Raw genomic sequence first — 57,671 nt, forward strand, 5'->3', positions numbered from 1 at the left:
GCACTGTCATCACCCGCTAAGCTGTGGATCAATGTGCCCAAAACGGCCGCATCGAATGTGGCATAGCCTTGAGCAAGTAAACCCGCTATAGTGCCCGACAGAACATCTCCCATCCCTCCAGTCGCCATTCCTGGATTACCTGCGTGGCAGATAACCGTAATTTCACCATTAGTGATTAGCGTACCCGCTCCTTTTAACACAACAACACCACCGTATCGTTCAACAAGTTGACGACTTGCTTTATAACGGTCTTTTTCTATCGTGTCGGTTGAGACGCCCAATAACGTTGCAGCCTCTCCTGGGTGAGGAGTCAGTATTCGTGATGAACCCACACCATCGAACTTGCCATGATGGTTTTGGCTAGAGAGCCAGTACAGAGCGTCAGCATCTAAAACTCTTGGAATATGTCTGTCACTAAAAAAGGACTCGGCCTGTTCAAAAAGTGTCTTACTCCAGTCGTTTCTTCCTAGGCCTACGCCAATACAAGCCACACTCGCCCATGACAAACGTTCGGTGACCGCGTCACTTAGTGTTGCTTTTGTAGCAATTGATTCTATAAGCGTTGCTTCTGTAGCCATTGCTTCTATAACCGTTGCTTCGATAACCATCGCCTCTGGTAGTAACGACCTTATTGCGTTTACACTATCTGCGTGAGACACCGTTGCAACAAGGCCAGCCCCGGTTCTTAATGCGGACGCAGACGCTAAAAATGCCGCGCCACTCATCCCGTTATCACCACCAATCACTACGACTTTACCATTGCTGCCCTTATGAGCATCTTTGCGTCTCGATCTTAAATACGATAACCACTGACGACTGGTCAACTGCCCAGCCGCTTGAGTCACGTTGTCAAAGTAGTGATTGACCTGTAGTCCGGAAAAAAATAATTCACCGACATACTGCCGTGCGCTACCCGTCACCAATCCCGATTTAATGCCGATAAAGGTAATGGTATGTGTGGCTTCAATCGCATTGTGATCAACATAGCCAGTATTGGCATTCACGCCTGAAGGAATATCTATAGCAATCACTGGCGCTGACGATTGATTAATACGGTCGATAAGGTGGGAATAGTAAGGACGAGGTGGCCCCGTTAACCCAGTCCCTAGTAGCGCGTCAATAATAACATCCACATCATCGGGGATTTGGTTTCCCGGCGCATGAATATCTCCGCCCAACTGAAGAAACATGAGTTTAGCTCGCTGAGCATCACCTGTTAATGAGTTAGGATCACCAACATGCCATAACGTGACTGAAATATTTTCTTGCAGCGCGTTAGCGGCGACAATATATCCATCCCCGCCATTATTACCTTTCCCGCAACATACTAAAATGTGAGTCAGCCTTGGGTAACGGTCTTTAAGTAATTCGAAAGCAGCTCCACCAGCTCTTTGCATCAAAGTATACAGCTCTATTCCTGCATGCGAAGCAGCCTGCTTTTCACCAAACTTCACAGATTCAGCACTGTACACCTTATTGGGAAGTGCCCTGATATACTTTGGCTTTGCAGTGGATTTGGGCATTGCACTCTATCCTCTCGACACCTGGTAACGTTTCCACGCGCTCTAAGCTAATGACTCACCGCTAAATTAGAATTGTGGCCAAAAAATGTGAAATACAAACCGTATTACAATGGCAGCAATCACAAGCGCAACTCCGAGGCGATAGCGCTTATATTCAGACACATTCATTGGTACACGTTTGTAAAACATGGTCACGACGCCTTTCCAGTCGTGACTTCTGCGCCCGTATTGCACCATCCCAGCTAAGATGAACAATATACCGACGATGAGTAATCCTTTTTCCGCTAAAAATAGACTGGTTTCCATTTGTCCTGCTCCTCGTACTTATTTCAACCTCGATTGTAAGCGGAACCAACCATCAAAGCTGTAGGACTATAGTCTAACGCCACTCCCGCCATAAGATCGGTAGCAATGTCTCGCCAGTCATCAATTTCTTTAGCCAGATGTTGCTGCTGCTTGTTAGATAGCGTATTCAAAGACTGAGCAATATAATCCGCGGCGATAACTCTGTTCTTCATTATCTTATCCATTAACGTATCAGTGTAGTAACTCTCCGGATCATTCATAAAGCGTTGAAACTCGGGTTGATAATAAGCAATGTCGTTACGGCGACGGAGAAGCTGATTGACGTACCTCTGCATGTTTTCACGGTGCATTTGCCAGTCTATGACAGTAATCATCATCTCTTGGGACCAGCGGTACGCTAAATTTCGATGATCGTCAGTTAATTCCCCATACCAACGTTCAAAACTTCTTTCTATTCGTTCTTGATAAATAGCCCTAATCGCTTGTTCATCTAAACCTTGGTATTTTTCCAGTAATGCCTCATCTTTCTCTGCCAAATTAGTGAGTAGCTCATCCACTTGCTCATCACTCAGTTGTTGCGTTAAGGCATATAAATCTGGCGTCATCTGTTCAACTAATCGCTTTCCATGGGCGCGAAGTTCAGTCATTTGCTCGGCGACAAAGCTCGCATCAGCTTTGCTGGGGTCTTGTTCACGAATCGTATCGAGTTGACGAAGGTATATCGGCAACTCTTCTTTTCTGTGCCAGCGACTTAGCCATTCAATCCTATCGCTTAAAATTTCCTCTTGGCCACGGCTTAACGATACGTAGTCATCGATGTACTCAATGACTATCCAATCTAAGTTGCTATAGATAAACTTGGTGCCACATCCAACCATTGCCAACAACAGCCATCCTATTGCAATGCTTCGTTTTATGTCCTTTCTCTTCATCAGCAACTTTCCTACCTACACGTTGACTACCCTGTACTGCACTTTTCGAGGCTCCACTTTCGTGTCTCATAGTTAATAATAGATGAAAAAAACCATAATCAGTCAGTAAAACCCGTTATTGCGTTGGTCATCATTCTCTTAGTACTTATTCAGATAGAACGGTACAACCGTACGCATCATACCTTGCAAAACGACACCATTTCACTCTCACTTTTACCTCAAAGAATCCCGCTTAGATACCTCTAGATTCACAGTGTAAATCTCCGTAATTAAAGGCCTTTGAGTATATAACGTCATCACTGCTACGCCGCCTACTCCGTTAGATTCACTCCTCATCTATTGTTAGCCTTTGCGTTGAAATCATTACCGGATTCTAATTGTCTAAATTGCCAATAATTGAATACAACCACGCTACCGAAACTACCATATGAAACTAAGTTAAATAACTTTGCGCAAAGACCAGTCCTACACTATTTTTAATTTGGTATTTGTAATCAATAAAATAGATTAAACAATTAAGGACGTTGTTATGAGAAAGACAGTGGTAGCGGCAGCAATTATGAGCGCCATGACCGTTCCGCAGGTTACGGCTGACGAAGGATTTTACTTAGGTGGACGTTTGGGGGGCTCGCAGCTTTCCGATGCTTGTAATGTCTCTGGAGCTGAGTGTACCGATAGCGGATTTAGCGCTGGTTACTTCGCCGGATACGATTGGAATGACTATATTGCCTTAGAGTTTGCCTATGACTGGCTGGGCAGTTACAAAACTTCGTTTAACGCAAACAGCCTGAGCTATACGCAAGACGCGAGCTTGAGCGCGATTACCCTAGCCCCTAAATTTTCTTACCCATTTACCGATGACTGGTCAGTCTTTGGTAAAATTGGTGCCGCTTACACCATCTATGGTGATCGGAAAGCAACGGCTCTAATGGGTGGCGTCGGAGTAGAATATGATTTTGCAACGGCGTGGTCTGGTCGATTTGAATATCAACGCATCAACGATGCTAAAGATGACTGGTTTAACACCGATGTAGACACTCTTTGGCTAGGTATCTCGTATTCATTTGGTAACGCTGCGGCGGCCGCAGCGGCAACGGCTGCTGCAGCGGCAACAACGCAAGTTGAACCGGCGCCAACAGAAACCGCGGCGGTTGCTGTTGTCATGACAAAAACATTCGAACAGGCTTCAGGCCAAGAAAACTTTGCACTAAACAGTACTTCCCTCGATGAGTCTCGACAATCCGACTTTGATCCCTTGGTTGCTCTCATGACAGAGCACCCAGAATCGACTGTCGAAATCGTCGGCTACACCGACTCTTCAGGCCCAGAAGCGCTAAACCAAAGAATTTCTGAAGAGCGTGCAGAGTCCATTGCCGCTTACTTAGAATCTCAAGGGATTGAACGCTCTCGAATGACAGTAAGTGGGATGGGCGAAGCCAATCCAATTGCTGACAACGCCACTAAAGAAGGTCGTGCTCAAAACAGACGGGTAGAAATTACCGTTCCGGAGTTTGAATATACCGTCGAAGAGATGCGTAGCGAATAAAAACTGAAAAGTCATGTCGAGTGAATGAAGCGCAACTACTTTCCCTACGCTAATTGCATTCGTCGAGTTAGCGTCACTTAATAAAATGCCAGTCTCGTATCAGACTGGCATTTTTAGTTCTAGGCAGGACTTAGAGCAAACTAAGCTAGCTCAAATTGGATGACAAATAACTGTGTTTCTCCGGGGTAAATCTCGGCAATCACGTTTTTTAGTTGCGGTAGTGTCATATTTTCTTGCTCCGCGTGAAGATCATTAATGTCATTAAAGTCAATCGCATCAACGGAAAGTACTTTGAGGCGGCAAAATTCACGTCCATCCTCAAAAGTCGAGACAGGAACAACTGCGCCAATCTGATAGTCTTTTTCAGACGCATCTCTAATTGTGATGGTTTTGGTACCCGCTAAGATATCCGTTTCAAAGCGCTCAAAAAATGTCATTGCTGTTAACATAGCTTTACCTACTCAATGGATCCGGTTACGGATCTTAATCGACGAAATTCGTCGTTCTAATTAACTAAACTCACCGTGCTACCCACCCTTGATGCGTGGACATCTAGGCGAAGCGGCATTTGTTCCTTTAACTCGGAAACATGCGAAATAATACCAATGGTACGCCCAGACTGCTGTAGCTCGATCAATGTTTGAATCGCTAAGTCTAAGGATTCAGGATCTAAGCTACCAAAGCCTTCATCAATAAATAACGTATCTAAGCGTATGCCACCACTGTATGATTGCACAACATCTGATAATCCTAATGCCAGTGATAACGCTGCCATGAAGGACTCACCACCCGATAGCGTTGCGACGTCACGCCACTTACCTGTATACGCATCTTCAACGATCAAATCTAGCCCCGAGCCTGCATTACCTTTACTGCGTACTTCTTTGCGCTTCAAGTCGTAACGACCTTTACTCATTAGCCTTAGACGTTGTGAGGCTTGTATAAGAACATCATCCAGCAATACCCCTAGCACAAAGCGGTGTAAACTCACTTTACTGCCAGTGCGACCGTTGGCGACGTCACTAAGTGTCCCAACCACTTTATACTCTTGCTCAAGTGCATCGTTCTGTGCGTGCAAGGTTGTTAAAATACGTTTTACTTTCAATATATTATCGAGCTGAGACTGAGCGCTTTGGACTTGCTGCAGTGTCAGTTGATAGCCTGCCTCCGCCTGTTTTACTGCGTCGCTAAAGACCATAATATCAAGTCGTTGGTTACCTTGAAGCTCATCTGAAAGCAATGTTAACCGCTCGGTTAGTTGAGTCGTTCGCCGCTCGTAGGCGCGAATGTCGCTCTCTAACTGATCCAAAACAGGCTCTGTCACTAAAGCGTCCAAAAATGCCTGCTCATGCTCAAATTCGCTGCCTTGTAAACTCGCTTGCCATTGTGCTTCACTCACCTTGCACTCTTGTTGCAGCTGGGTACTTTGTGTTGTTAGCGTATCAAAATGCGCCGTATAACGTGTCAGTAAATCTGTCGTTTCCGTGGCTTTAGCGCGAGCGGCCTCCAGCATGGCATCCAATTGGCGTCGTTCAGTCTCCACTGTCTGCTGCCTACCCGTAAGTTCAGCTAAGGTTTTATAGGGAGAGGCATTTTGTGACTCCAATTTTTCCGTCACCGCTTTTAGCCCACCGAGTGTGGTTGTTAGCTGTTCTAATTGCTGAAGTTTTTGCTCAACTTGTGCTTGTGTCTCTGTATAGCGTTTATGTGCTGTCGCGACCTGATCACTGATAGCATCGAGGTTTATCTGACTTAATTGTACGATGTCAGATTCTAACGTGCTGATGTCGTGTGCCAATTGCTGACTCACCGCATCTACCGTCGACAAATCAATAGCAAACCGCACGATCATATCCTGTTGACGCTGCTGCAGTTGAGACAGCTCACTCTCAATACGATTACATTCAATGACCAATGCATCCAGCTGGTTCTTACGCGCTTGCTCTTTCTGACGATAGCCGTCAACCATATCAGCGGTCACTTCATTACCGTTAGGCTCCGCTTGGTTTGGGTGTGTTTCACTACCACATACCGGACACGGCTTGCCGCTTTCCAGCGTCTTTGACAGTAGATAGGCTTGACCTGAATGCCAATCTATTTCTGCCCGAATACGTTGCTGTTCCGCCTTTTTGTGTTCGGCAGTTACTTCTGTGATCTGAGCTTGTATCGCGTGATGTTTGGGAGTCATCTGAGATACTTGTTGAACTAACTGATTAAGCTGCCCGATTGATTGCTGCTTACTTTGTAACGCGTCTAGGGATAAACGCTTTTCGTTTAATGTCGCTAACGATTTTTCAGATAGTATCTGATGCTCTTTAGCTTGCTCATAGCCATTAAGTAAGGTTTGCGACTGCAATTTACCTACGTTAACGTCATCGGTTAATATCGCCAGCGCTTTTGTTGTTCTATCTTGCTCGATACGCTGCTGTTCAAGTTGTTGAACATTAACCATATAACCTTTGAGCTGATACAACTCTTCATCTAGAACCTTACTCAGCAGGTGCTTTTGCTGGCTCTCTTCCAGCGCCTTCTTAGCTAGGACACTCAACTCATTAGCCTGTGCAATTTTCTTGGCTCCAACGTCTAAACGCTGCTCCAGTTCGTTGCTGTCTTTGGCAAGCTTACTTCTTTGTTCAAACACCGCGCGCAATTTTGTTGCGGAATGATACGCCGCGACCTGTTTTCGGTTGAGCACATCAGCCGTTTTATTCTGTTCATGCTCATGAATAGCAAGTTGAACGTCGTCGCGCTCTTTGAACTTACGTTCTTGCGTTGTGGCCAAATCACACTGCTTTCGCTTGTCAGCCAATTGTGCTTCGACGCCGGTCAATTGCACTTTAAGCTCGTTAAGCTGTGGAAGTTGCGCCTGCTCTTGATCAAGTAACTGCTGCTCAGACTCCAACCCTGCGACTTCTAGCGCGCCTTTAATTTGATTGTCGAACTCGTCCTTAGCTTTACGAATACTTGCCGCTTTATCGAAAAGTGTTCGCTCGATATTACTGTATATATGCGTCTGAAATAGTTGACCAAAAATCAGTTCCCGCTCTTTCGAACTTGCCGTCAGCAACTCTCTAAACTTACCTTGTGGCAGCACCATCACTTGACGAAACTGTTTAACATCCAAGCCAACTAACTCGTGAATCGCCGTCGCCACCTGCTTAGGCTTGTTAGCAATCAGGCTTTGATCGGTGAGCTTGGTTAGCACCGCTGAATGTGTGCGTTTTGTCGTTCCCTCGCCTCGCTGTTTAGGCACTTCTTGATCAGGGCTACGCTCAATACAATAAACGTGTCCTGATAGCTCAAACTCGAACACCACAGACGTCAATAATGTCGCTTCCGCGTAATCACAGCGCATTTGATCGCCAGTTCGCTCACTGCCTGTGGTTTCGCCATAGAGTGCGTAGCATATTGCATCTAAGATCGAGCTTTTCCCCGCACCTGTTGGCCCATTAATCAAAAACAACGGTGATGTGCCCAGCAGTGAGAAATCGATCACTTCAGTCTTAGCAAAGGGTCCAAATGCGGAGAGGGTTAATTTAATAGGTTTCAACGTGACTACTCCTTATTACCTTTGGACAACGCGCCAACGATATCAGCGACCATTGATTCTTGCTCAACCGTTAAGACTTCCCCTTGAACGTCATGAAAAAAGTCTTTGAACATGTCGAGTTCAGAATGTGCCAGTCTCGCCTGTGTCATTTCTCTATCCACCCCCACCAACATCCCCGGCTTTTCAAGGTGCAACACATTCGGGTATACCTCCCTCAATTTCGCCATCGGGTCTAAGATGGCGTGCTTATCCATTAAACGTACTAACAAGTAATCCTCGTTATGCTCATCATGTTGCCCAGCCTCGAGTAACTCAGACAAGGTTCCTTCCAAAATACGCATATTATGAGGCGCGGTCAGTGGGATCATGCTCGTCGTAACCTTGCCATCACCATCAAGCTCAACCAATGTCATGCTCTTATTGTGGTACTGCTCTGAAAAGGAGTACTTCATGATAGAACCTGAGTAGCGAATATGCTCAGCACCGCGCTTTTGCGCCTGATGCAAATGCCCCAATGCAACATAGTTAAAATGGCTAAAATGACTAAAACTTACACGGTCAGCACCGCCTATCGACAGGGTTCTTTCTGATTCTGAGGGTTCTGCGCCATCAATAAAACAATGGCTAATGAGAACATTCTGCTTTGATGAGTCCATGACTTCGCTGAGCTGCTGCGCCATGATGCGATGAGCATCATCATGATTACTGACCGTCACATTATAAAAATGACGGACATGCTCGGGGTCGCTATAAGGCATACCGTAAAAGTAGACGTCTGGTTTATCCGTTGACGAGATTACGATTGGCGTGGTCATCTGTTCAAGGCCGCTGATGATATGAAGTCCTGAACGGTCTAGCTGGCGGGCACCAAATCCCAGTCGCTTCGCACCGTCATGATTTCCTGAAATCATAATGACGGGAACCCCAATGTCTTGAATGACCTTGGTTAAGAAATCATCTAACACCTCAATCGCACTAGTCGGAGGGACTGAACGATCATAGATATCGCCAGCAATAACGAGCGCATCGACGTTATGATCTGTTAAATAGTGCTCGATTTGCTGCAGTACGGCGCGCTGATCGTCTAATAATGAGACGTTGTGAAACTGCCTGCCTAAATGCCAGTCTGAGGTATGGATAAATTTCATACGGTTCAATTCGTTACCTTGTTAATACGTTAGCTTGGCTAGTATATAACGTTAATGAACACTTGGCAGCGATAGATTTCGGATGAAAGAATTTGCTGATGGAGAGAGAAACGTGGACTTAGTAACCGATACCGACATCCACGTATAAAAAGGAAAACAAATGGTGAGATATCGGCTTTATTCCGCAGGTTTGTGTGGGAAGATGAGACAAAAACAGGCACCACCTAACTCGCTATCACACACGCTCACTTTTCCATTGTGTCGAAGCATTATGTGTTTCACGATTGCTAACCCCAATCCATAGCCACCCGATGTACGATCACGGGCTTTATCGACCCGATAGAACGGTTCAAACAAGGATGCCCAGTGTTCTTTTGGAACCCCGCACCCATCATCATGAACCTGAATCACTAAGTGTTCTTCGTTACTTTGTACCTTAATAACAATCTTCTCATTGGCATAACGTTTCGCATTACTCAATAAGTTAACGACCATTCTGCACAGAAGAAACGGATCGACATTCGACATATGAGGAACATAATTATCAGGATGACCAACAGGATTATCCAAGCGATTCAAGAGTGAATTGTTATCACTTGAGTCTTTAGCTGAGGTGGTAGCACCACTGCAACTCAGGGCACTATCGATATTGAGAGAAGGATCAACATAGATTGAAAAATCGACGCCTACATCTTTTTTCCATTTGTCTTCATACTCTTGCAACCACGCTGCTACATCGATATTCTCCAAATGAACGACGGCGTCAGGCCTTTCTACCCGAGCATAGTAAAGTAATTCATCGACAAGCGTTTCCATGTCCTCTGTATCTTCAATAATACTCTGCAACTGTTTTTTATGTTCCGGTGAGGCAACTTGATCAAGTAACACTTCACTTTGCCATTGAATGCGAAAAATAGGCGTTCTTAATTCATGTGCTACTGCATTGGTCAGCGCCTTGTTGTTGACCATTAGATTAGCGATTTCATCGGCCATTTTATTGAATTTTCGGTTGAGTTTCCCCAACTTGATCCAGTGCCTTTCTGATGCTCGAGCATCAAAATTACCACTTGCAAACTCAACGGCGGTTTTTTCCAGCACTCGCAAACGTCGGCTAAGAAACCAAATAAAACCGGAACTAAAGGCGACAAAACTGGCAAGGAAAAACAGCCAAACCACTTGATTACCGAATTCTATCGCCTGCAGCAATTCCGACTCAGGGTCGTCATACATTTTAATGTAATCGCTATTGGTATCAAACTTGAGCCAGAGCTGGTCATCGTCATCGAGTAAAAAAGGGGTATTAGGCTGCTCAATGAAGTATTGCGCGATCTCATCGGGAAGTTCAGACTCCGGCATGGTATCGAGTAATCGGTGGGTTTTGGTTGCGAACATTTGCAATAAATCTGTCGCGCGTTCATCACTTTCATTCACCGCGACATGATTCATTATGTCTCTAAACGCTTCAACTCTCAGGTTTGCATCTACGAGGTCAGGGTCGGATTTTCCGTATATTAAATACTCATAACCGACAATACTCGCCCCAAATAGTAAAATGAGCCCAATGAGAGATTCTACAAATATTCGCCACATACTCTGATTGACCCTAACCTAGCCAGCCGTCAGAAACAAACAAGTAACCTTTTCCTCGTACTGTGATGATCCCCTTCGGATTGGTCGCGTCATCAAACAGTTTTTTTCGTAACGTCACAATGCGGTTGTCTATTGTACGGTCGATACCGTCATAATCGATTCCACGTAGCTTTTTAGTTAGGAAGTCACGCGACAAGGTTTCGCCAGGCGACGATGCCAATAACCACAATAGGTCAAATTCACTATCAGTAAGAGATACATCAATGTTTTGATATTTGCAGTTACGGCTTAATTGACTGATGACCAACTGTCCGTACTTCAGTGAATGTCCCGTCTTAACGACCTGTTCATCGGCTGATTTACGTAACAGGTTGCGGATTCTCGCAAGCAAGACGCGAGGTTTAACGGGTTTAGTGACAAAGTCGTTTGCACCCGTTTCTAGCGCGGCCACATGGTCAAAATCGTCATCGCTCGCGGTTAGCATGAGGATTTTTCCGAAATAATTATCTCGTACAGAGCGACAAATCGACAGGCCATCTTGCCCGGGAAGCATTAAATCTAATACGATAAGATCGGGTTCAAACTCATGAATAGCTTTTTCGGCTTTTGCGCCGTCTAACACCGTTTGAACTCGAAAACCTTGAGTTTCAAAGTATTCCGCGAGCATCTGATTTAATTTGACATCATCTTCAACGATTAGCAGCTTTTGACTTTCCATCACCCATCCATCACATCTATACAATCTGCCGCTACCATACAGAGTTTTACATATTTACTCAATCACACCTACATTGTATGACATCAGCATCAAAATAAGACATATTTGTGAATTTACTAGGGCATCCTCAGCATTTACTACCATACTCATAGAAAGTTTAATACCGCTTCAATCGATTTTTCGCCACTTTCTCATAAATCGCCATATGAATACGTTGTCTCCCTCCATTTAATGTAATCCATCGCCACCAAAATCATGACAAACCCATACAAAAAAGCACCTCATAGGAACCCTATGAGGTGCTTTGTAAATCATGATACTAATTGATATTTAGAATCCGTTAGTCGTCATCAAGCGGTATTAACTTAGTACTGCCCCCTTTCACTTTTTCACGACGACGCTGAATCAATGCATAGAAACCAGGTATGAGTAATGTACCTGCAAGTAATACACACAATAGGCCACCCACAAGGGAAATACCTAGTGAGTTCTGGCTGACATGCCCAGCTCCAGATGCAAACACTAAGGGTACAATGCCTAAGATAAATGACCATGACGTCATGTTGACCGCTCGGAAACGTAGCATACCGCCGCGCACGGCAGCGTCACCAATCGGTACGTCTTTATCTTCACGCTCATTCTTCGCAAACTCAACAATAAGAATGGCGTTTTTGGCGGCGAGCGCTATCAACAAGACTAACCCTATCTGAGCGTATAAGTTCAGTGGCGTACCGGTAAGGTTTAACGCCAAAAACGACCCGAGTGTAGCAACCGGCACCACTAAGATGATTGCCAAGGGGATGGACCAACTCTCGTACTGCGCCACCATAAAGAGGTAAATAAAGATCAGCGCTAAGGCAAAGGCATAAATAGCCTGATTCCCCGCTAAAATCTCTTGATAAGCCATACCCGTCCATTCGTACTGGTAACCCATAGGCAATACGTTTGCCGCGACACGCTCCATGGCAGCAAGGGCATCGCCACTCGAGTAACCTGGTGCTGGCTGCCCTTGTATTACCGCACTTCGATACATGTTATAACGCCACGCTACATCAGGCTCAAACACCTGATCGTAAGTCACTAATGTACTTAAAGGGATCATATCACCATTGGCGGATCGAACATGGAACAGTTGCAAATCATCCATGCCACTACGATATTCCGCATCCGCCTGCATCGTCACACGGAAGTTCTTACCAAACATCGTAAAGTCATTGACGTAGAGTGACCCTAAGTTGCCCTGCAAAGTTTGGAATATAGATGATAGCGGTATGCCAAGTTGCTGCGCTTTTTCCCGGTCAATATCCACGTAGTAATGTGGAACGTTGGCTCGGAATGTACTAAACGTATAGGCAATTTCAGGTTGCTTGTTCGCTTCTTGAATCACCTCTTGCATCACATTCGCCAAGTCGGTTCGACTTCGCCCTAACGTATCTTCGAGAACAAATTCAAACCCAGATGCGGCACCCATACCCGGAACCGCGGGTGGTCCCATAGCAAAGACGACGGCGCCTGGAATTTCCTGAGCCGCCATACCGTTGATACGCGCGGCAATGGCGTTGGCAGAATGATCGCCTTCAAAACTATTACGTTCACTCCAGTCTTTTAACTTGATGAACATCGAGGCACCATTAGAGGCAGCAGCGCCAGTCATGAACGCATAACCGTTCGCGACAGTCACACCATCAATGCCTGGCTCTTGCTCAACGAGTGCCATTAAGTTGCTTGTTGTTTCCGTCGTTCGAGACAAAGATGCGGAGTCGGGTAACTGTACGTTAACCAGCAAAATACCTTTATCTTCTTGCGGGACAAACGCCGTTGATGTCGATTTCGCAAAGAAGGTTACCGCCGTTAATGCCACGACAAAAAATGCGATTAGCAATAGCGTTTTCTTAACGAGGAAGCCGGCAATTTGACCATACTTTCTCGTGACACGCTCCAACCCTTTATTAAAGGTTTGGAACCATCGTGCTGTATTGCCCCCGCCTTGCTTCAACACCAAAGAACACAATGCTGGCGACAAGGTTAATGCATTAATTGAGGAAATAATTACTGAGATACAAATGGTCAACGCGAACTGTCGGTACATAATTCCGGTGATGCCGGGTAATAACGTTACCGGAATAAACACCGCCAGAAGTACCAACGTCGAGGTGATGATTGGGCCGGTTACCTCTTTCATCGCCATTAAGGTTGCTTTACGTGGCGACAAAGTCGGATCACGCTTCATGATGGTATCCACGTTTTCAATCACGAGAATCGCATCATCTACCACAATACCAATAGCCAGTATCAAACCAAACAAGGTTACCGTATTGATGGTAAACCCTGTCATGCTCATGATGGCAAAGGTACCAATCAATGATACGGGTATCGCCACAACAGGAATTAACGTCGCACGAGCACTGCCTAAGAATAAATAAGTCACGGCAATAACCAGTAAAATCGCTTCAATGAGCGTTTTCACTACCCCTTTAATCGACTCAGCAACAAAAAGAGTCGTGTCATAGCTGGTTTCGTACGCCATACCATCCGGAAAGTTAACACTTAACTTGTCCAGCATTGCCATAACGGCCTTGCCACTTTCAAGCGCGTTGGCATCAGACTGAAGTGACAATGTCACGATGGAGGCATCTTGACCTCTAAATTCACCCGAACCATCGTAGAATTTTTTACCTAGCTCGACACGAGCTACGTCTTTTAGATAGACCGTAGAGCCATCAATATTGGCGCGCAGTACGACATTTTCGAACTCACTAACACTTTCTAAACGCCCTTTCGTCACTAGGTTAAATTGCACTTCCTGCGGATCTGCGTAAGGCGCAGCACCCACTCGGCCAGCAGCGACCTGCACGTTTTGTTCAGCAAGAGCCGAATACACGTCCGATGTCGTCATCTTTAAATTGGCGAGCTTGTCTGGGTCTAACCAGACTCGCATTGAGTACTCACCGCCGCCAATCACACCCACTTCACTAATGCCCTTAACTCGCGCAAGCTGATCTTTAATATTCAGGTTAACGTAGTTAATTAGGAATTTATCATCATAGGTGCCATCAGGAGAATAGAAGTTCAGTACCATTAGCAAGTCAGGTGAACGCTTCTTCACCGTCACACCAACCATACGCACTTCTTGTGGCAATTTAGATTCAATTTGAGAGACACGGTTCTGCACATTGACTTGTGCCATGTCAGGATCAGTGCCGATATCAAACGTTACGTTTAACGAGTAAGAGCCATCATTCGCACTTTTTGAAGACATATAAATCATGTCTTCAACGCCGTTCACCGAGGTCTCAATGGGATCGGCGATGGCTTCTTCAACTACCTCAGCGCTTGCACCCGTGTAGTACGCGGTGACACTGACCGAAGGAGGGCTAATTTTGGGGTATTCCGCGACAGGAAGAACCATTAAGGAAATGGCACCTGCTAGCGTTAATATAATGGAAATGACCAAAGCGAACTTTGGTCGTTGGATAAAGAAACGACTTAACATCTAGGCACCTTGTTCGGTTGATTCCGGTTGTTCAACTCGTACAGGAACTCCATTCCTTACACGTTGTAGACCTTGCGTGATCACAACATCGTTAGCGCTTAAGCCCACTTTGATGATGATGCCACTGTCTGTTTGAGGACCTAATGCGACATTTCGGCGTTCAGCAACATCGCCTTCCGTAATGACCATAACAAAGTCGCCTTCAAGATCGGTTTGAACCGCACGCCTTGGTACTGTTACGACATCGACTGCTTGCTTCTCCATTAACTCAACGCGAACATGCTGGCCCGGCAGTAAACGCTGCTTAGGATTTTCAACAACAGCACGCATGGCCAATGTGCCAGTGTTAAGATTGATTCGGTTCCCAAGAAAATCCAGTCTTCCTTGATGATCAAACAACTGTCCATCTTCTAAAATGATATTGACCGCAACACCGTTTGATTCATCACTACCATCCCCTTCTATTTCATCCATACCCAACACCAAACGCTCACGCTCACTGATACTAAATGATGCATAAATCGGGTCCATACTGACCAGTGTCGTTAGTACACCAGAAGAAGGCGACAATAAGTCACCGGTACTGACTTTGCTATCCGCAATGCGGCCAGTAAAAGGCGCGCGTACTTCTGTATAAGATAAATTTACCTCTGCCACTTTCAATTGAGCCTTACCCGCAGCAAGTTGCGCGCGAGCACTCATCAACGCGGCAGTCAGTGCATCAAATTCAGCTTGAGAAATATTATTGGATTTAACTAGGTTTTGGCCTCGAGCGAAGTCGAGCTGTGCTTTTTTGAGAGTAGCTTCTGCTTCTGAAACCTGCGCGTTCGCACTGGCGACTTGAGCTTCGAATGATGAAGGCTCAATGGAATACAGCAATTGGCCTTTTTCTACAATTTGTCCTTCATAGAAATGTCTTTCTTTTAGATAGCCAGAAACCTGCGCAGTAATAGCAGTATCTTCAACCGCATCCATACGACCGATATAAGATTTGCTTTGCTGGTGCTGCACGACATTCACCTCTTGCGTTTGTACAAGGGGCAACGGCGCGGCAGATTTATTAGCATTATTATCACCACAACCGGTTAGTAACGCAGTTGTGATTAGGCTTAGAACAAGTATTTTTTTAGGCATTGAAACACCAATTATATTTAAGTTGGAACAGGCCCTGCCAGTATCCAACGAAAAGTCATGCCAATGTCCGAGAATCATCAGCATGTTCAATGAAAGTGTTTCAAAATATAACAGTATGTTTTTAAATGCGTTTCCTATTTTTCCTTAGGGAATGCATTCGAATATATCAACATGAAGTCAGCACGAATTTCTTGCTCTAAATGCGTTGCCAATTCAGTCGGGCAAAATATCATCACATTCACGATTTGCTCACCGGTGGCACCACTAGAAAGATAAACGTGAGGTTCAGATCCTGGCAAATCTACGCCTGCGTGTTTTTCAATCACACCATTGTATCGACGAGCAACGTCAATAAAGCCTTCGCTGTGATTCTCTATTTGAGCGATCAAGTCAGGCACGAGCGGAAACAGATTATCAAAACCCGGTACAACAATAGAAAAGTGATGATAAACATAGCGTTTCATGAAGTTCAGGTTTTTCACCGCGTAAGTGAAGAACATGCTATTAGGAAGCGTAATCGTTTTACCGGTAAAGTGATAATGACCATGATACAGGTCGATTTCCTGAACTACCGTTGCCATGAGGTTATGCTCGATCACTTCCCCGCTGGTCTTACCCACTTCGATCCAATCACCAATTCGGAACGAGCGAGAGCTGGCTCGTTGAATCGAACCCGTAAAACATAAAATAATCTCTTTGGACGCGACCACGATTGCAACAGCAATCGCCGTCACTGACAGTGCGAATTCACTGATCTCTGACTTCCATACAAGAAAGAGTATCAACACAATCAGCGCAAATGACCAGTTTTTGGTACGAGACATCCACTTGCGTTGATCTTCAGAAATAAACGCCACATCGCCGCGGATTGCGCCTAGCGTAATCCGACGAACGATGAGTATAAAGAAGAGAATTAAAGCACTCAGCAGGAGTTTATTTTCGTATAAATACGCGATGACTTTTTCTGTATCTTCCATGTGAGCCTACATCAATTATGGTTTGGCTCAACGATACCGAATTGCGGTCTCTTTCGCAATTTGCACAATCACTTTTACTGCTAATTCCATGCCTTGCACGGTAATAAACTCATGAATACCATGAAAATTGTAACCGCCAGTAAAAATATTCGGACAAGGTAACCCCATGAAAGATAAGCGAGCACCATCCGTCCCACCGCGTATAGGTTTGATATCAGGCTGTACATCACAAGCGATCATCGCTTTTTCAGCAAGCTCAATAATGTGTGGATGAGGCGTGACCATTTCACGCATATTTGAGTAGTTATCCACCAACTGCAAGCGCACTTTCGCGCGCTTACTGCCTAACTCAAACGACGCTACTTTGTCTTCAAGGTACGCTTTTCGCCTTGCCAGTCCATCACTGTCAAAATCACGAAGAATATAGTGCAACGTCGATTTCGCTACGGACATGTCTGCCGAACCTAGATGATAGAAACCTTCGTACCCTTGAGTGGTTTCAGGCGTCTCATCGCTTGGCATCTCAGCATGAAAGCGTGATGCTAGCGTCATGGCATTGACCAACTTCCCTTTCGCGGTTCCCGGATGAACGCTAACACCAGTAAACTCAACTGTCGCCGCAGCGGCGTTAAAGTTCTCAAACTCTAATTCACCGACAGGTCCGCCATCAACCGTGTACGCCCACTGAGCAGAAAACTTTTCAACGTTAAAAAGATTCGCACCACGACCTATTTCTTCATCTGGAGTAAATCCAATCTGAATGTCGCCATGTGGAATATCAGGGTGAGCCAGCAAATATTCTACCGCAGTAATAATTTCCGCTATACCGGCTTTATTGTCAGCCCCGAGCAACGTTGTGCCATCCGTGGTAATAATGTCGTGCCCATGTAAATCATGAAGATCGGGATATTGAATCGGCGATAACACCTCATCTCCTTTTCCCAGCGCAATATCACCACCGATATAGTTTTCAACCATTTGAGGTTTCACATTACGACCTGAGGCGTCAGGCGCCGTATCCATATGGGCAACAAAACCGATCGCTGGGACATCCCCTTCTACGTTAGATGGCAATGTCGCCATGAGGTACCCATTATCATCTAGGCTTACATTCGATAGACCTAAATCAATCAGTTCCTTTTTTAAATGTTCTGCGAAATGCGCTTGCCCTTGAGTACTTGGGCAACAACCTTTAGATGAGTCTGATTGCGTGTCAAATGTGACATATTGAAGAAACCGATCCGTAAGACTTGCCATGTGTTTCACCTAGTTATTATATGTAATCGCGAACCATAATACGGATTAGACGCATCGAGACGTTGAGATAAATCAGATTATATTGCTTCAGTAAAAATGAGTTCATTTAATATCCTCCCCTTTACCTACGCCTTAAATAACTGGATTTGGGTTGATGTTGCTTAAGACTAAACTGACTAAAATCAACAGAATACCTTACCCAAACGCATACTTATCAACGCAAAACCATATCTATGTAAGCGATCATATCTATGTAAGCGACCATATCTATGTAAACGACTAGGGTACGCGCTTAATTTTGATAGAGAGTGACAGAACAATGAACGATATCTATTACGTATTTTCTCCTACATATATAGGGCAAGATCCCTGCACAACAGATGAGGAGTTTGAGACCGAACAAAAAAGACGCGAGCTCATCGCGCAGCGACTAAGAGAAGGCGGCCTGACAGACTGACCTCAGTTACGGTACGACGAACTGCTTTGGCCCTTTCCTAAAAATTTGCTGTGTTCTTCCGATGTACAATGGGTACCAATAAAAAAAATGGGCACCAACGCTTGTTGATGCCCACTTTAGGTATTCGCTTTGCTTATGCTTGTTATCGGTTAAGGCCGATATCTCGCTGCATATGACTAGACAGTTCATTTGAGTAGTAAGTATTTTCTACTTCACCTTTACCGAACATGATATCTAGTAGGTGTGCAATCAATCCTTTGAAGTTAACCGCGTAGGCTTTCTTATCCATAGAGGGTGCTAGAGCGATGGTGTCGATATTCATTGCTTGTGCCATGATTGCCTCTCTTTACAAATTCATTTTTTGTCGTTGTTGGAGCAATAATAGGCAACAAAACGCGTGTAAAGAAATGACAATTTTTTGCAATTCAGATTAGTTATTCTAATGGAACAATGCGTTAACAAGTGCCTTTTTTAACCATTCAAAACTGCTGCATAATTACCCATAAGAAAGCGATTTGGATAAATAATTGCTCACTTACCCAAACCGCTACGTTCAATTGTTAAGCATTCGTTACTTAAAAATATCCCTTTTTTCTTTTAGAATTCAACAGCCTCTCGTGAACTATTCTAATCTAATGCTTTAGGCAAATTACGCTCATGATACAGCGACGCTAATGTGGCCAGTAGCATAGTCACCAGTATAACGCTCAGTGAGACCCATGTTGGTATCGCCCAAGCGCTGCCTACTAATAGCATTTTGATACCTATAAAAATCATAACGAATGACAATGCCGGCTTTAAGTACACAAAACGGTTCATCATACCTTCAAGAACAAAATACAATGAGCGCAGACCTAACAAAGCAAAGACGTTCGCTGCTAGTACCAAAAACGGCTCTCTGGTGACAGCAAAAATTGCAGGGATTGAGTCAAGTGCAAACAACACATCCATAAACGCGATCACACCGATAACAATAAACATTGGTGTAAATACGCGTTTACCATTCTCTATAACCGACAACTTATTCTCACGATAATCATCCGATACGGTAAAAAGCCGTCTGATAATTCGCTCCGGTAAAGGATTAATTTCATCTTCACCGTGATCTCGTGCTAGCTGTATACCCGTCCAAATTAAGAACGCCGCAAATAAGTACATGACCCAGTGGAACTGAGCAAGAAGTTGTGCTCCAACGCCAATCATGATAGCTCGTAAAACCAGTGCCCCTATTACGCCCCATAACAACGCTCTTGGTCGCAAATGCACAGGTACGGTGTATTGGTGGAAAATAATCGCGAATACAAACAAGTTATCGATGCTTAGCGATTTTTCAAGCAAGTACCCAGTTAAGAACGCAACGGTTGCCTTTTCAGCACTGTAATCACTACTTGGTGCGTAAACATCCCAATAGAAATAAATCGATGCCGCAAAAACAAACGCCAGCAGGAACCAAAAACCACTCCAAAGTGCGGCTTTGCGAATGGTAATAAGCCCACCACGGGTTTGGTAAATATCTAACGCAACTAAACCTAACGTTAGTACTAGAAAAGAAAGGTAAACAGATAAGGGCATAAGTCCTCCAGGCAGAAGGACGATGAGTGAGTGCCGACCTTCCGCAAACCAATATACACCCGAGTAAACATACTCACTCGGACTTTGATTGCGTTGGTCTCGTCAAAGCACACAAGGTGCTCTTATTTGCCGGATAAGCATTGGCTTAACGAGATGACGACAAATAATTTAGGTGACTACTCCCCAAAACGAGCGGATTGTATGCCTGAATTTATGGGTTGTCTATGGTTTTTTTGAAAGATTTTCGCGAGGCCTAGAAATGCAAAACCAGCAATAAAGATTGCCGGTTCATGGGTGGTTTTTACACATTTTATAGCATTGATTAATTTATGCTTTTTCTCTATCCGTTGTTTTTTGATTGGTTTCTTTCCAATACTGGATACGACAACGATGAAGTCGAGCACGTCTCATTTTTTTCATGGGTTAACTCCTTCTCTACTCTACGCATTCCAAGTTACTTACGTTATGTAACAGTGAAATGACAACCGTAAGACTATTGTGTGACAACGTTAGAAAGCTGGATTCGAAATCCATTCGAGCGAAATCTGCTCTTTGTCACTTTTCATACAGAGTTTTTCTGCAATGAACCTATTCTGAATCTCATTTTTATGAATCCAGGTAAATAGTTTAGAGTCAGAAATGGGATGTAAGTTCAAAAATTCAACCAGTTTCTTATCCACGTCATCTGAAGAATGATTTTTCAGCGATTCGGGTACGTTAAGTTTTTCTTGGCCAATCGTCACTTCTTCCAGCTGATAACTATCAATACGAAGGTTATAAGGAAGACGTGTGTAATGGTATGGCGTCATATCGGCGGTGAATTTAATGTGGGTGACTTGCCCTTTCACAAGGTGTATTTCCGCATTCATTGGAACGCCGCGGTAATCCAAATCAAACCCACAATAATATTGATGCTCGGTTTCTCCACAATCATAGACATCCGCGAGTACCCCAACATCCTCTAAGTCAATAATCTCAGTATGGCCTGCGATGAAGTCATTGACCCAATTGGCTTGAACTTGACCAACCGCAGTGGAACATAGCAACGCCGTGAACCATGACAAGGTAGTGAAACATGACAAGGTAGTGAAACATGACAACGTAAAGAACCGTACTTTCTTAAACAGGCTATTTATTGGCTTGTGTCGCCTACCCTCCAGCCATAATCTCATTGTTTTTTGCATACCATTCTTCCTATTAACATCATGGCTAGTTGATACTTACGCGACTATTTACTTACACAGCTATTTACTTACATGGCTATTGTCAGTCAATTCCCTCACTGCTAGGTCACTGAATTTTCGATAATTACAGAACTATACGCCACTATATCACCACAGCATCGTTTACTTCGCAGTTTCACAGTAAATTATTCCTCATTCCGTTCTGAATAATTGATGACTCTGATAGAATCCACCTATCTTATTAAAATTTAAAAGAAATCATGAACGTTAGTCGACATTCTCTTTCTATCCTCATAGCCTGCGCTGTCCCGATGTTTCTCACTGCATGTAATAGTGATGATACCGTATCACTCGGCGATCGTATTCCAACCGCCCCCGTTAAAAGCTTTGGACCAGAATGTGACGCTTTGGCAACGACTCAAACCGTAAGATTTATTCATGTTGCCGATCTTCATGGTCATTTTGGATTCCAAGAAAAGTACTACAGCAAAATTAAGGCCGTACATAATCAGGCACTGTCAGAGCAACCCTATACATTATTTACTAATGGTGGGGATGATTATGAAAAAGGCTCTGTCGCCGAGCAGCTATCACGTGGAGATGCGACGTTAGAAGCGACTCAAGCCCTAGCTTTTGACTATCGAGTTATTGGTAACCATGACTTTGCTTGGGGGCCTGAACAACTACTCAAATATTCAAAAGACGATGTCGCCACTGTTCTGGCTTCTAATACTGAATATTACGGAAGCGATCCACAAGGCTTTGATGGTGTGAACTTTGCTATTGCACAAGTAGGCTGTATCAAAATTGGCTTTTTTGGCATGACATCTGGCCCCTGGAATGAACTAGATCAAGAAGTTACCCCTGAAACCGATTTTATTCCTGACTTCAGTATGCGTTGGGACTGGAACGACAGAGCACGACAACTCATCCGTGACTATGCACAAGATGTAGACTATATGATCATGCTCAGCCATTTGGGCTTTGGGACGGATAAAGCACTCGCGACTTACGTTGACGGCATCGATTTAATTCTTGGTGGACATTCACATACCACACCGGCGACCGAATTAATTAATAAGACCATGGTGGTACTGCCTGATTTTAACGCCAAGGGTTATACCGAAGTTGACATCACCTTTAACCTTGCTGACAAATCAGCCGTGATATCCCAGCCTATTGTCAGTACCGATATAGAACTCATGTCGCCCGTTGATAGTACAACACAACACAAAATAGACGCTATTCTTGGTCGCTACGCCCCCGATGCACACACCGAAATTTCCGTATCGAAAGGGCAACCAACTCGTACGCAGATGCGTGATATTTTGTACAACGCTATGCGATCATTCACCAACCCAGAAACGGACCAATACTTCGCTATTGATGCCAGTATTCTTGATGAAAATGAAATTGAAGACAGCGAAATATGGGCACCAGGGTCATTAACACAAGAGCATTTCCATCGTTCCTACCCGATAGAAAGGCAACCTGCCAACACCCCAGGCTTTAGCGCTTTATATCAAGTTCAAGTGCTAGGCTCTGAACTCAAACTCATGGCTAATGCTAGAAACGAACTGCAGTACAACGGCCCTACCATGGATCAGATTGATGACCAAAAGCGCTATAACGTCGCCTTATTCAAATCAGCGGCGTGGAACCCTGAACTGTTTTTTAATGCGGCCTATTATGAAAAAGACGACGCGGTACTCATTGCCGAAGCTTGGCAACTGTACGACGTTTATGCACGAAATCGCACCGCCAACTGCCAATTTATTGATTCAGACGACGTACTTTATAGCTGTGACAATGACGTAATCAACGCGACAACCATATGGAACTTCAATGATCCTGCGACCATATTCACTGGCGAGCAAAGTCAACTTTCATCCCTATCGCTACAGAGCAATACGGGCGAAGCGGCAAACTGTGATGGCGATATTATGACGTGTGGGACTACGGATTCATTGGGTATACCCGCTCTTCCTGATGGCGCTATAGGTAACGTTATTAAGCTTGAAGCGCTCATTGCAGATGAAAATGGCGAGTTTGCTTTGAAAACAACGCATGCCGCAAATGGCGACTTTGCATCACAAGATCTCATCTCTAATTACACCTTAGTCTTTGATGTACTTTGGCCCGACAACAGTAGTAATGAATATCGAGCGATCCTAGATGCCAATGACCTCAACAACAAGGTCGAAATATACTTAAATGAAAGCAACCAGTTAGGGCTATATTCACAATACGCAGGTACGTTCAACGCCAATACTTGGTACCGTATTGCCTTGGTCTTTTATGCCTCAGAGGCGGGTGATGTGGTTTACAAGCTCTATGCAGATGGCAAGTTCATCTCAACGATGCGCTACAGCGCCGGCGAAGGGTTTAAATGGGCAATGAATAAAAACACCATGCGCTTATTTACTGATACTGAATATCAAAAGTACGAAGCAGAGCCGGTTTATTTAAATGCGCTGTTGTACACACCAAGACCGCTAACCGATGTTGAAGTCGCGAGTATGGGCGCCGCCAAAAGTGTGTTGACATTCACACCGACGGTACGCGAGCTCAACCAAACGGTGGAAAGATTCTATGAAAATGCGCCTGAAGATTGGGCGCACAAGTGGATTAAGCAACGTGCTAAGTTTATGAAAGCGGCGCCTAGCCCATCGCAAACACAGCACTTGCAAACAATACGGCTTAAATAGCTCTATAAAAACTCACGTTAGATAAACAATGACGTTAGACAAACCATTAAGCAGCGCTGACTCTTCAGGGCTGCTTAAGAACGTTACTCTAATAGTAATTGGAGTAGAGCCTTAATGGATCGGGTTGCAGCTCCGCACTCTCCCATGCAGGGTCAAAGTGATATTTGAAATAGAGATTGAACAAACTCGGTTGATAATCACTGGAAAATTGCTGAGAAAGATAACCAACCAAAGTCCAATGGTCTGTCATTTTGTACTCCGTATATAACTGCACGGCACTACTTACCCCAGAGCTAGTTGACGCGCTGCCACCTAACTGATACGGAGCGTCAAAACTCGCATTAGAGACAGATACCGTCCCACGAGCACCGTATGTCCAATCATAATTAACTCGTCGATAGTAAGAGACCGGCAATGAAACCGACACATAAGATTGTGGGCTGTAGTAATTACCGTGACCAATCACGACCTCGTTTACGTTTTTGTCGTATCCCATATAGAAGAGCGAGCTGCCTACGGACAAGGCTTGATCATTACTGCTTATTAGGTTGTAGTAGCCACCAAACATACCGGATAGTCGGTCGTTGTCTGCCACATTTTTTCCACTTAGTTTATGGTACTCACCGTAGCCCCAAAAGCCATAGGGCCGCCCATCATTCCATGATGCACTGACGGTACCTCCTGTACGGGTAATACCACCAAATTCCGTCACATTGCCACGGCGATCAGCCACTTCAAGACCCGAATAAGAAATTAGGCTAGACGTCACTGGTCGTTTACTTATGCTCGCGCGCATAGAAACATCGCCAAATGTACTTGTTCCCTCTATCCCACCAACCCAGTCATTGATCCTAAAGCCCAGTGGCGTGGTACCGATATCTGCGCGCCATTGCGGCGCTTCCCAGCCGACTGAAAATGCTTGCCCAACGCGGCTGCGTTCAAAGCTAACACCTTCGTTATAATAAGTTAACTCACCGCTATTTAGGTACACACTTTCAGTTCGGAGTTTTAAGTGACCATCCCAATCAGGCATGGCAATACTTAACTCGATGGGCGCGGTTAGAAATGTGGCACCATTGGGTACGGAATTATACTCAGCGCCAAACATCACATAGCTTTGATTTCGCTCTCGAAGCACATCTAACGTTGAAATAAGATCATTCGTCATCCACTGATCATCGGCATTTCGATAGGCCGCTCTCATGGTACGGACGTTGGCGAGTTCATGGCGCTCTTTATCATCAAGAAGCAAACTCTTTTCCGCATAACGTTGTACAAGGGCATGATTGTCTATCTCATTGGCTTCTTCCTCTAGTCGCCAATAATCAAATGCCGTCAGCGTTTTTTGCGTCGAATGATTGTTGAAAAAGTTGATATACGCTTGGTTATTCGTTCTTATTGCTGCAATTTCAGCGGTCAAGAACTGCTCTTTTGTCAGCTGAAATACATTATCCGCAGAAGCCTTAATTAACGCTTCTGCATGCTCGGGGGACTGCTCTACGAGTAAAAGGTATCGCTCCGAACCTAAATCAAAACCATCATTGATCAATTCAACGTAAAGCGCTGTCGCTTTCCCTGCTTGGTTATTGGCAAGGTAGCGGTCTGCGTTAAACGCCTGTTCTCGCTCATTGATAACCGATACGTTTATTTCTCGGTTGTGCACTTGGCTATAAACGGCGTGATGGAGCGCGGCTTGATTGAGGTCAAAGCTCACTTGAGAATAAAGAACAAGCTCGTAATCTTGCAGTTGGCTAACATCCACCGAGGCTAGCGCTGTATTCGCCTGATCTTGATACCCAAATTCGTTCCACAGCACGATTGCAATCGGCAAGTTTTGCTTAGAAAGGCGGCGAATATAGGGTTCAATAACTTGGTCATTAGCTTGTTTGTTTCGTGCCACCTGACGGTGATATTCAAGCGTAATTCGAGTGAAGGTGGCTTGCTCAGACGGCGTTAAATTTACATACTTATTCTCATTAACAACACCGTACGCCTCTTCCCAGCGATTTTGTGAAACCAAAAACAATGAGTAAGCGTGGCTGTGTTGAGCATCCTGATGCTCAATGTAAGCGTTACGCATCGTGCGGTTGGCTAATTCAGGTTGACCTAAACGAAGTAACTGCTCAGCAATCTCTTTTTTCAGCCACGGTAGATCGGCTGTACTTGCCACGACATCTTGAAACAATTTTGATTGCGCTAACGTAGGGGATAAAGCGTCCACGACTTTCAACCGGTTCAATATAACGCTGTGCTCAACACGCGCAGAAAAAGCGCGTAGTGCTTTACGCTGCTGCGACGATAACGTATTAAGAGCGAGCATTTGACCTTCCACACCAAGATTCGGGCGATACGTTTCAACCCAAAGCTCAAGTGCGCTAGTACTTAGCGGCTCTATCTCTATGGCCTTTTTCGCCCACTGGTTGGCCTGTTCTACTTCGCCTTTGCTACGTAATACTTGCCCTTTCAGCACATAACCCAGTGCAATGCTTTCATCCGTTTTTAGCGCTCTATTAATATAGGCTTCCGCCTGAGTAAAATTCTGAGCGATAATCGATTGGCGCGCTAAGTCAATCGCTTGCCAGTACTCAATTGAGCGCTTCTGAGACAAATAAAAATCCGCTAAATCTGGATTGTCATCATTGGTCTCGGCTTGATGCAGGTAGGCTAATGATGCCTTATAATTACCACGTTGAAATTCATGTCGGCTTAGGGCAATCAAAATATCCGGTGAATTCGGCCACTTTTTATTAGCGGCAAGCAATGCGCTCAATCCGGACTGTGAGTATTGACTGTTATCCACCTCTTTTAACGCACGTAGCTTTGCACGATAACGGGGATCTTTTCGCAACGTCTTTTCCTGCGACCAACGATTGACCGCTGTTTCATATTTTTGCTGGATCGCTAAATTAGTAGGGTGATAACTGGCAACCCGTGAATAGGTGTCAAACCATTGTTGAGAAAGTGGCTGTGAATCGAGTTCATTTAGCCATAAACTGCTGGCAAAAACGCCAAGCTGAGCGTCATTCGCTAAGTCTTGATAAATGGCGATCGCTTGTTTTTCATCGTAATAACGAGCTAAATGACGTGCCAGCCGAATTCGGATCTCCCCCACATGTGGAAAAGCGCTATCAAGTGCTTGATAGCCTTGCAGGGCTTCATCGGCACGCTCGGGAAAGGTGGATAATAAATCTAGATACTCAAGCTCATAGGTAATATCGGGGCGTTGATCACCAAACAAATCATTAAAACGTGCTAGCGCGGCTTCATTCTGTCCACCTTTTTGCAACAGGATAATTTGGTTAAAATCACTTTTTCGCTCGACATTGACTAACAGGTAAGACTCGAATGCACGAATCACGTCTCTGTTGCCTTGTTTTTTCACTTTCAGCAGCAGTGATGACGCTAAATCAAGCTGATCATTTCTCACCAACCAACGACCTTTTGCAAACAAGGCCTCGGGATTTTCCGGGTCAATGGCAAGCCAGCGCTCTACCGCAGAGAACACTAACTCTTCGTCTTGTTTAAGCTCACCGATAACAATCTGATTTTCTAGCCAAGTTGGCGCAGATTGATAATAAATCACTGGCGCAACGGGCATGGCACCTACAGGGATGACACTCGATAAAGCGAGGGTACACAAGCCAACCGCAAGATGAGGCACTTTGACCATTATTCAGCCTGACCCGTAGATTGTGCGTTACTGGCCCAAGGTACAATCAATTCCCCCTTGGCATTAAATCGAAATTTGTCGGTATACCAAGCCGTTCCGAATATCGCCAACACATTGTTGTAGTATTCGTTGTCTCTATCAGTAATAAGTTGTGTTTTCACCTCTAAATCGAAGGCAGCAGCAAGCTCGGTCTCACCACTCGCGACCAAAAAGGGCAGCATTGCTGCGGTAAAACCAACAGGAGACGTGCCTTGAGTCAAGCCACTATCTGCGTACGTCGTCAATGGAACTTGCTTATTATTGCTAATCGCCTTCGCGAAAGGTTGTAAGGAATGAAGCTGTTCCACCTGCCCTTCCATGTCTGAAGGCATCATACCTGCCCATAAATACGTACGTATGGCGTTATAACTTCCTGCGGCTGTCGTATTCTTATCGTAGAAATAACGTTTCCCATCATAAAGCACCCAATCAGGGCTGACACCGTGTGACTGAGTTTGCAGTAGTAGCTCGACAGACCCTGCCCATAGTTCCTGCCAGCGTTTATCGTCAGATGAATAAGCAAACTTCGCCAGTAGCGGCAAGGGCACATAGCTAGGATTGAGCTTAGCGACAGATTCGCTCATGAAGCCCTTTTTGCCCGGAAGTAACTGACGACTCCCTGCCGTTAAGCTCACGGTTTCTTCAGCCAAAATGCGCAACGCTAATAAATAGCCCACGTTTTGATAGTAATCACTTTGCCACAGCCGCCCTGCCTCAATTAATGTATAGGCGATCCATAGATCAGAATCTGATGCTGAATTATCGTCCAACACGCCCTGGCGATTGTTTTCACTTCCCCATAACCAAGCAGGTAAGCGAGCGGTCAAGTCACCTTCGGCAAGGTGAATGCGAGTCCACTCATATAAGCGATCAAAGGTTTGTCGATCGTTTTCCACTAATGCAAAGAACAATGCATAAGATTGTCCTTCAGAGGTGGTGATCCGTCTTGGGTCCGAGCCATCAATCACCCGCCCATTATCGATGATGTAAACCTGTTTAAATTCCTGCCACGCTGATTGGTCTTTCGCCCAAACGTTAGAAAAAGACAGCAAAAGAAGAAAAGTAACCAGTAGCTTATTCATTATGCTGCCCCGTAGATTCATTTAAACGACGTGACGCATACGCTCTGAGTACTCGCCATATCACTAAGGTGAAACCCATGACCAGCAGTAACGCGACAATGACCATCAACATGGGTCTATCGGAGAAGTGATACCACACTAGGTCATATAAAGGGAGCGAACCCACAAAATAGTTATCCCCTATCTGATAACCGTTAATATCATATTTGGTAATGGCGACAGCTGAACCTGACAATTTGGCGCTGTTCTCCGCCAGCGCCTTTTGCAATAACGGGATGGAATGTTCATTACGAGCTGATAATACCGTCACCGTTCGGTTGGCCGTCAATGGCGACTCAAAGCTGGCCATTGACGCAAACTCTCCGCGCGTCGATAAGTGCGTTGCAACCGTTGGAGATTGCCCGCTTAATTTCGCAAACCCGCGCGGTTTGGTGACTTCCGCTTTCACTGTTGCCGTCATAAATTGACCATCTTCCGATGAATTGACGTAGGCCAGTGACTCAGAGGCGAGTCCAAATTGAGAGGCTGACTGGATACCCAATACCAGAATATCCTTATCCGCTAGCTTAGCCTCATCCCATGTATCTAAAAGCGTATAGCGGTATGCCGGTAAACCCGTCTTCTTTGAAATAAAGCCAACGGTTTCTAACAGCAATTCTATTTCCTTGTTACTTGGTTGAGGCGTAATCACAATCGCGGTCTCAGATAGATCAGCCATTCTAGAATATGGAAAACCCGAGCTCGCAAACACTTGACTGTTTGGCATACGTATATAGTGAGGAAATCCTGAAAAATCGAGCGTTGAGTTACCATCTATGGCCGCATACTGTATTGAAGAAGAACTTCCCTGACACTCCCCTGCGACGCTTTTCGCTAACTCAAAATTAAAACCAACAGTATTGCTTGTCGCGACTTTAAAGCCTGGGACATTTACCTTTTTAGATTCGCTGAAGGACTCACTGCCTAGAACAGGAAGACGCCAAACCGAAACTTGTTGCGGATCAGTGTCATCAAGTGAGAAAGCTCGGACAAAACGATCGTTGACAGTAACACTCATTTTTGAGCTGGCTGTCCCCTCTTGAGGCGGTGAATGACGGAAGTTCAACTTCATCGGTATAGAATTGGCGTTCCAGGTAAATAGATCTGGAGGTAAGGTGAAGCTCACATTGATTGGCGCTAAATTAACGCCTTGTGTTTCAAGTTGGTAGTCGCCCTCAATCAACTCAGAAAATCTCACCGCCCTATCAGTTGGCAGCCAGTTGGGTGCATCGTAAGGTTTGCGTTGCTGTAAATTTTCCACCTTTTTCACATAGGCAACTTCCCCAGACATTAACTGATTACTTGAGGCCAGCCCTTTCACGGCCAATGACAGTTGTTGCTCATCCGCTCCTAGAAGCAATAACAATTTAATATTCGGGTTTTCTGGATGACTCACCATCTGGATCGTCGGCTGTGTAATGTCAGGTAAATCTTTTAGAAATGCAGGTCTAGCATTATTAGTGGCAAACACGACGGCATGTCGAGTTGGTAATCGATCGCTATAAACCGGAAACTCAATGTCTCGCCATTTTACGTGACTGGCAAAATAGCTGGCCACCGTCGACACAGAATGAACGTCCGTCAACGTTAAACCTTCTGGCACGACAAATGGAATAGTAACGTCATGAAAATCACGCGCGTCAAAAAACGGCGCTGGCAATAGACTTAATTCATTCGCTATCGCCAAACTACGTACATTAAGCTCAATGGAGCTTGCTGAACTCAGCTCCCACCAAAACGCAGGATCGCTTCCGTCACTGCACATTGCGTCAATTTGACCGCTCAGTTCAAACTTTAGTTGGTTGTAATTCTTAAAGAAACGTCCGTCGAGTGCAATGGTTTGGCTCTGCTTTTGAACCGTATCGCTATTGCTGATTTGAACCACGTCCATCAGTTCATTATTTAGGAAGACTCGCACATGGGATACGGAGGCCTTGAGAGCGGGTGAAGGTAAAAACTCTAAATGTAGCGTTCCGCCAGTGATGACTTGATCGAGTCGAGAGCCAAAACCAAGAAAAGCGGTACTTTGGTTGCCCCTCATCGCAATAGATGAGTCCCCAGAAATGTCCGCAAAAGTATATTCCACCGTACCATTAGACTGGCTCGTTAGATCGGCGCTTGTCGCTGCAGCCGACAGTACCGATGAAATCATGCTCAATGATAAAATAGAGAGAGCTCGCATTATTTTCATTATTACTTTCCTAAGACGTCCATTTCGGTCTAAACGACACCAAAATAAAAATACACTTTTCCATTGCGAAATACGCCCGTTGAACCACCTTTGGGCTATAGTCCACTATTTTTCTAAATCCAATCACACTCACAAAAGCCATACCTTTCAAACTTTCCAATGGCTTATCTTCATCGTATGATTTCTGCCATTGTGACCACGTGTCTGAACGAGCAAACGTGCATTGAATAAAATGTTTCTCTTTTTCCAATGTCATCGGCATAAGTTGGGTACCTACCGTGCCGTTCCGACAAAATTTAATCTCACATAGAAACGATTCCGTAATACCGTAACGCTGCAATGCCACATGAACTTTGTCGCCGACCATAAGTTTAATCTCAGGGTGTGTTTCAAAGCCTAACCCGCCAAAAGAAAAATCTTTTAGCTGAGCAGGATAATGGTGGCCACCTGTCGTGGTAAAAGAGATAGGATAATCCACGTCAATCCGATGCGTTTGACGAACTTGCTTCTCTTCTGCTGCTACCGCCAACGCGACACCTAAAACAAACAAGTTATAAGTTGTCCAAAACAAATTGACTAACACCGTGGTCGTTTCAGTAAATTCATGATCAAATAGACGATAAACCCCCACACTCATACCCAATAAATTCAACAGTAAAAGTGCGATGATCGGCTTACTAATGTTCCAATCAAAGAAACTCGATTGGATTAGTCCGCCTTTCGCCGTTACGTTAAATGAGCCTTTGTTTGGCGCAATGAGTGCCACTGTAGTAGGGATAGCGATATACCAAGCAAGTACCGTTTCGTATACTTCACCCCAAAACGAATGACGATATTTACCCTGAATGCGCGAGTTTGCCACATTAGCGTGAAAAATATGCGGCAGCACAAACAGAACAATCGCGATGGCTGGTGCATAGATGATATAAGCATCAAGAAGCAAAAACGCCAGCGGTGCGACCATAAATACCAGACGCGGAATACCACTTAAAAAGTGCATCATACCGTTTAAGTAACATAGCCTTTGCTGCCACTTTAATCCGCGGCCAAGCAACGGGTTATCAACCCGGAAAATTTGCGCCATACCTCTAGCCCAGCGGATTCTTTGCCCAATATGGGCTGATAAACTATCCGTGGCTAACCCTGCCGAAATCGGCTCTTTCAAGTAAGCACTTCGGTATCCCAGACGATGCATTTTTAACGCGGTATGAGCATCTTCTGTCACCGTTTCAACCGCAACGCCTCCGACCTCTTCTAATGGTTTCCGTCTCAATATGGCACATGAACCACAAAAGAAGGTTGCATCCCACATGTCATTGCCGTCTTGAATCAAGCCATAAAACAAGTTGCCTTCGTTAGGCAGTTTTCGAAAATTTGATAGATTACGCTCAAACGGATCAGGAGAGAAAAAATGATGAGGCGTTTGCACCAATGCAAGCTGCTCATCTTTAAGAAAGGCGCCCATCGTCACTTGAAAAAACGCGCGGGTAGGAATGTGGTCACAATCAAAGATTGCCACAAACTCTCCCGATGTCTGCGCTAACGCGTAGTTAAGGTTACCCGCCTTGGCATGCTCATTCGTTGGACGGCGAATATACCCCACACCAACTTGCTCAGAAAACGCTTGGAAATCATCGCGCTTGCCGTCGTCAAGAATCACGATGTTTAGCTTGCTTTTCGGCCAATCTATCGTTTTCGCCGCCAATACGGTTGCTCTTACGACTTCAAGTTCCTCATTATAAGTAGGGATGAACAGATCAATCGTAGGCCATGTTTGCGTGGAGGACGGCAGTAAAACAGGTTTGCGATTCAGTGGCCAAATTGACTGAAAATAACTAAGTAGCAATACCATCCATGAATACGTTTCCGCTATAAGCAATACCAAACCGAGGATCATATCTAAGTCTTTATCCCAATTAATCGTCGATGTATATCGCCACCATATATAACGGCAAGAGGCGATCAGCGAAAGAATAATAAGAAGTAAATTGGGAAGGCGCCCCTTCAATCCGCGAATAGAAAAAGCAATAACCGCTAACGTACCCACAAACACAACTTGAGCAGGGATAGAAAATGGGACGGTTAAGCACAATAGCGTGAGTAGAAAAAGGATGCCATATAACAGAGGATTTGGCAGTACTCGGTTCGCTCTCTTTTCTGAACCCATAGACTCTAGTTTACTATCAAGCAATGAAATAATTGCCTGAGTGAGATATCGCAATCCCGAAACACACTGATGCATCCCTGCTCCAATGACTCGTAGATGAGTAACAAAATGCCATTGCCCAAAGACAAAATTTTGTTTAACACATAACAACCACAGTAATTGAATGCATACACGGAAGTTATCTGAAACTTTAAAGCGATCGAAGTTCACCTGAGGGAATGTCTTAGCCCAGGTTGTCCGAGTTAAAGGTCGTCGTAAAAATGCTACTGAGCACAAATACAACATAAAAAGAAATAAGTGTCGGGTACTCAGCGAGTATTCGGGGATCTGTAACGATTCAGAAAACGCTCGATAAACTTCAGGGGAAACAAACGTCTTAGCTACAATCATCTCATTTTTCCTGACGTTGAACCTGTTCCAGATATGACAGTGTGACTGTTGCAAGTTGTTTGAATTCTGTATGACTCTGCGCATAAAGCGCCGAGACCATGACGTTTGATAACTCTGCAAACGCCTCCTGAATCGCAATATCAAAATAAACGTAGGAAGAAAACAATCTATCGCCAAGCATTTCTTCCAGTACTAGCGTTAAATCGAGGCACAATCGAACATCATGTCGACACAAGTTCATCACAAAGCGAACATTGCTCATCGAGTCGTTATTTTGTAGCCACCTAGACAACATCATGACAGACACGGGAGTGGGGTTAACCACCTTGATCGCTAAATCACACACTACCCCATAGTCCTCGATGTTAAGATCATTAGGAAGCAGAACGATGATGTGCTCGAATTTAAGTAATGCGGCTTGGAGCATTTCTTTTAAAACGTTAGAGGCAATTTCAATATCAAGCGCAGCATCCCCATAGGGAAGAAAGTACGTTCCAGCGGGGCTTTTAAATAAACCTTGATTCCACGCCCCTCCGCTAATGTACGCGCGTGTCCAGCCGTCATTGTCTAATGCGTTCTGACCAAACCAACAACCTATTAGATTGCGAGTATCGAGTTCAATAACAAGGACTTTGTGGCCACGTTCAGAATAGGCCGCTGCCATATTTGCCACAATAGTGCTTGCACCAGCACCACTATTTATTCCTTGAACCGAAATTACAGACATTTATTACTCTCTCGCACTAACAAGCTTATTACTTGCTTTACCTTCTACGCACTGCGCTAGGTTGCTTATACTTCCATCACTTTCTACCGTCTTACCTAAAAATTGCCATTTAGCATAAGTCGACTTTAATTCTTGTTCTCTTTCTAAATTTTTATAAGATTCACAATCCAAACCATACGACTGGTAAATTTGCGAAATATCCGACGTACCCTTTGACATTTGCACTCTGAATGTAATTGTTAATAACCAGGCGGCATAGTACACTACTTTTAACAAAACGGCAGCCCCTAAGGTACCTTTCTTCAATGATTCAACAAGTTATAGGCATCGATTCTTGGGAAAACATGCACTCGCTCGCAATTAACAACTTTAACATCCCATTAATAAATAACAGCTTTACCGTATTGCTTTCAAATATGAATAAAGCGGGTATATTACAAGATCAAATTGCCGATATATCAGTGTCATATAACCTAAAGAGTGCCCTAAATATTATGTTCTCAGCGATTTATCTGCCCGATAATACATTGCCAGCTGCGGACTTTTTGGATGATTTAACAAAAATTAACCATGTCGAAGGGGCGCATTACGTTATCATTTTAGACCGACACAATTTGAAACACTTTGACGTTGAAGTCATCATTCAACGATGTGTTGAGATATTCGAACTCCTTACAATATTTGTGGTTAATTCAGAATATTCTTACATTCCAGCGGTCACAAAAAAAAATAACACCAGTTGGCGGCTACTACCTTGGTGAAATAACCACGATTCAAGGAAACCTCTATTCTAATGTTATAACGTACGTTTCTGGCGATCGGTATATTAGCAACAAAATATTCAAACTGGATAACTCGCCGACCAGCCACGTACTGACGGAGTCATTACCTGTGTTTATCCATAATGGTGCCGCATCACACCATTTTATCACTGCACATGGCTACCATGTATTTAGCTGTAGCAGTGAGATTGAAACCAGTGTTTCTCGTATGCAAGACGCGGTTATCGTGTTTAACTGCCAAGGCTTTCATGATATCGAACATGTCACTCAGCAAGCTTTTACTTTAAAACAAAAATTTGGCGCATCTCTTCGGGTTCTAGTGAAAGAAAGTAAGCCCTGCATTCGCTATAATGATTTTCATATGCTGATCAATGCTGGGGTGCAAAGTATTATTGAACACCACCGCTCAGATTCCGTACTATTTGACCAAATACGCCTCGCATCACTGACTAAGATGGATAGTCATAACATAGACTTACCTACGCTACAGGGCTACTTTCAAAGCCCATTAATGCATAGCGGCATTCAACCCTTTGACGACTTTTTCAATATAACCAATGATGTCATCAGTAAGATACAGCACTCTCAACTGGAGTTTGCGCTTGTTGAGCTTATCCCATTTTCATCGGTGCCGATGAGCGAAGCCACGAGCTATTGCAAATTAAAACGTAAAGGTGACATTGCCACCTGCGTAAACGGCCGCCTAGTACTCTTTTTCAGCTCGCTGAGACTGTATGAAGTTTCTCAAGCGCTCTCTAATGTATTTACGGTCGCGACAAATGAAATTTTTTCTCAAACCAACACATTAACCAAGCACGATGACATTGTGGCAAAATTGCACACCCTGAATCAACATCATTTAGGTACTGCTGAAGCTTTGCAGAACACTACTGTGAAAAAAACCGTGTTATCGAGTAGTAAAGCGATAAAAGTCGACTGGGAGATGGTATGAACATCAATGAGTTCCTAATCGTCGCCTTTTTCTTTACTGGGCTTGGCATTGCTATTTGTTTGTTAGCACCAATAGGATTTCGCTTAATGAAAGCACTCTATTTGTTTGCTTTTAAGCACCCTAAACATCTGAAGAAAACTAAGTTCTAAACTATGAATACGACAACTTCTCGCACTTACTCTTGGTACCTAGGCTGGTGGACAGTCTACTTCGCATTAAAAGTTATTCTGTTTTGGAGTGATACCCTTAAGTTTGACCCACTATATAACTTTGCGTTGCTCGCTTTTATTGCCCTTCCGCTTCCTAAGGGTTGGTTCAACAGACTCCGCCATTGTATTGCTGCGGGTGCTGCGCTACTGCTTTTACATCATGATTCATTTCTCCCACCGCTAGACCGATTAACGAGCCAATGGGAGCTCATCAGCCAATTTGACTCAAGTTACTTACTTTCTCTTGCCGTTGACTTTGTTTCGCTCGACTTTGTCCTTTTAGTATTACTTGCGAGCATTGGTTACCTCTATTTAAATCAAATGTTCCGACTCTCCACCTTTGTAGTCATCGGAATGGTTACCTGCTCCATCCCAGCATCTGTATGGCAACCTTCCGCCACGACCAACCTAGTACAAGCCAGTACGGGAAGCCTCTCTTCGTCCAGTGGAATAACAAATCAAGCGAATATCAATCCAGAAAATGGCAGTATCACAGAAATCGACACCTCATCAGCGGGGTTGAATCGTTACCTCAGCGACTTTTTTTCTGTTCAGTCAACCCTCACCTCAACGCTATCATCGGTGGAAAACATTACGCCTAACTATGACATTCTATTTGTTAATATCTGCTCGTTAGGCTGGGATGACTTAGAATTTAGTGGCAACATCGATCACCCACTCTTTAAAGAGCTGGATATCGTTTTTAATCATTTCAACTCCGCTACTTCCTATAGCGGCCCCGCGGTACTGCGCATCCTTCGTGCTAACTGTGGTCAACAAAGCCACGCCGACCTCTTTAATAGCAAGTTAACCAAGCAATGCTCTTTATTCGACCAGCTCCATCGCCTTGGGTTTGAAAAAGAGGTATTAATGAATCATGACGGTAAGTTCGACGGGTTCAACAAGCATATTGCCAGCAACATCGGTTCTTTTACTGCCGCTATAGATGTAGACACAATGCAACCCTCCCAATACGCCTTTGACGGGACAAAAATTTATAGTGACCGAGACATCCTGTCGAAATGGAGTGAGATCAACCACGCCAACCCAACAGTGAGCTTATACAACACCATTAGTATTCACGATGGTAATCGCGTTATCGGTCAATCTGGATCACGGCTTGTCACCTATAAGCGACAACAAACTCAACTCCTAGATGACCTTTACGAATTTTTCCAAAATTTAAAAACAAGTGGACGCAATGTTGTCGTGGTTGTTTTACCAGAACACGGTGCAGCGGTACGTGGTGACCGTATGCAGATATCTGGTATGCGTGAAATACCAACTAAAGCGATCACCTCCGTTCCCGTCGGTGTGAAATTTTTTGGCGACGTTTCACTGACCAATCATCAACAAGTGAGCGTCAATGCCCCGGTAAGCTTTTTGGCGATAAGTGACTTAATCGCCAATATTGCGTCCAGTGGTATCTATAACGGAGCAGACGGGTCACTTAGTTCGCTGGTTGCAAACTTACCGCAAACCCCTGTTGTTTCTCAGAACCAAGGAACGACTATGCTCGAAGTTCAGGGGAAACAATTTTATAGCTTTGATGAAACGTCGTGGACCGAATACAAGCAGTAAGTTTGCTGCGACAAAAGAAATAGTTTGCTGCGACAAAGGAAATAGACGCGATTCATACGTGTCTCACAGCAACCTCAACAGCCATCACACATGGTTATTGAGGTTGCATTTTTAAAGGCATTCATCGGCTACCACTATACCTTCCATGTCGGTGTAGAAAGCTTTCCGATACGATTCAAATCTTGCTATATTCCGTTACAATAAATCCGCACCACTATATAAAATATGCCGGAGAAATCATGTCTAACAAAACGGTTCGATTCGAATACGAAAAAGAAACCAAAAACAGCGTTCGTTACAAGGAAGTTCCAGATGAAGGCACGGCGCCCATTGTGGGGTCGCTTTATGTTCAAAAGTGGTTTGCCGGAACCAGCAAAACCATTGAAGTGACGATTGAGAAAAAGGACTAAGTTTACTTATATTGCGTAGCTTTTGGGCATACGTCTAAGCCTCCACCGAAATCGTTATCGCCATATTCATCAACAGCACGGTATCACTCCGTGCTGGTGATAAATATGGCGGACGTTCAAACGCTATGACGACGCTAGCCATTACACCGAACGTGAACGCTCTATCTTAAACAATAACTTTCACTCGCCCTACCTCTCCGCTCTCTAAGCGAACCTTGATGCCGTGAGGATGACTCGGTGAATTAGTAAGTAAGTCTTTTACTATTCCTGACGTTAAGTGACCACTACGTTGGTCTTGCTTTAGCACTATTTTCACTTCAATCCCGGGCTGAATATTCGCGCGCGTGGTTCCATTCATAATCTTACCTTGTTAATTATTGAATCAAGCGTGGATCAAAGTCTTCGACATCAATATCCATTGATAGAGAATCTATCTGCGCTTGCAACATCTGTATATTTTTTTCTAGTTCACTGAGCGTAAGCGTATTGTTATCGAGAGAGTAGACCTGCTTTAAGCTATGGTAATAGAAATTAAGTACAACGATCGCGTCGCGATCATTGTCACTGACTCGCTGCTTGATGGGTTTAATTCTGCGATAAATACGATTTTGCAACGCTTTCAAACGCCAAACGTAGTACACCTCTTCAAAGTAGGGTGTATTTTTCAATTTAGACAATACAGCAACACAAACGAGCGCGGCGGCGATAACACCCATTACGTTTAAGTGAAAATTGCCTGTTGACTCCGCGGTAGGACTTTGCGACCCAAAGAAAGCAATCAATACGCTACCAAAACCAACAGAAAGTACCGCTAATGCTACAACAATTGCAATCGTAATAACGTTTAGACGCTGCTTATATATCATTTTATCGATGTTAATTAACTTCATAAATCCAACTGGTTAGCGAAATCTAACCCCATGATAACTCATGCTATGATACGCAGGCCACCTTCTTTCAAGTCTGTGTCGTTAATGGCACGACTTAGTTAGACGATCTCCAACAATGACACGCCATTTATATTTTCGAAACGAATAATAAGAAAAACCCGCACAGTGAAACTCTTTTCTGGAGAAAAACGTGTGCAAAGTTAGACTAGTGAATGTCAGCAAATGGTACAGAATTACCACCTTTAGTACCTAAATCTCTACTACGTCCTCCCCTGATAGTGATAAAATCTCCAAATCAGAATTATCGAGAAACTCTATGTTTATCCATCATGTTAACGGCATCGACTGGCTGGTGATTACAGCTTTTGAAGAACTAAAAACGATGTTTATCGAAGAAGCCGGTGCGATTCCATCCTGCTTCTCTATCGACAGCGAATTGAGCCTGATTGATCAAGCCAGGCGCACTTACGGATATTTGCCCACATTTAGCGGCGTAATCACCGATACCGGCACCTATCAAAGCAAGGATAACGAAGAAGATTTACACCCACAGCTTGCCTGCCTAGTTGAGGGGCGTGGCCGAGTGTTTATCTACCACGGAGGGTTTGTGGCTTTTGTGGATGACGAGCAAACCTTTATTACCCGAATGGACTGAAAATTACTCAGTAAGTTGAAACCGGCGAATTGGTATCCCTAGCAAGGGAGCGGGGAAAAGTAAGTCAACCTCATCAAAAAAATAACTATGGTGTCGCGTGAGGTAATCCCAAAAAAAGAAAACCCCGAGACCTTTCGGCTTCGGGGTTATATCTCTTACTCGCCGCAATCCAGCGACTAAAGGTGCTCCATGCATCAATCCATGACAGTAATGCTGAAGTCCGTCAGCTTATTCCATTCATCGCCATCCTAGCGGTGTCCAAACGGTATTCCTTACCCGCTAACCATCCTCGCTAGCACTCATCACTCGTTCCTAACCGGTGTCCTTAACATCCATCCTGATGCTTGTTCCCTACTTCGTCCAAAAGTGTCCACTGCCTTCCTTAGTTCGTTACCTATCCTAGTAACGGTTGCATCCTTTCAATGTCCTGTTTGCTCTCCGTGCCGACGGCGCTTCCTAAACCATCGAATCGTCTTCCTGACGATGCCCATTCCTTAAGCGCTTCCTGTTCCGTGTCGCTATCCTGTCGACAAGAGATATAATAATGCAATTAAGGGGAATTGATGTGTTACTAAGATGTAAAAACCCAGAACCTATCAAACCCACTTAGAGTAATTCATTAAAAAACAATAGCTTAAAATCACAACCTTCAAAGTCTTCACGCTGATAACGGCCAATACTTACGTCCTTGTGAGTGATCTCGCACAAGATACACGGAGAGAATGGCCACCTCGCCGATTTTACGTAAACAAGACGTTGTCATTAATAGACCATAACCATGAACAAACGTGAGGCTATCCACGGACAGCAGCCTATCCTCGACGGAAGAAAAAAAAGCGACCTCTTAAAGAGATCGCTTAGCGTGTATATTAGCCATCAGGTCATACGTTAACGATTTCGTCACACATTAACCATCAAGTGACATATTAACCATCAAGTGACCTATTAACCATCAAGTGAGAAACCACTTAAGCCATTCGTTGGTTCGGCGTCCAGCGTGCAAGCTCTGGCGTTAATTTAATGCCTTGTGAAGTGAGTAAATTAATACGCGCTAGATACGCGGCACCATGCATCAAGTGTTTTGCAAGATCAACCGCATTACGCTGCTGGTAATCATCAAGATAGCTGTCTTTTGCCCACGCATTAAACGCGCCTAGTGCAGGACCAGCCCATACTTGATAATCCATCTCACGGCCCTTTTCACCCGTGTTTGACCAGCGGCTAGAAAGACCCAGATACCAGCGGAAGATAAGCGCCATTTTACGCTTTGGGTTACCTTCTGCACGTTCAATCTGTTTCGGGTCACGTTCATTAAAGTGCGCTACCGTACCAGCCCAGATATCATCCAAGGTTGAACGGAATACCTGAGTCTCAAGCTTGTGGCGCTCGTCGGCAGGAATGGCTTCAATCGAGTCGTAACGGGTGTATATCTCGTACAATTTGTTGGCACGCATTGGGAACAAGGTACCGCGCTTCACCACTTGCAGCTTCACGCCCATTTCAAACATATCAGCCGCAGGCGCCATCGTCACATCAGCCATTTCAGTGGTAGAAAGCAACTTACGGGTATGCTCGCTCGCGCCCGCTTCTACACACGCTTGGTTGATTGAGCCCGTCACAATGTATGCCGCGCCCATATTAAAGGTCGCTAGTGCGGCGTCTGGTGTACCAACACCACCGCCACACCCAACACGAATCGGGGTTTTAAACTGATACTGGGCTTGGATTTTGTCTTTCAATGCCAAAATTGTTGGCAGTAACGTCACCAGTGGACGGTTGTCCGTGTGACCACCAGAGTCAGCCTCTGCAGTTATATCATCAGCCATTGGCACCAGCTGCGCCAGTTCCATTTGCTCAGCGCTAATGCGCCCTTCATCCACCAACGCTTGCAGCATTTTCACCGGCGCAGGCGCCATGAACTTGCTGGCCACTTCCGTACGGCTCACCTTAGCGATGACCTTGTTGCCAATCTGAATCTCGCCTTTAGCGTCACGGCTCAGACCTGCCGCTCGGTAGTGGACGATTTGCGGTGTTAAGCCTAAAAATGCCGACGCTTCTACCGTCTTCACTTTGTGCTTCAAAAATAGCTCCACGCTGCCACGCTCAAGCGCTGGTTCACTTGGGCTATGGATCAAGTTAAACGCGTACGGGCCGTTTGGTAGCGCCGCTTGAATGCGGTTAATCGCTTGTTCAACGCGAGACGGAATAAGACCCGCTGCGCCAAATGAACAGAGAATACCCGCTTGACCAAGGGCAATAACCAGCTCTTCCGAAGAGATGCCGTTTGCCATCGCGCCCGCATAGTAAGCGTATTTTACCCCGTGGCAGCGACGAAACTCTTCATCGCCAAGGCTTTGTGTACCAAGCGCTGGCGCATAAGCGCTGACAGGTTGGCTGTTTGCTGCGCTTGCCGCGTCACCTGACGTCACTTCTGCGTGTTGGCTAAGCCCCAATCCTTTCTCAGGATGGTTCACCACATAGCAGCCAAGGCTTAAGTCTTTAAGAATGGTTGCCATTGTCGCTGGGTCAAAATGCGTCGTGCTGTCTTCAATTTGCCACGGCCATGGAGAAAGCTTTTCGTTGTTCATGGTTAGTTGTGTTGTCATTATAATTTGTCCTTTCTCACTTAAGCTTCTTCGATGCAGATAGCAATGTCTTTCACTTCATAGATACGAAGACCGTCTTTGCTCAAGTTGGCGTCACCAACAATGATTTTCTTGCCGTCTTCATCTTTAATCGCTGTAATGTGCACATCGAGCGACATCTGTTTGTTCAACGGGTTGATTTGACCACGATATTTCCATTTTACTTCAGATTGGATCTGACCAAACTTCGGTGAACGGAAGCCCGCACCAAGGTCTTTGTTTAGCGCATAGGTCTGCATCAATTCGATGATGGCTTCTACGCCAAGTGAACCCGGCATCACAGGATCTTGGTGGAAGTGGAATTGGAAGAACCAATCACTTGGGTCAATCGTGCGCTCAGCGTATAAGTAGCCCAGTCCTGATTTACCACCATCACTGGTGATTTGCACATTATCGATGAAGTTCAAACGGCCACCAGCCAACTGATAATGCGGCTGTGTTGCCCCATTTGCCAATACAGGTGCATTAAAGTAACGACTTGATTTATCAAGCAGGTTAATGCTGACATCTGGCGTACGATTGTTGTCGACATGCCATGGCTGCGTCACTTTACCGTTGTCCAAGCCAAGTTGATCTTTCAGCGCAGCGCCTTTGAAGTAACCAAATACCGCTTTGCCTTCATAGAAAGGCACACCATCGGTGCTCAACTCAAAGCTAAAGCTCTGTACGATGTTGGTGCCCATCATGACCGTCGACAGTAGACGAGAGTCATTGGTGATGGTTTTACCGCGTAAATCAACATTGCGCAGCATTTTGCCACTGCCGTCTAGGTTGCGGAAAAACAGTTCTTCACCAGGGAATCCTAGGGTCGTACCCATGTAGCCTGAGATAAAGCCATTTGGCTGCAGAGAGATCTCCATCAACACTGAATACGGCATCAAGGTTTCATGGCTGTTTTCGTCGAAATACCAGGCATTTTCTGGGACTTCATACTCAGCAATACAAGACGATGGCTTTTTGAAGTCACCACGTTTACCGTTGATTTCTACTACGCGTGTCGTAAGCTGCAGATCGCCACACGGAGTGCGTGGTGGGATCATTCCACGATAAATAGAGAAGTCAGGGCCGAAACATTTTTCAATGTCACCCGTTGCAAACTCAAACATATGGTACGGCGTAAACGGAACCGTATCCGGCGTGCGGTTCAGATAATCAGGTGTGATTGGCGCTTCAACGTGCTGTAAAGGAATCACGCCTTTATTTGTTGCGGTCTCTAAATCGGGGATCTGAGCCATCAACGGCGCATTGACGGATGCTTGATTGCTCGCTTTGGTTTCTGTCGGTGCAACAGTTGCAGCCGTTAATGCCTCAACATTTACCGATTCGCTGCTAGCAATAAGTTGAGGATAACGAGTACATTCAGCTTCTTCCTTGATCATCACCCCAAGGTTTTGGAAATCAACAATCACTTTGCCGTTCAGCAAGATATCGATGTTTGCTTTCGCATAAGGGCGTGGGCTAACACCAATTTCCGTCACTTCCATGCGGTATGTCAGCTGAGCTGATTGTGGCAATACTTGCCCACGACAACGCACTTGTTGTGGCGCATTTTCTAATGGCTGGAAACGACCATTTTCAACTAGCGTGTGCATGCCAAGGTGCATCATGTAGAACTGCAGTAATTGACCACAACCTTCCGCCATCAATGAACCGGCCATCACGTTGTCATCTTTAAAGTGACATGGGAAATACCAGTGCTCTTTCTCTAGCTGTTTGTGTCCTTCAATCAGACCTAAGCCCCATGTGCCGCCTTGTGGCTCTACTCGGCTCACTTGTTCAATCATCATGAACTTCTCAGAACTAAAGCACAGTGACGGTTGATGCTGGCTAGATTGATGCGTCGGACCAAAACATTCCGCGATGTTCGCCGTCAACAGGTGACGTAATGCACTGTGATCAAATTGCGATTTCGGGCAATGTAATATTGGTTCAAAGCGTTGCTTCGTCGCTAATTGACGCGCCTTGATTTCGCTTTCGGTATGAATGACACCTTTACCATCCGCTAACTCTTCATCGGTGAAGAAACCAGCACAACCGTTATCCATTTTCAGGATCATCTTGTCGCCGATAAAACACTCGTACGAGAAGAAGAACAACAAGGTATCGCCATTACGAGCGTAGTTGTTAATGGAGATATCGTAGCGCAGCGTATCACCACCACGAGGCAAGTCGCCAAGGAAGGTCAACGTACAATCTAGAAGACGATAAACACGTTCGCCTTTGTTTTCAAAATCAATACCTAAGTAGCTGATCAACATCAGATCGCACTGGCCGGATTCAACCGCAACCGCCCATGGGATTTGGCCATCCACTAAGTAAGGTGCGCCCACAGGAATGTCGTACTCGGTCGTCATCGTACTTGGCTTGTATTCCAGCATCGTGGCGTCAAGCTTGGTCACGCGAGAAACCAAAAGATAATCAGTAGTTGGCAGTCTTACACGACGCTTATAGCTGTCGATAATCGCGTAATCTGGGCCAAAGACTTTGGCAATATCGCCTTCTGCGTATTCAACCAGATCATCGTAATCCCAGATACAAGGTTTACGAACGGGTCTCGCTGGCGCCGCATACACGTTCACAGGCTCAACGCTTGGTTGAGTTTCAGTGATCGTTTGAGCGAGATTATCCTCTGGTTGAGTAATAGGTGCGTTATTGGTTACACCACTTTCTAAGCCCTGAGTGATTTCGTTCAATTGCGCTTTAAGGAGCGCATCAGCGATTTGTAAACCTTGTGCGCGATTGTGCAAAAAGGCTTGATGGACTTGTTGCGTCAATTGCTGGTTTTGTTGAAACGCAGAATCTTGAGTCGCGGATAATTGAGACGTCGGCGCGCTATTTTTAGCGGATAAAACATCAGTCATAGTGCTGTGATTACCTATAAACGGACTCTGACCGGTTGCATGCAATGCCACGCCCGTCAAAGTTGTAGAGTTGGATGATTGAATTTCAATGGCTGGATTTGTCTTAACTAACTTAGTCTCAACTGGCCTAGTCTTAACTGGCATAGTCTTAACTGACATAGTCTCGACCGATTTAGTCTCGACCGATTTCGCCTCGACGGGTTTAGTCTCAACCGGCATAGCAACGGTCGCTGGCGACAACGTTGGTACTGACACCGTGCGGCGACCTGTTTTTCCAACCATTTTTTGTTGAATATGTGGCAACGTTGATAATGGCGTTTGCGTAATATGCTGATAAATATCGCGACCACCAAGGGACACGGATTTAATCAGTTGACGCTTCGCATCACTGGCTATCTCGCGCTGTAAACGAAGTGTCAATGCTTGGGATTCAATCTTGGATTGCGAGACAAGCAATTGTGAACACTGCCCTTCACTAACGTTAGCAATGATCGCTTGTTTGGATGGATGACCTGCAACAGGGTCAGCAATACCATTGAGGTTTAGTAGACCATGAAGCAAACTCGCCATACCAGAAGCCGCTGAACAATGCCCTAACCGCTTGCTGGCTTGAGTTTGCTTAGCAACGTGGTTAACGAGTATGTCAGTGTGCCCCAAAGGCACGCCTTTCTCTGGCGCGTGGTTAAGCTCAACCACAGCAATTTGGCTTGAGTGCGTAGCAGATTGCGTCAATAACGCGTCGGTCACGGCTTGACTACGAGTACGGTTACCAAACGCGAGTGCATCGATTCGACCATAGCTTATGACTTTACCATCTTCAGTAATTTGGCGCGTTGCAGCGTGCTGCTCGTCAACCAAAACAATGGCACCCGCCCCCTCACCAACATTCCAACCGGTATCCTGTGGCTGCATTGCCACTGGCGTCACACTGTTCTTGAGGATAACGTGCTCGGCGCTGCCACTAAGATCAACCGCAGCAATCACAACCGCATCTAGCGACTCTTGCGACATCAGATTTTGCGCGACGTCTATACAACGCGTGACTGACTGCTCTGCAGCAGAGATGGTGAAGGCCGGGCCATTAAAGTCCCACAAAGACGAGATGCGCGACGCCATGATGTTACCAATGAAACTGGTGTATTGGTTAAGCTTCGCCGCATCCATGACACTGTCCATTGCGATTGCTTCTAGCGCTTGGTATTCGTCTTGCGACAACTCGACACCCATATTGGCAAAGCTATCTGCCAATTGGCTGTGCAGGTTGACACGACCACGGAATTGGTGCATTTCAAGCTCGGTTTCCATCGCAACCAAGACAGCGACTTTTTGTCCAGCCACTAACTTGGCATCACGAATCGCTTCGTCCGCGACTTTCATCAACAACAGCTGCTGAGAGATCAAACGATCATCTTCATTCGGTGGGATTTTAAAACGCAGAAAATCCAGCTCAAATTGATCAATATACGCGCCCGCTGGTACCGCATTCAGCCCAAACTGGCTGAGTAGCTCTGGATGCTGATCGAGCCCTTTCCAACGCTTTTTCGGCAATTCAATAAAGGCATTACCGTCAGTGTCAATGGCACGACTTAGCGCATTGATACTTGGCAATGAACCAAAGTGAGAAGCCAAGCCAGCGATGCTAAGTTCTGATGCCATCGGTGAAGCGGCGCTTGGGTACTGTTCGTTGCTGTCCTGCTTACTGTGAAGCGGCTCGTTAAATGGTGACGCAGCACCAGTGCTCGAATAGGCCTCAAGCAACAAGTGCGCGTTACAGCCACCAAAACCAAACACGGATACCCCCGCGCAACGCTCTGAATTGCCCGATTTACCCGGCCAAGTTTGCACGTTTCTTGGTAATGTCTGCGATCCAAATAGGCCATCAGGCGACGACAACGGCGTATCGAGGTTAATACTTGGTGGTAATACGCCCTCTTTCATCGCGAAAATCATTTTCATGATTCCCGGCATGCCAGCTGCGGTAAGCAAGTGACCAAGGTTCGACTTTGCCGAGCCAATCAATGGCGCATTTGAGCCATTCAGTTTATCGGCAAAGAATCGCTCCATCGAGGTCAACTCAACTTTATCACCCAACGGTGTTCCCGTTGCATGACATTCAATCACCTCGATACTGTCGGGTGTCAGTTCAGAGGCTTCATAGGCACGTTCAAATGCCTGTACTTGGCCTTTGCTGTTCGGACTCAACACAAATTGACCACGACCATCGTTAGACAGGCCAATCCCGCTGACAACCGCATAAATATTGTCACCGTCGCGCTCCGCATCGGCTAAGCGCTTGAGCACTAATACGCCCGCGCCTTCGCCCGCAAATAATCCTTTGCTGTTGCTATCAAAAGGAACAGACACACCGTGATCGGGATAAGCGTGGAAGATCGAGAAGCCCATGTTGATAAAGAACGGGTCTGCACCGGAGACCGCGCCCGCAAGCATCATGTCAGCCTTACCTGTATTCAAATAATCACAGGCGAGCTTTAATGAATACACTGAGCTGGCACACGCCGCATCAAGGCTAAGTTGTACATTGCCAAGACCCAGTGCGTCCGCCACTAATTTAGAGGCATTGTGCGCCGCTGCGCCATTGACCGTATTCAAGTCATGCGCTAGCTCATTGGTTGGCAATAGTGAAAACTGGTCACTATTGAGCTTAGTTTGAAGCGCCTTCTCAACCACTGAGTGATACATTGGAAGAAACAGATCATTGGAGCGAGTGGTAGGAAACGACAACGCCCCCATGATGACGCCAGTACGCTCAAGTACATCGGCATTTAAGGCAATACCGGCATCATCGAGTGCTTTACGACTCGTGTCCAGTGCCCAAAGAAAACTTTGGTCAACGCCCTTAAAAGATTCTTCCGTGACGCGGTAACCTTGACCATTAAACGCAAAGTTTTCGATGTAGCCGCCTTTATCACAATAAAAGCGATCCGATTGGCCTTGGGTTCCTTGATAGTCTTGCGGGTTTGCCCCCAGTTTCTCTGCGCTTAACGTCGTGCGAGAGTCTTTTTTATCTATCAGGTTTTGCCAAAAATCTTGTGGCGTATCCGCATCAGGGTATTGATTGGCAATACCGACAATGGCGATTTTGTTATTTTGCTGAGAACTCACACTGGCTCTCCTTGATGATTATTTGCTGGGGTATCTGTTGCAGCCAGATCATAGGAATGCTTCAGCGCATTGAGCTGCTGTTCTAGGCCTTGAATAAGAGGCGCAACAGAGAGCGGGATTTGATGCGTGATAAGTTGACCAAGACACTTAAGTAAGGTCACTACGTCTTCGCCGCCTTTGGCGTTGGTGGCAACAACACAATGTTGATTGGCGACATCATCACTTCGATTAATCTTGTCGATTAATGTACTGGTTTGCCTATCAGCGCCAACTTCGACAAACAGGCGTGCACCTTGCTCGCGAGCACTGCGTATCAACGCGGTAAAATCGAGTGTCGAGCAGAACGTATCGGCAATAGAAAGTGCAATACTGTCACTGTTGATATTAACGGGTTTATTACCTGCAGCACTGATAAAGCGGATATGCTGCGGCAATACGTCGAACAACGGCTGCGTGTAAAACTCACGAACTTGCTGATGTTGACTCAGCGCGGGTGTGGTGTGCATCGCCGTCACTCGATTGGCTGCGATACCGCGTTTCCCCAGTTTTTTAAGTAAAGCGCGACAGCTTTCTTCACAACCGGCTAAGACGCACGTGTCACCCTGTACAATCGCTAAGTAAGCTCTTGGGAATTCGGCTAACAGCGACTCAATCGACGCCGCGTCACTGCGAACTACAAAACTGTTCCAACGAATGTCATCCGTCTCAGTCAGGTTCCAATCTTCCCGAACCGCCGTGAGCTTGCCTGAAATAGCGGTGGTAAAAATAGGGCTGGTTTGCGTCATTTCAATCAACGCATGAGGGTTCTTCCAAACATTAAGGCTGGCCCACATCGAGGCTTCACCCTTGGAATAGCCCAGCGCAAAGTCTGGCTTCACCGCGAACTCATCGCAAAGCAGTTGCGTCAGTAGATAACTGCTACCCACGCCTGCAATCGCCAGCTCACTGAGAGACATCTCTTGCGCGTCATCTGAATACGTTTTTTCCGCTCGCAGCATATCGGCCAAGTTGCCTTCACGCTCTAGCCGTGCATAAAGCGATGGAAAATACTGATGAAACTCACGCAACATGCCCGGATAGACCGTACCGACACCAGGGTAAACAAACGTTACCCCACCTTGGCTGGTCGGTGCTGGAGAAAAGCCACTACCCGCTGGGGTTTTATAATGACTGTTATCTGCTATCACTTTCGGCAACGCTTGTTGTAGCGCGTTAATTTCTTGTAAGGCCGCCTCAAGCGATGCCGCTTGAATCACGATATTGGCCTGTGAATGAACAGGCTGTGATTGAGATTGAAACTGCGTGAGGTTGCGGTGCATCAACGTGGTGAGTGTGAGTGCTTCATGGTCGGAATTACGGGCACTGACAAGCTCATCATTCAACTGCGTTAAGCGTGCGATTAACTCGGCTTGCGTCGTGCCCGACACGACAAACATCAATCGCGTCGCAGATAGCAACGACTTGGATGGTTGTAAACCGGTCGCTTGAGTAAGGACTAGGCTGGTCGATACCGAGCTAGCGTTATTAATACTAGCCTCATCCATAAAGGTTAACGTTGCTACGCGTGCTTTATGAGGCTCAGTAAACCAATAGCCGTTCGCTAATGTGCGGCCTGAAATGGATTGAATCAAAGACAACAACGCCGAGAACTTCTCTTCAGACGTCACGACGGACGTTGAAATTTGCTGGCTAACATCGCCGTTCGAACGCTTGGCATGCGCAAGTGCACGGTCGATACTGTGCGTTTCGCACGCCGTATTAACGTTATCCGAGGCCTCCACAACGGCCATTCCTGCTAAATAAGCATGCGGATGGACCTTATTTTTTGCTGCGGTGAGTGCACTCAACATCCAGATACGTGCGGGTGCGCCACTAACAAGATGACCAGCGGGTAACCTCTCAGCGGGATCGGCGATAAATTCTACCAAGAGCCCTTGATTAACCGCATCAATGGCGAGATTTAAGGCAGAATCAAAATCATCGCCAATCGTGATTTTCTCAACGCTGGCTAACAAAGGCGATAAGTCGGCAGATAGCTCAGCAGCAAACGCTGGCTGAGCCAAAAGAGCGATGCGCAAAGGCATCGCTTGATTAGAAGGAACCGTCATTATGACAATAGCTCCTTTTCTGCTTTCAATTTTTCTGTTGTCAGTTTTTCTGTTGCCAATTTGTCTGTAGACAATGTTTCTGTTGCCAATATTACAACCGGTGAGTTGGCGAGAAACGCATCATTAAGGCTCTTACTGATCGTCACTTTTGCCCCTTTCATCACCGCGCTCACGCGACCATCTTGATGATAAAGTGAGATATTCGCTTGTAGTGAACGAGCCGTGCTCTTAATCACATCCAGCGCTATCCATCCTTTCTCTCCGGCCTGCAAAGGCTGATAGCAAATAAAATCACCGATTGCCGATGGTAAACTTGCCGCGCCATATTTCATGCGAGCCCAAACCAACATCGCTTGCAGTAAGTAGTCTTCCGTAAAGGGTTGGCTATCCGCAAAACCATTTTTCGCGACAAACGCACCACAATCACGGTCGGCAATGATTGGCAATTGGCACTGCGCAAGTAAACTTGAGTCATCAAAACGTTCTATTGTCGTGATGCCTTGCAATCTCGGGCCATGGAACAAGGTTCCATCGCTGTACAGTGACGCTTGCGTCGCAACGCTTCCTGCTTCGTTTGCCTTAAATTGCTTCGTTAACGTGCTCGGCACATCCGATGAACATTGCACGTCGGCAACTTGTATCTCCGCTTGATACTGAGGACGACCTTGGCAATGAATCATTGCTTTAATTCGACCGGCAGACTTCGCCAAAGGTGACAATGTCACTGTTAGCTCTTGTGCTTCATCAGTATCAAATATGACCCCTTTCAGCAGCTTGTAGTTGTGAACGCTAACGCTCACACCTAACTGTTGCTGCGCCGTTTCACGCATCCATTGAATGGCACACACTGTCGGTAACACAGGGTTACCGGCAATGCAGTGGTCTTGAATAAAAGGCAGAGCCTTTGGTTCAAGAACACGTGTCACAGTGATCGTTGTAGTTAGCGGACTCTTTGCAAGATGCACAGACTCCGCATTACGCTTTTTTACAGCGGCTTCCTTGTTGTCAGAACCTTGCATGCTCGTACCAACCAGCAATTGAATGCCAGTTTCGTTCAGTAGTTGAGAACTAAACAGCTCTGCACCCGCCTGAAGAGGAATCACGTACACGCCGCGCTCTGTGAACATACGCTTCAGTGCTGCGTTGACCATACCACCGTCCCACGGTCCCCAGTTGAAGCTCATCACTTTCGCTTGAGGGTTACGAGCAGACAGTTGCAGAGCCGCTTTGTTTAGGATCTCGTTAGACATCGAGTAATCACTTTGGCCTGTATTTCCGTAGAAACCCGCCGCCGAAGAGAACATCGCAATCAGTTTTAGCTTGCTGCTATCAAGACCACCAAGAACCGCCTCTAGTCCGCCCACTTTCGTGCCGTAAACCATGTTCAGTTCATCAAGTGTTTTGTCTTGAATGTGCTTATCAGCCAGTACGCCTGCACCGTGGATTAGACCTGTGATGCCGTCGAAATTCGCCAGCGTTTTTGCTACTGACTCATGGTTCGATACATCTAGACTTAGGTATTCAGCGCTCGCGCCAATCTCGTTGAAAGCGGTAAGTGCGGCGTTGATTTCAAGGCTGCTCAATACCGGTTTTAGCAAGGTATCTACTTTCTTCGGCGTTGGTTTGTCACCTGTTGCTTGTAGGTGCGCGATAGCCGCTGGTTTTAGATCTTTTTCTTGTTTGCCTTGAGCCCATTGAGGCAGCTCTTGTGACGTAATGTGTTTACTACGACCCGCAAGAATGAAATGAGACTTACATTGCTTAGCAAGCGTCAGTGCACATTCAAACGTCACGCCTTTAGCACCACCTGTTACGAGAACTTTGTCGCTCTTGGTGAGTTGAGCGCCTGCGTTTTTGGTTTGTGCAGCACCTGGTGTTGCCGCAATTAATGTTGCACGACCAGATTCACCGTTTTCCGCATGGCTAAGGCCGATTTCAACCGTATTGGTATCGATATCGAACAGTTCGCCTGTGATTGCTTCAGCAAGGTGACGAGCATCAATAGAAGCGTCAGCATCCAATGCGCGGCAGAACACGTTTGACCATTCATGGCTTAGTGTTTTAGTGAGACCAGACAACGCCGCTTGGTTAAGTTCTGCATTCATCAATTGCTTAGTATCTAGGTAACCAAAGCCACCATCGATACGGCTTAGTGTAAAGAACACACTGCGACCAGAAACTGCATTCAATTGGCCATTTAGGTGCTTGGCGAATAAGAACGCTGTCGTCAATGAAGCTCTTGAGTCTGCATTCAAGTTAACCGCTTGCTCGCTGCTTTGTTTTGCATCAACGATAGCTTGTAGGTGAACGAAGCCAGCAATCACTTTGTTCGACGTTTTAAGGTCTGCTTCGATGTCGTTAATAACCGCAGTCACACCAGCATCATCGACGCTGTTGAGTGTGTAGCTTGCTATTTCACTGTTTAAAGGTGACGCGGCAGAAAGAGCACTGCGCACTACAGCAACTTGAATGCCGTTAGCGGTCAACTTTTCTGCTAGAACACCGGCGTTGTGACCATCATCTGTGATTACGACACAAGCGTCTTTTGAGAAACAATCGACGAGTTTATCTGCCGCTGGTAGCTTTTTTAGCGCTACCTCATTGTGTGGAGGAAGTTCCGCTGTCGCTGTTTCTGCGATAGGCGTTACTGATTCAGATTTTGGAGTCGCCACAGGCGCTGCTGCTGATAGCTTACTTTGCATGTAAGTAACGATTTCACCAAGCGTACGACACTCAGCCAAGTCTTCAGGGTTTAGCTCTGGCAGCGTTGGTAGCTGGTCTTGAACCGTACCTAGGATCTCAACGCGTTTGATTGAGTCGATACCAAGGTCTGCTTCCATGTCCATCGCTAGGTCTAGCATTTCTGCTGGGTAGCCTGTTTTATCGGCAACCACTTCCATCATGGTGGATTGAACATGAGCAGGGTTTAGGTCGTTGCTCGTGCTTTCTACTGCGGCTGTAGCTGCTTCTGGAGCAGGCGCAGCGTTAGGAGCTAACTTACTGTTCATGTAATCAACGATTTCGCCCAGTGTACGACACTCAGCTAGATCTTCAGGATTTAGCTCTGGCAGTGTTGGTAGCTGGTCTTGAACCGTACCAAGGATCTCAACACGTTTGATTGAGTCGATGCCAAGGTCTGCTTCCATGTCCATTGCTAGATCAAGCATTTCTGTTGGGTAGCCCGTTTTATCAGCTACTACGCTCAGCATTGTGCTTTGAACTTGCTCGGCGTTTAAACCGTTTGAGACTGCTTGCGCTGGTGCAGATACTTGAGCCGCTACTGGAGCAGAAGCTGGAAGCTTGCTGTTCATGTAGTCAACTATCTCACCAAGAGTACGACACTCAGCGAGGTCTTCTGGGTTTAGGTCTGGAAGAGTCGGTAGTTCGTCTTGAACCGTACCTAGGATTTCAACACGCTTGATTGAGTCGATACCAAGGTCAGCTTCCATATCCATTGCTAGGTCTAGCATCTCTGTTGGGTAGCCCGTCTTCTCTGCGACGACTTCTAGCATGGTTTTCTGAACGACAGCGGCATCTAGTCCGTTGTTAGCTGCTGCTGGAGCAACTACTTCGGTTTGTGCTGCAACTGGTGCAGAAGCCGGAAGCTTGCTGTTCATATAAGCAACGATTTCGCCAAGAGTACGACACTCAGCTAAGTCTTCAGGGTTTAGCTCTGGAAGAGTAGGCAGTTCATCTTGAACCGTACCAAGAATCTCAACACGCTTGATTGAATCAATACCAAGGTCTGCTTCCATGTCCATTTCTAGATCAAGCATTTCCGTTGGGTAACCTGTCTTCTCAGCCACCACTTCTAACATGGTTTGTTGAACGACCTTCGCATCAAGACCATTAGATGCTTGAACAGGAGCAGTTGCGCTTGGCTGTGCTGCCACAGGCGCTGATGCTGGCATCTTGCTGTTCATGTAAGTAACGATTTCACCAAGAGTACGACACTCTGCTAAATCTTCAGGGTTCAGCTCAGGGAGGTTCGGCATTTCGTCTTGTAAGGTACCAAGGATCTCTACACGCTTGATTGAGTCGATACCAAGGTCTGCTTCCATGTCCATTTCTAGATCAAGCATTTCCGTTGGGTAACCCGTTTTCTCAGCGACCACTTCTAGCATCACTTTTTCAGCATCGGCTGATTGTACTGCTACTGGTGCAGCCACAGGAGCCGGTTGCGCTCTAACGGGCACGGGTTGAGCTGCAACAGGCGCTGCCGCTTGAGCCGCTACTTGTGGTGCAGGAACGGTTTTCTGGACTGGAGCTTGCTGAGCTGTTGTATTTTGAACTGGCGCTGCTTGTACAGGAGTCGCTTGTACTTGAGCTTCAGGCTGTTGAACGATAGCTGTTGGAGTAGTTTGAATCGTTGGCTGAGTATTTGCTGGCGCAACGAAGGTTGGTTGTGCCGTTTGTACTGAACCTTGCGTCAGCATATTAAGTGCCGAGCTGTTGCTGTGTGCTTGCATCTCTAGGTAATGAGCGTGCGCTTTTAGCGTTTCAGCTTGGTGCTGGTGGAACATTTCCATAGAACGTTGTAGGTTCTCCGGAATAGCTACGCCTGCTGTTGCCATTTTCGCTTGCTCAGACATTAGGGTGTTGAACGTGTCACCGTATTGCTGAGGAATCGCCAAGAATTGCTGGTGTACTTCTGCTGCTTGTTGTTGAGCATTGAAGAACGATTGCAGTGAAGATTCATCAACCGTTACTTGCGCTGCAGGCTGAATAATCGCCGATGCAGGTTGTGCCACTTGAGGCTGCTGAGCTGCTGTTGCTACTTGTACACTTGGTGCTGTAACTGACTGTTGTACGTTTGAAGCTTGAGGAGCAGCCACAGGTACTTCAACGATTTCTGTTTTAATCACTTCTTTTTCCACGATTTTCTCGACTTCAACTTTCACTTCAACAATCTCAGTCTTTTCGGTGACGTTGCCCGAAGCCAATGATTGAGCCATTTTCTTACGAGTAGCAGGGCTGATGTAGTTAGTTGCATTCAGCTTGATGTTCATTGGTGATGCCTTTGCAGGCTCAGCAATGTCAGCTTGGTAAGGGTCAATGTTGTCTAATGAAACACCTGCCACGCACAGCTGAACTGCAGCTAAACGAAGCTGTTGGTCACTGTCGCCTTTAGGACTTGGGTTGATGCTGATTGCGTAAAGTTCGTCGTTCTTATCCGCCAATGTTTTCTCAACCAGCTTTTGAAGAATGTTTTTTGGACCGAACTCAACGAATACGCGCGCGCCTGCTTCATACATCGCTTCAATTTGCTCACTGAAACGAACCGATTGCAGCATGTGTTGCTTGAATGCCTTCTTGATAGCTTTCGCGTCTTTGCTGTGCTGTTTGCCCGTTGCGTTTGAATAAAGTGGCAGCGTTGGCGCGCTGAATGAAGCTTTATCAATTGCAGCAGCAAATGGTTTTTGAGCGTGAGCAACAAGCGGTGTGTGGAAAGCACCAGATACTGGCAGAGCAATTGCTTTGAAGCCTTGTTCTGTTAGCGCTTGTGCTGCTTGTTGAACCGTCGCAGTTGGACCTGCAATAACCAGTTGAGTCGGTGCGTTGTAGTTGGCAATGCTCACGCCTTCGAATGGGCTGATACAGCTTTCAACGGCTGGAAGCTTGTCTGCATCGAGGATGACCGCAAACATAGTACCGCTGTCGCCTTGTTCAGGTGTCGCTGCCATCGCATCACCACGAGCGAAAGCTAGCTGGTAGTAATCGTCTTGCGAGATGACACCCGATGCACATAGTGCACTTAGTTCACCAAAGCTATGACCTGCGACCATGTCTGCTTTAAAGCCAGCTTGCGTCATGATGTCGAACTGACCCATAGACACAGTACCAATTGCACTTTGCGCATTGGCCGTGTTGGTTAACACAGCCTCTTGAGCTTTGGTTGCTTCTGGTGTGAAGGTTGGAATTGGGAACAGAATTTGCGACAGAGCCGTTTTCTTGTGCTGACCAAATACTTGATCTGCTTGAGCAAGCTGTTGACGCATTTCAGGATAATGACAAGCAAGCTCGCGACCCATGTTTAGGTATTGCGATCCTTGACCTGCAAATAGCGCTGCCACTTTACCTGTACCGTTTTCAGCAATCAGTGCCGACTCACGGTAGCTAGTACCGTTTGGCATCTGCCAATGTGTTTTGGTTTGGCTCTCAAGCATAGAAACCGCTTGAGTCAGTTGTGCTTGAAGATCTGCTTGTTCAGTCACAACGAAACCAATACGAGCATGCTCAGCGTTTACTTCACGCAGTCCGTATTGTTCAGCAAGCACTTCCAGTTTGAACGCAGCATCTGCCGCTTGAGTTGAAACCTGTTTAAGTTCATTGACCAGTGCTTGACGAGACTCTGCGCTGAATAATAAAGTTTGCGGCACTTGGCGCTGACGATATTTGTCACCACGAGCGTGCTCTGGTGTGTACTCTTCCAATACCACATGGAAGTTAGTACCACCAAAACCAAATGAGCTGATACCCGCACGGCGCGGTGTGCCATCAACACGTTGCATCCAAGGACGCGTTTGTGTGTTTAGGTAGAAGGGCGAGTTCTCGATATCCAACTTAGGATTCGGAGCCGATACGTTAATCGTTGGCGGCAGTACTTTGTGATGCAGAGCTAACGCCGCTTTAATCAATCCAGCGGTACCCGCGGTTGATTTGGTATGACCGATCTGAGACTTCACCGAACCCAATGCAATGTGCTGCTTTTGCTCGTTATCTTCACTGAATACTGAGTTTAAACCACCAAATTCAGCCACGTCGCCCGCAGCAGTTCCGGTACCGTGCGCTTCTAGCAACCCAAGTGTATGCGGTGCAAAACCAGCATCATCGTAGGCACGTTTCAGGGCTTTGGCCTGACCTTCAGGGCGAGGCGCATAAATACTCTTAAACTTACCATCAGAAGATGAACCTACCCCTTTAATCACAGAGTAGATTCTATCACCGTCACGTTCTGCATCTTCAAGACGCTTTAGCGCAACCATGCCAATACCTTCGCCAATCATCATCCCTTTCGAGTCAATATCAAAAGGTTGAATGGTCTCATTGGTGGT

Annotated in this window: 34 protein-coding genes (2 of these 34 running past the window's edge); 8 read left to right on the forward strand and 26 right to left on the reverse strand. The window is 45.7% G+C overall.

From position 1 onward, the window contains the following. From MD535_RS06290 to MD535_RS06300, 3 genes are all read right to left on the reverse strand, one after another. Positions 1-1,523 carry the 5' portion of an NAD(P)H-hydrate dehydratase gene (locus MD535_RS06290; RefSeq protein WP_265674025.1) on the reverse strand. It extends 91 nt beyond the left edge of the window, so 1,523 of the gene's 1,614 nt are visible here — the first part of the coding sequence; the start codon lies at positions 1,521-1,523; its stop codon lies beyond the left edge, outside the window. A 66-nt stretch (positions 1,524-1,589) separates the two neighbouring features. Further along, positions 1,590-1,829 (reverse strand): hypothetical protein, encoded by a 240-nt coding sequence (locus MD535_RS06295; RefSeq protein ID WP_265674026.1) that lies wholly within the window; start codon positions 1,827-1,829, stop codon positions 1,590-1,592. 23 nt (positions 1,830-1,852) lie between these two features. Continuing rightward, positions 1,853-2,761, reverse strand: coding sequence for a DUF6279 family lipoprotein (locus MD535_RS06300; protein ID WP_265674027.1), 909 nt, complete (start codon positions 2,759-2,761; stop codon positions 1,853-1,855). Between the two features lie 529 nt (positions 2,762-3,290). Here MD535_RS06300 and MD535_RS06305 point away from each other — a divergent pair. Further along, positions 3,291-4,307, forward strand: coding sequence for an OmpA family protein (locus tag MD535_RS06305; protein ID WP_265674028.1), 1,017 nt, complete (start codon positions 3,291-3,293; stop codon positions 4,305-4,307). A 140-nt stretch (positions 4,308-4,447) separates the two neighbouring features. On the opposite strand, the gene yqfB is transcribed toward MD535_RS06305, so the two are convergent. The 12 genes from yqfB to MD535_RS06365 form a co-directional block, all read right to left on the reverse strand. After that, entirely contained in the window at positions 4,448-4,744 is a 297-nt protein-coding gene (gene yqfB / locus MD535_RS06310) for a N(4)-acetylcytidine aminohydrolase (RefSeq protein WP_265674067.1), read from the reverse strand. Positions 4,745-4,812: 68 nt separating this feature from the next. Beyond that, positions 4,813-7,857 carry an AAA family ATPase gene (locus MD535_RS06315; RefSeq protein ID WP_265674029.1) on the reverse strand — a complete coding sequence of 1,015 codons (3,045 nt, stop codon included), beginning with the start codon at positions 7,855-7,857 and terminating at the stop codon, positions 4,813-4,815. Positions 7,858-7,862: 5 nt separating this feature from the next. Further along, the gene (locus MD535_RS06320; protein WP_265674068.1) at positions 7,863-9,005 is read right to left on the reverse strand and encodes an exonuclease SbcCD subunit D; all 1,143 of its coding nucleotides are present in this window, start codon (positions 9,003-9,005) and stop codon (positions 7,863-7,865) included. A gap of 177 nt (positions 9,006-9,182) precedes the next feature. Continuing rightward, positions 9,183-10,595 (reverse strand): ATP-binding protein, encoded by a 1,413-nt coding sequence (locus tag MD535_RS06325; protein WP_265674030.1) that lies wholly within the window; start codon positions 10,593-10,595, stop codon positions 9,183-9,185. 13 nt (positions 10,596-10,608) lie between these two features. After that, complete coding sequence (locus MD535_RS06330) at positions 10,609-11,313, reverse strand: response regulator transcription factor (protein ID WP_265674031.1); 705 nt, start codon at positions 11,311-11,313, stop codon at positions 10,609-10,611. Positions 11,314-11,653: 340 nt separating this feature from the next. Continuing rightward, a complete protein-coding gene (locus MD535_RS06335; protein WP_265674032.1) occupies positions 11,654-14,806 on the reverse strand; it encodes an efflux RND transporter permease subunit in 3,153 nt (1,050 codons plus the stop codon). Continuing rightward, positions 14,807-15,940 carry an efflux RND transporter periplasmic adaptor subunit gene (locus MD535_RS06340; protein ID WP_265674033.1) on the reverse strand — a complete coding sequence of 378 codons (1,134 nt, stop codon included), beginning with the start codon at positions 15,938-15,940 and terminating at the stop codon, positions 14,807-14,809. 134 nt (positions 15,941-16,074) lie between these two features. Next, positions 16,075-16,917: a mechanosensitive ion channel family protein gene (locus MD535_RS06345; protein WP_265674034.1), complete on the reverse strand. Its 843-nt coding sequence runs from the start codon at positions 16,915-16,917 to the stop codon at positions 16,075-16,077. A gap of 27 nt (positions 16,918-16,944) precedes the next feature. Next, positions 16,945-18,174 (reverse strand): peptidase T, encoded by a 1,230-nt coding sequence (gene pepT, locus MD535_RS06350; protein WP_265674035.1) that lies wholly within the window; start codon positions 18,172-18,174, stop codon positions 16,945-16,947. A gap of 599 nt (positions 18,175-18,773) precedes the next feature. Next, positions 18,774-18,965 carry a hypothetical protein gene (locus MD535_RS06355; RefSeq protein WP_265674036.1) on the reverse strand — a complete coding sequence of 64 codons (192 nt, stop codon included), beginning with the start codon at positions 18,963-18,965 and terminating at the stop codon, positions 18,774-18,776. A 293-nt stretch (positions 18,966-19,258) separates the two neighbouring features. Next, complete coding sequence (locus MD535_RS06360) at positions 19,259-20,203, reverse strand: TerC/Alx family metal homeostasis membrane protein (RefSeq protein ID WP_265674037.1); 945 nt, start codon at positions 20,201-20,203, stop codon at positions 19,259-19,261. Between the two features lie 509 nt (positions 20,204-20,712). After that, complete coding sequence (locus MD535_RS06365; protein ID WP_265674038.1) at positions 20,713-21,387, reverse strand: hypothetical protein; 675 nt, start codon at positions 21,385-21,387, stop codon at positions 20,713-20,715. 260 nt (positions 21,388-21,647) lie between these two features. Here MD535_RS06365 and MD535_RS06370 point away from each other — a divergent pair, with 260 nt between their 5' ends. Beyond that, on the forward strand, positions 21,648-24,095 hold the full coding sequence (locus MD535_RS06370) for a metallophosphoesterase (protein WP_265674039.1): 2,448 nt from the start codon (positions 21,648-21,650) through the stop codon (positions 24,093-24,095). A gap of 88 nt (positions 24,096-24,183) precedes the next feature. Here MD535_RS06370 and MD535_RS06375 read toward each other — a convergent pair whose 3' ends face one another. Genes MD535_RS06375 through MD535_RS06395 form a run of 5 tightly spaced genes read right to left on the reverse strand, consistent with a single transcriptional unit; the run spans position 24,184 to position 34,400 of the window. Then, on the reverse strand, positions 24,184-27,765 hold the full coding sequence (locus MD535_RS06375) for a cellulose synthase subunit BcsC-related outer membrane protein (RefSeq protein ID WP_265674040.1): 3,582 nt from the start codon (positions 27,763-27,765) through the stop codon (positions 24,184-24,186). Next, positions 27,765-28,886 carry a cellulose synthase complex periplasmic endoglucanase BcsZ gene (bcsZ, locus tag MD535_RS06380; RefSeq protein ID WP_265674041.1) on the reverse strand — a complete coding sequence of 374 codons (1,122 nt, stop codon included), beginning with the start codon at positions 28,884-28,886 and terminating at the stop codon, positions 27,765-27,767. The genes MD535_RS06375 and bcsZ overlap by 1 nt, the downstream gene beginning before the upstream one ends. After that, on the reverse strand, positions 28,879-31,116 hold the full coding sequence (gene bcsB, locus MD535_RS06385) for a cellulose biosynthesis cyclic di-GMP-binding regulatory protein BcsB (protein ID WP_265674042.1): 2,238 nt from the start codon (positions 31,114-31,116) through the stop codon (positions 28,879-28,881). The genes bcsZ and bcsB overlap by 8 nt, the downstream gene beginning before the upstream one ends. Before the next feature lie 10 nt (positions 31,117-31,126). Then, positions 31,127-33,673 (reverse strand): UDP-forming cellulose synthase catalytic subunit, encoded by a 2,547-nt coding sequence (gene bcsA / locus MD535_RS06390; RefSeq protein WP_265674043.1) that lies wholly within the window; start codon positions 33,671-33,673, stop codon positions 31,127-31,129. Position 33,674: 1 nt separating this feature from the next. After that, positions 33,675-34,400, reverse strand: coding sequence for a cellulose synthase operon protein YhjQ/BcsQ (locus MD535_RS06395; RefSeq protein WP_265674044.1), 726 nt, complete (start codon positions 34,398-34,400; stop codon positions 33,675-33,677). Positions 34,401-34,705: 305 nt separating this feature from the next. Here MD535_RS06395 and MD535_RS06400 point away from each other — a divergent pair, with 305 nt between their 5' ends. The 5 genes from MD535_RS06400 to MD535_RS06420 all read left to right on the forward strand — a co-directional run bounded on the left by MD535_RS06400 (position 34,706) and on the right by MD535_RS06420 (position 38,334). Further along, on the forward strand, positions 34,706-35,161 hold the full coding sequence (locus MD535_RS06400) for a hypothetical protein (RefSeq protein WP_265674045.1): 456 nt from the start codon (positions 34,706-34,708) through the stop codon (positions 35,159-35,161). Between the two features lie 130 nt (positions 35,162-35,291). Then, on the forward strand, positions 35,292-36,134 hold the full coding sequence (locus tag MD535_RS06405) for a BcsE family c-di-GMP-binding protein (protein ID WP_265674046.1): 843 nt from the start codon (positions 35,292-35,294) through the stop codon (positions 36,132-36,134). Further along, a complete protein-coding gene (locus tag MD535_RS06410) occupies positions 36,131-36,283 on the forward strand; it encodes a hypothetical protein (protein ID WP_265674047.1) in 153 nt (50 codons plus the stop codon). The genes MD535_RS06405 and MD535_RS06410 overlap by 4 nt, the downstream gene beginning before the upstream one ends. A 3-nt stretch (positions 36,284-36,286) precedes the next feature. Then, positions 36,287-37,924, forward strand: a complete 1,638-nt coding sequence (gene bcsG, locus MD535_RS06415) for a cellulose biosynthesis protein BcsG (protein ID WP_265674048.1) — start codon at positions 36,287-36,289, stop codon at positions 37,922-37,924. 239 nt (positions 37,925-38,163) lie between these two features. Further along, positions 38,164-38,334 (forward strand): hypothetical protein, encoded by a 171-nt coding sequence (locus tag MD535_RS06420; RefSeq protein WP_265674049.1) that lies wholly within the window; start codon positions 38,164-38,166, stop codon positions 38,332-38,334. Positions 38,335-38,500: 166 nt separating this feature from the next. Here the strand turns inward: MD535_RS06420 and MD535_RS06425 are convergent, their stop codons facing one another. Both MD535_RS06425 and MD535_RS06430 read right to left on the reverse strand, forming a co-directional pair. Further along, positions 38,501-38,692, reverse strand: coding sequence for a YwbE family protein (locus tag MD535_RS06425; RefSeq protein ID WP_265674050.1), 192 nt, complete (start codon positions 38,690-38,692; stop codon positions 38,501-38,503). A gap of 16 nt (positions 38,693-38,708) precedes the next feature. After that, positions 38,709-39,224, reverse strand: a complete 516-nt coding sequence (locus MD535_RS06430) for a DUF3087 domain-containing protein (protein ID WP_265674051.1) — start codon at positions 39,222-39,224, stop codon at positions 38,709-38,711. Positions 39,225-39,540: 316 nt separating this feature from the next. Between MD535_RS06430 and MD535_RS06435 the strand changes: the two genes are divergently transcribed. Next, entirely contained in the window at positions 39,541-39,879 is a 339-nt protein-coding gene (locus MD535_RS06435) for a cytosolic protein (protein WP_265674052.1), read from the forward strand. Positions 39,880-40,847: 968 nt separating this feature from the next. Here the strand turns inward: MD535_RS06435 and pfaD are convergent. The 4 genes in view from pfaD to MD535_RS06455 are tightly spaced (at most 20 nt apart) and all read right to left on the reverse strand, a layout consistent with a single transcriptional unit that may run on beyond the window. Further along, positions 40,848-42,485 carry an eicosapentaenoate synthase subunit PfaD gene (pfaD, locus tag MD535_RS06440; RefSeq protein ID WP_265674053.1) on the reverse strand — a complete coding sequence of 546 codons (1,638 nt, stop codon included), beginning with the start codon at positions 42,483-42,485 and terminating at the stop codon, positions 40,848-40,850. A gap of 20 nt (positions 42,486-42,505) precedes the next feature. Beyond that, positions 42,506-48,508, reverse strand: coding sequence for a hotdog fold thioesterase (locus MD535_RS06445; RefSeq protein ID WP_265674054.1), 6,003 nt, complete (start codon positions 48,506-48,508; stop codon positions 42,506-42,508). Then, a complete protein-coding gene (locus tag MD535_RS06450; RefSeq protein WP_265674055.1) occupies positions 48,505-50,616 on the reverse strand; it encodes a PfaB family protein in 2,112 nt (703 codons plus the stop codon). The genes MD535_RS06445 and MD535_RS06450 overlap by 4 nt, the downstream gene beginning before the upstream one ends. Further along, positions 50,616-57,671: the 3' portion of a type I polyketide synthase gene (locus MD535_RS06455; RefSeq protein WP_265674056.1), read on the reverse strand. 804 nt of this gene lie beyond the right edge of the window; the window shows 7,056 of its 7,860 coding nt (coding positions 805-7,860); its start codon lies beyond the right edge, outside the window; its stop codon occupies positions 50,616-50,618. Before MD535_RS06455 ends, MD535_RS06450 begins: the two co-directional genes overlap by 1 nt.

The sequence above is a fragment of the Vibrio qingdaonensis genome, from assembly GCF_026191675.1.
GTDB classification, from domain to species: domain Bacteria; phylum Pseudomonadota; class Gammaproteobacteria; order Enterobacterales; family Vibrionaceae; genus Vibrio; species Vibrio qingdaonensis.

Bases quoted from the DNA above. Each gene is read 5' to 3' on its own strand.
- MD535_RS06360 (WP_265674037.1), bottom strand. From the start codon at position 20,203: ATGCCCTTATCTGTTTACCTTTCTTTTCTAGTACTAACGTTAGGTTTA.
- MD535_RS06305 (WP_265674028.1), top strand. From the start codon at position 3,291: ATGAGAAAGACAGTGGTAGCGGCAGCAATTATGAGCGCCATGACCGTT.
- MD535_RS06420 (WP_265674049.1), top strand. From the start codon at position 38,164: ATGTCTAACAAAACGGTTCGATTCGAATACGAAAAAGAAACCAAAAAC.
- MD535_RS06365 (WP_265674038.1), bottom strand. From the start codon at position 21,387: ATGCAAAAAACAATGAGATTATGGCTGGAGGGTAGGCGACACAAGCCA.
- MD535_RS06430 (WP_265674051.1), bottom strand. From the start codon at position 39,224: ATGAAGTTAATTAACATCGATAAAATGATATATAAGCAGCGTCTAAAC.
- MD535_RS06335 (WP_265674032.1), bottom strand. From the start codon at position 14,806: ATGTTAAGTCGTTTCTTTATCCAACGACCAAAGTTCGCTTTGGTCATT.
- MD535_RS06300 (WP_265674027.1), bottom strand. From the start codon at position 2,761: ATGAAGAGAAAGGACATAAAACGAAGCATTGCAATAGGATGGCTGTTG.
- bcsB (WP_265674042.1), bottom strand. From the start codon at position 31,116: ATGAAAATAATGCGAGCTCTCTCTATTTTATCATTGAGCATGATTTCA.
- MD535_RS06400 (WP_265674045.1), top strand. From the start codon at position 34,706: ATGATTCAACAAGTTATAGGCATCGATTCTTGGGAAAACATGCACTCG.
- MD535_RS06295 (WP_265674026.1), bottom strand. From the start codon at position 1,829: ATGGAAACCAGTCTATTTTTAGCGGAAAAAGGATTACTCATCGTCGGT.
- yqfB (WP_265674067.1), bottom strand. From the start codon at position 4,744: ATGACATTTTTTGAGCGCTTTGAAACGGATATCTTAGCGGGTACCAAA.
- MD535_RS06375 (WP_265674040.1), bottom strand. From the start codon at position 27,765: ATGGTCAAAGTGCCTCATCTTGCGGTTGGCTTGTGTACCCTCGCTTTA.
- bcsA (WP_265674043.1), bottom strand. From the start codon at position 33,673: ATGATTGTAGCTAAGACGTTTGTTTCCCCTGAAGTTTATCGAGCGTTT.
- MD535_RS06450 (WP_265674055.1), bottom strand. From the start codon at position 50,616: ATGACGGTTCCTTCTAATCAAGCGATGCCTTTGCGCATCGCTCTTTTG.
- MD535_RS06330 (WP_265674031.1), bottom strand. From the start codon at position 11,313: ATGGAAAGTCAAAAGCTGCTAATCGTTGAAGATGATGTCAAATTAAAT.
- MD535_RS06340 (WP_265674033.1), bottom strand. From the start codon at position 15,940: ATGCCTAAAAAAATACTTGTTCTAAGCCTAATCACAACTGCGTTACTA.
- MD535_RS06325 (WP_265674030.1), bottom strand. From the start codon at position 10,595: ATGTGGCGAATATTTGTAGAATCTCTCATTGGGCTCATTTTACTATTT.
- MD535_RS06395 (WP_265674044.1), bottom strand. From the start codon at position 34,400: ATGTCTGTAATTTCGGTTCAAGGAATAAATAGTGGTGCTGGTGCAAGC.
- MD535_RS06425 (WP_265674050.1), bottom strand. From the start codon at position 38,692: ATGAATGGAACCACGCGCGCGAATATTCAGCCCGGGATTGAAGTGAAA.
- pepT (WP_265674035.1), bottom strand. From the start codon at position 18,174: ATGGCAAGTCTTACGGATCGGTTTCTTCAATATGTCACATTTGACACG.
- bcsG (WP_265674048.1), top strand. From the start codon at position 36,287: ATGAATACGACAACTTCTCGCACTTACTCTTGGTACCTAGGCTGGTGG.
- MD535_RS06370 (WP_265674039.1), top strand. From the start codon at position 21,648: ATGAACGTTAGTCGACATTCTCTTTCTATCCTCATAGCCTGCGCTGTC.
- MD535_RS06435 (WP_265674052.1), top strand. From the start codon at position 39,541: ATGTTTATCCATCATGTTAACGGCATCGACTGGCTGGTGATTACAGCT.
- MD535_RS06410 (WP_265674047.1), top strand. From the start codon at position 36,131: ATGAACATCAATGAGTTCCTAATCGTCGCCTTTTTCTTTACTGGGCTT.
- bcsZ (WP_265674041.1), bottom strand. From the start codon at position 28,886: ATGAATAAGCTACTGGTTACTTTTCTTCTTTTGCTGTCTTTTTCTAAC.
- MD535_RS06345 (WP_265674034.1), bottom strand. From the start codon at position 16,917: ATGGAAGATACAGAAAAAGTCATCGCGTATTTATACGAAAATAAACTC.
- pfaD (WP_265674053.1), bottom strand. From the start codon at position 42,485: ATGACAACACAACTAACCATGAACAACGAAAAGCTTTCTCCATGGCCG.
- MD535_RS06320 (WP_265674068.1), bottom strand. From the start codon at position 9,005: ATGAAATTTATCCATACCTCAGACTGGCATTTAGGCAGGCAGTTTCAC.
- MD535_RS06355 (WP_265674036.1), bottom strand. From the start codon at position 18,965: ATGGCACAAGCAATGAATATCGACACCATCGCTCTAGCACCCTCTATG.